The organism is Candidatus Thermoplasmatota archaeon (assembly GCA_022848865.1).
Lineage (GTDB): Archaea > Thermoplasmatota > Thermoplasmata > RBG-16-68-12 > JAGMCJ01 > JAGMCJ01.
In genome coordinates, this window is record JAJISE010000010.1 from 1 (window position 1) to 50,850 (window position 50,850).

Annotated in this window: 40 protein-coding genes; 16 read left to right on the top strand and 24 right to left on the bottom strand. The window is 57.1% G+C overall.

Annotated features, from left to right (window positions below; translation table 11 throughout):
- Positions 1-307: 307 nt before the first annotated feature.
- The 5 genes from LN415_03170 to LN415_03190 all read right to left on the bottom strand — a co-directional run bounded on the left by LN415_03170 (position 308) and on the right by LN415_03190 (position 11,503).
- Positions 308-1,087 carry a recombinase family protein gene (locus LN415_03170; GenBank protein ID MCJ2556092.1) on the bottom strand — a complete coding sequence of 260 codons (780 nt, stop codon included), beginning with the start codon at positions 1,085-1,087 and terminating at the stop codon, positions 308-310.
- A 2-nt stretch (positions 1,088-1,089) separates the two neighbouring features.
- The gene (locus LN415_03175) at positions 1,090-1,914 is read right to left on the bottom strand and encodes a recombinase family protein (GenBank protein MCJ2556093.1); all 825 of its coding nucleotides are present in this window, start codon (positions 1,912-1,914) and stop codon (positions 1,090-1,092) included.
- A 332-nt stretch (positions 1,915-2,246) separates the two neighbouring features.
- Positions 2,247-3,512, bottom strand: coding sequence for a hydroxymethylglutaryl-CoA reductase, degradative (locus LN415_03180; GenBank protein MCJ2556094.1), 1,266 nt, complete (start codon positions 3,510-3,512; stop codon positions 2,247-2,249).
- A gap of 72 nt (positions 3,513-3,584) precedes the next feature.
- Positions 3,585-4,019 (bottom strand): zinc ribbon domain-containing protein, encoded by a 435-nt coding sequence (locus tag LN415_03185; GenBank protein ID MCJ2556095.1) that lies wholly within the window; start codon positions 4,017-4,019, stop codon positions 3,585-3,587.
- 74 nt (positions 4,020-4,093) lie between these two features.
- Complete coding sequence (locus LN415_03190) at positions 4,094-11,503, bottom strand: S8 family serine peptidase (protein ID MCJ2556096.1); 7,410 nt, start codon at positions 11,501-11,503, stop codon at positions 4,094-4,096.
- 283 nt (positions 11,504-11,786) lie between these two features.
- On the opposite strand from LN415_03190, the gene LN415_03195 reads away from it, so the two are divergent.
- The 7 genes from LN415_03195 (at position 11,787) to purQ (ending at position 22,670) form a co-directional block, all read left to right on the top strand.
- On the top strand, positions 11,787-16,826 hold the full coding sequence (locus LN415_03195) for a S8 family serine peptidase (GenBank protein MCJ2556097.1): 5,040 nt from the start codon (positions 11,787-11,789) through the stop codon (positions 16,824-16,826).
- A gap of 29 nt (positions 16,827-16,855) precedes the next feature.
- Positions 16,856-17,632: a tRNA (adenine-N1)-methyltransferase gene (locus tag LN415_03200; GenBank protein MCJ2556098.1), complete on the top strand. Its 777-nt coding sequence runs from the start codon at positions 16,856-16,858 to the stop codon at positions 17,630-17,632.
- A gap of 439 nt (positions 17,633-18,071) precedes the next feature.
- Complete coding sequence (locus LN415_03205; protein MCJ2556099.1) at positions 18,072-18,794, top strand: methyltransferase domain-containing protein; 723 nt, start codon at positions 18,072-18,074, stop codon at positions 18,792-18,794.
- Positions 18,794-19,153, top strand: a complete 360-nt coding sequence (locus LN415_03210) for a hypothetical protein (GenBank protein MCJ2556100.1) — start codon at positions 18,794-18,796, stop codon at positions 19,151-19,153. The genes LN415_03205 and LN415_03210 overlap by 1 nt, the downstream gene beginning before the upstream one ends.
- A 44-nt stretch (positions 19,154-19,197) precedes the next feature.
- Entirely contained in the window at positions 19,198-19,440 is a 243-nt protein-coding gene (gene purS, locus LN415_03215) for a phosphoribosylformylglycinamidine synthase subunit PurS (GenBank protein ID MCJ2556101.1), read from the top strand.
- Between the two features lie 78 nt (positions 19,441-19,518).
- Positions 19,519-21,843 (top strand): phosphoribosylformylglycinamidine synthase subunit PurL, encoded by a 2,325-nt coding sequence (gene purL, locus LN415_03220; protein ID MCJ2556102.1) that lies wholly within the window; start codon positions 19,519-19,521, stop codon positions 21,841-21,843.
- Positions 21,840-22,670 carry a phosphoribosylformylglycinamidine synthase subunit PurQ gene (purQ, locus tag LN415_03225; GenBank protein ID MCJ2556103.1) on the top strand — a complete coding sequence of 277 codons (831 nt, stop codon included), beginning with the start codon at positions 21,840-21,842 and terminating at the stop codon, positions 22,668-22,670. The genes purL and purQ overlap by 4 nt, the downstream gene beginning before the upstream one ends.
- Here the strand turns inward: purQ and LN415_03230 are convergent.
- The 3 genes from LN415_03230 to LN415_03240 are packed head-to-tail and all read right to left on the bottom strand — an operon-like array spanning position 22,654 to position 23,924.
- Positions 22,654-22,827 carry a hypothetical protein gene (locus LN415_03230; protein MCJ2556104.1) on the bottom strand — a complete coding sequence of 58 codons (174 nt, stop codon included), beginning with the start codon at positions 22,825-22,827 and terminating at the stop codon, positions 22,654-22,656. The genes purQ and LN415_03230 overlap by 17 nt on opposite strands.
- Positions 22,828-22,852: 25 nt before the next feature.
- Complete coding sequence (locus tag LN415_03235; GenBank protein ID MCJ2556105.1) at positions 22,853-23,524, bottom strand: DUF120 domain-containing protein; 672 nt, start codon at positions 23,522-23,524, stop codon at positions 22,853-22,855.
- Between the two features lie 34 nt (positions 23,525-23,558).
- Positions 23,559-23,924: a twitching motility protein PilT gene (locus LN415_03240; protein MCJ2556106.1), complete on the bottom strand. Its 366-nt coding sequence runs from the start codon at positions 23,922-23,924 to the stop codon at positions 23,559-23,561.
- A gap of 381 nt (positions 23,925-24,305) precedes the next feature.
- Here LN415_03240 and LN415_03245 point away from each other — a divergent pair, with 381 nt between their 5' ends.
- The 7 genes from LN415_03245 to LN415_03275 all read left to right on the top strand — a co-directional run bounded on the left by LN415_03245 (position 24,306) and on the right by LN415_03275 (position 34,968).
- On the top strand, positions 24,306-24,512 hold the full coding sequence (locus tag LN415_03245) for a hypothetical protein (protein MCJ2556107.1): 207 nt from the start codon (positions 24,306-24,308) through the stop codon (positions 24,510-24,512).
- Between the two features lie 70 nt (positions 24,513-24,582).
- Positions 24,583-25,119: a hypothetical protein gene (locus LN415_03250; protein MCJ2556108.1), complete on the top strand. Its 537-nt coding sequence runs from the start codon at positions 24,583-24,585 to the stop codon at positions 25,117-25,119.
- A complete protein-coding gene (locus LN415_03255; GenBank protein MCJ2556109.1) occupies positions 25,116-26,219 on the top strand; it encodes an SPFH domain-containing protein in 1,104 nt (367 codons plus the stop codon). The genes LN415_03250 and LN415_03255 overlap by 4 nt, the downstream gene beginning before the upstream one ends.
- Before the next feature lie 2 nt (positions 26,220-26,221).
- Entirely contained in the window at positions 26,222-26,965 is a 744-nt protein-coding gene (locus LN415_03260) for a zinc ribbon domain-containing protein (protein MCJ2556110.1), read from the top strand.
- Between the two features lie 14 nt (positions 26,966-26,979).
- A complete protein-coding gene (locus LN415_03265; GenBank protein MCJ2556111.1) occupies positions 26,980-27,999 on the top strand; it encodes a hypothetical protein in 1,020 nt (339 codons plus the stop codon).
- Between the two features lie 56 nt (positions 28,000-28,055).
- The gene (locus tag LN415_03270; GenBank protein ID MCJ2556112.1) at positions 28,056-34,391 is read left to right on the top strand and encodes a S8 family serine peptidase; all 6,336 of its coding nucleotides are present in this window, start codon (positions 28,056-28,058) and stop codon (positions 34,389-34,391) included.
- Positions 34,363-34,968, top strand: coding sequence for a zinc ribbon domain-containing protein (locus tag LN415_03275; GenBank protein ID MCJ2556113.1), 606 nt, complete (start codon positions 34,363-34,365; stop codon positions 34,966-34,968). The genes LN415_03270 and LN415_03275 overlap by 29 nt, the downstream gene beginning before the upstream one ends.
- On the opposite strand, the gene LN415_03280 is transcribed toward LN415_03275, so the two are convergent.
- The 10 genes from LN415_03280 to LN415_03325 all read right to left on the bottom strand — a co-directional run bounded on the left by LN415_03280 (position 34,958) and on the right by LN415_03325 (position 41,642).
- Complete coding sequence (locus tag LN415_03280) at positions 34,958-35,665, bottom strand: NUDIX domain-containing protein (protein ID MCJ2556114.1); 708 nt, start codon at positions 35,663-35,665, stop codon at positions 34,958-34,960. The genes LN415_03275 and LN415_03280 overlap by 11 nt on opposite strands.
- A 67-nt stretch (positions 35,666-35,732) precedes the next feature.
- Positions 35,733-37,361, bottom strand: coding sequence for a urocanate hydratase (hutU, locus tag LN415_03285; protein ID MCJ2556115.1), 1,629 nt, complete (start codon positions 37,359-37,361; stop codon positions 35,733-35,735).
- A gap of 39 nt (positions 37,362-37,400) precedes the next feature.
- Positions 37,401-38,024 (bottom strand): cyclodeaminase/cyclohydrolase family protein, encoded by a 624-nt coding sequence (locus tag LN415_03290; protein ID MCJ2556116.1) that lies wholly within the window; start codon positions 38,022-38,024, stop codon positions 37,401-37,403.
- 2 nt (positions 38,025-38,026) lie between these two features.
- Positions 38,027-38,926, bottom strand: coding sequence for a glutamate formimidoyltransferase (gene ftcD / locus LN415_03295; GenBank protein ID MCJ2556117.1), 900 nt, complete (start codon positions 38,924-38,926; stop codon positions 38,027-38,029).
- A 188-nt stretch (positions 38,927-39,114) separates the two neighbouring features.
- The gene (locus tag LN415_03300) at positions 39,115-39,369 is read right to left on the bottom strand and encodes a hypothetical protein (GenBank protein MCJ2556118.1); all 255 of its coding nucleotides are present in this window, start codon (positions 39,367-39,369) and stop codon (positions 39,115-39,117) included.
- Position 39,370: 1 nt separating this feature from the next.
- Positions 39,371-39,874 (bottom strand): hypothetical protein, encoded by a 504-nt coding sequence (locus tag LN415_03305; GenBank protein MCJ2556119.1) that lies wholly within the window; start codon positions 39,872-39,874, stop codon positions 39,371-39,373.
- A 117-nt stretch (positions 39,875-39,991) separates the two neighbouring features.
- Positions 39,992-40,168: a hypothetical protein gene (locus tag LN415_03310; protein ID MCJ2556120.1), complete on the bottom strand. Its 177-nt coding sequence runs from the start codon at positions 40,166-40,168 to the stop codon at positions 39,992-39,994.
- Positions 40,169-40,353: 185 nt separating this feature from the next.
- Positions 40,354-40,644 (bottom strand): hypothetical protein, encoded by a 291-nt coding sequence (locus LN415_03315; protein ID MCJ2556121.1) that lies wholly within the window; start codon positions 40,642-40,644, stop codon positions 40,354-40,356.
- A 153-nt stretch (positions 40,645-40,797) separates the two neighbouring features.
- Positions 40,798-41,109, bottom strand: coding sequence for a hypothetical protein (locus LN415_03320; GenBank protein MCJ2556122.1), 312 nt, complete (start codon positions 41,107-41,109; stop codon positions 40,798-40,800).
- A gap of 101 nt (positions 41,110-41,210) precedes the next feature.
- A complete protein-coding gene (locus LN415_03325; protein MCJ2556123.1) occupies positions 41,211-41,642 on the bottom strand; it encodes a hypothetical protein in 432 nt (143 codons plus the stop codon).
- A 125-nt stretch (positions 41,643-41,767) separates the two neighbouring features.
- Here LN415_03325 and LN415_03330 point away from each other — a divergent pair, with 125 nt between their 5' ends.
- Both LN415_03330 and LN415_03335 read left to right on the top strand, forming a co-directional pair.
- The gene (locus LN415_03330; protein ID MCJ2556124.1) at positions 41,768-42,262 is read left to right on the top strand and encodes a hypothetical protein; all 495 of its coding nucleotides are present in this window, start codon (positions 41,768-41,770) and stop codon (positions 42,260-42,262) included.
- 134 nt (positions 42,263-42,396) lie between these two features.
- A complete protein-coding gene (locus tag LN415_03335) occupies positions 42,397-44,328 on the top strand; it encodes an acetate--CoA ligase (GenBank protein MCJ2556125.1) in 1,932 nt (643 codons plus the stop codon).
- Here LN415_03335 and LN415_03340 read toward each other — a convergent pair.
- From LN415_03340 to LN415_03365, 6 genes are all read right to left on the bottom strand, one after another.
- Positions 44,325-44,837, bottom strand: a complete 513-nt coding sequence (locus tag LN415_03340; protein MCJ2556126.1) for a hypothetical protein — start codon at positions 44,835-44,837, stop codon at positions 44,325-44,327. The two genes, LN415_03335 and LN415_03340, sit on opposite strands and share 4 nt — an antisense overlap.
- Positions 44,821-46,374 carry an acetyl-CoA carboxylase biotin carboxylase subunit gene (locus LN415_03345; protein MCJ2556127.1) on the bottom strand — a complete coding sequence of 518 codons (1,554 nt, stop codon included), beginning with the start codon at positions 46,372-46,374 and terminating at the stop codon, positions 44,821-44,823. The genes LN415_03340 and LN415_03345 overlap by 17 nt, the downstream gene beginning before the upstream one ends.
- Before the next feature lie 5 nt (positions 46,375-46,379).
- A complete protein-coding gene (locus LN415_03350) occupies positions 46,380-48,083 on the bottom strand; it encodes a methylmalonyl-CoA carboxyltransferase (GenBank protein ID MCJ2556128.1) in 1,704 nt (567 codons plus the stop codon).
- A gap of 35 nt (positions 48,084-48,118) precedes the next feature.
- Positions 48,119-48,865, bottom strand: a complete 747-nt coding sequence (locus tag LN415_03355; GenBank protein MCJ2556129.1) for a biotin--[acetyl-CoA-carboxylase] ligase — start codon at positions 48,863-48,865, stop codon at positions 48,119-48,121.
- Entirely contained in the window at positions 48,865-49,269 is a 405-nt protein-coding gene (gene mce / locus LN415_03360; protein MCJ2556130.1) for a methylmalonyl-CoA epimerase, read from the bottom strand. The genes LN415_03355 and mce overlap by 1 nt, the downstream gene beginning before the upstream one ends.
- Positions 49,266-50,850, bottom strand: a 1,585-nt coding sequence (locus LN415_03365) for a methylmalonyl-CoA mutase family protein (protein MCJ2556131.1), incomplete at its 5' end; no start/stop codon positions are given. The genes LN415_03365 and mce, both read right to left, overlap by 4 nt.

Consider the following 50,850-nt stretch of genomic DNA (forward strand, 5'->3'; position numbering starts at 1 on the left):
TGTGTATATATGGTTTTATGTTTTACATACTGTCCATGTCTTCTATTGATACTATGTGTCTTCTCTTTGATTAAATGTACATACTTGGTTATTTCTTGTGCATACTGTACTAGCTTCTTTTGTTAAGCATAACACTTAAGTCGGAGCTTTCCTTGGGCCTCATCTCTATAGTTCCATGACTCTACATGATGCACATGGTACGTATGGCAGCTACTGCACTATGTGTAGTATGGATAGTCTTTGAGGCACAGATTGATAGTCGGTCTACCGAGTATCAAATGGTTTTGCATGGGAAAACCGATTTCCGTCACTTTTCGGGTAATAGGCGCGGCTCGTATTTTTGCCTCGGCCTCCTGATTCTTCTCACAATCTCCTGTTGCACCTTGTTGAATGTCGCGATGTCAATAAGCGGTTCATGCGTACTCTTGTTCAGAATCCCATCCCACTCCACGAACCCGCAATAGAGTGAGTTCTTGAGGATCTTAGCTATTGTCTCTTTGGCCCAGTTCCTTCCATGTTTTGTGGGGATGCCCTCAGCGTTCAGTTCTTTTACAATAGAACCAGTACCAGATCCCTCCAGATATTCCGCAAAGATGAATCCGACTATACGCGCCTCATCGGTGTTCACTTCCAGTTCGCCATCTGCGTAATTGTAGCCATACGGGATGTTGAGGCCGACGAGTTTCCCATCCATTGCTCTTTTTGCCATACCTTCATATATCAACTTCTTGTGCGATGGGTAGTCCTGCTCGAGTTCCTCATGGATCTTCTTTGTGTCAAGGCCGTACTCCTCACACAGGCAATCTATGGCTTGGTCCTCATTCTCGACCCCGTAGTGCTGAATCATCTCCTTGGGAGAGGCGAATCTCAGGAACATGCTCTCGAACAGTGTCATGTCACTGGGGGAGAGTCTGTGGCAGTGCGAGCATAAGACGGTGCAATTGTCTTGATCAGATCTCCCGCCACGAACGACCGGTATCCTGTGATGGAATTCCAAGTCTCTGTAACCCCAACATCTCTGGCATCTGAATCCTGCACGATTCAGCGCCTTCTGTTTCACGTCATCTGGAAAATCCTCATCCCTCATTCTCACACTTCTGCAAGACTGGTTATGTTCTCCTTCCACTCGGGATTCCTTATCCTCCTCCTAAAGGCTTCTTGAACTCCGTTGAAAGTGTTCATGTCTATGATCCCCTCGTGGTGCCCCTTTCTGACTATTCCATCCCACCTCACGAAACCCGCATAGATTGGATTATGGAGGATGTGTCTGACGGACCATACAGTCCATTTCTCGTTCTTCTTCGTGAGCACATTCTTTGTGTTGAGCGATTCAACCACTCTCCCCAGCGTGTAGCCGTCCGCATACTGTTTGAACATCTCTCTCACAACAACAGCTTCCTTGCAGTTCACGACGAGTTCCCCGTTCTGGAAGTCGTAACCGTAGGGCGCGTTGAAGCCGAGAATGCCGCCAACGGTTGAGGCCTTCTGCCTCATCCCCGTGTAAACTCTCTCACCGATTTGCTCGCTTTCAAGTTGGGCAATCCTCTGAATGATATCAACAACGAATCTTCCCATCGCCGTACTCGTGTCGAGCGATTCCTGAACGCTGCTGAACTCCTTCTCCCATATGCGGAGGTTGTCCATCATCTCCATGAAGTTCCTGCTGTTCCTATGTATGCGATCCATTTTCACGACCAGGATGGTGTCCCATTGATCCCTCTCCTCCAGCATTCTCTGATAGGCCGGCCTCTTGATGTCTCTGCCGCTTTGACCGTCATCCATATACTCACTAGCGATGTCCCATCCACGAGCTTTGCAGTAGGACCGCAGCCTATCCTTCTGCGCATCTAATGAGAAGCCTTCCTTTGCTTGGTCCTCTGTGGAAACCCGAACGTAAACGGCAACACGAGTCATTTGCACCCCATCCCGCGCTCGAATAGTTATGCATCTTGCGATATAATAAGCTTGCACCAGCGAACCTCGAAACAGTCGCCGATTCCTCAACTTCTCACGGAGCCGGGAAATGCATGCTCTCTCCCTTCCCTTTTGCTATGCAAGAAGGGTCTTCCAGGAAGACATTATTATCTGACGACAGTGATAGAATTAGAAGACGACCTACGTCATCGCTTTCGAACTGTCGAAGAGCCTCAGTATATGCCCAACATAAACTTCTTCATCTGCTATCGTTATTCGATTCACTTATTTAGCGTAGAGCTAAACTCGTGGTTCGACGAGACATCGGGTCGCTAGTCGCCTCGGATTTCTCTGAGAATCTCCTCCGCCCGGTCCATCCGAACATTCCTCTCTCGAACGAGAATCTCGACGATCTTGTCAATCTCATCCTCCCTCGCTCCGACGCTTGTCGCGATGTTCCTCGCATGAAGGGACATGTGCCCCCGCTGTATCCCCTCGGTCGCTAGAGCGCGGAGGGCGGCGAAGTTCTGTGCAAGTCCGAGGGCCGCGAATACCTCCCCCAATTCGCTAGCCGTCTTGACTCCGAGTATTCTAACGTTGACGCGTGCTGTCGGGTGGACCTTGGTCGCACCGCCGACAAGGCCGACCGCCATGGGGACCTCGATCCCGCCGACCAGGTTGCCGTCCGCGTCCTCTCTGTACGTCGTCAGCGGTCGGTACTGCCCGGTCATCGACGCGTAGGAGTGGCATCCCGACTCGATCGCTCTGGAATCGTTCCCAGTGGCTATCACCGCAGCGCTTATCCCGTTCATCACTCCCTTGTTGTGCGTCGCAGCCCTGAAGGGGTCCGCCTTCGCGAACTCATATGCCTCGAGGATGCCATCGACGACCTCTTCCCCGCCAATCAAATCCCTATCGAAGACGGCCTCTGCGCGGGCGAGCCGGTGCTCTGCGAGATTCGAGATGATCCTCAGGTACACCTTTCCTCCCGTGGCTCTCTCGATGAGGGGGGCGACGGCCTCCGCCATAGTGTTCACCGCGTTGGCTCCCATCGCGTCCCGGCAATCGACGAGGATGTGGGTGATGACCATCGGACCTCTGTCCGTCGATATCACGCGCACCTCAACGTCCCGGGCTCCTCCTCCGTACTTCACGAGCATGGGGTCCTTCGAATTGCAGAGGTCCATTATCTCGTCCTTCTTCTCCAATATCGCCGACTTCGCCTCTTCCGGGTCAGCAACCCCGGTCAACTGAATCTGTCCAATCATCACTGGGTCCGTGCTGGATGTCGTGAACCCTCCCCTTTGGCGGGCGATCTTCGCGGCATTCGACGCCGCCGCCACGACGGAGGGCTCCTCTATGGCCATCGGAATGAGATAGTCTGTTCCGTTGATGAGGAAGTTCACCGCGATTCCGAGTGTCACGGGCATCGTTCCGATAACGTTCTCTATCATCCTGTCCGCTTGATCGACGGACAAGGCTCCGGTGTTGGAGATGATCGAGACCTCCTCATCCGTGAGATCCGCGAAGTCCCTGACGATCTTGAGCCGTTCCTCGGGGGTCTTCTTGTAGAATCCTTCGAGCCTAGAGTCCTTCATTCGCTCAACCGATCGAGAGAAGATAGACTAAACTGAAATAGTTTATGGAACCGAAGCTTCCGGAACTGCCTACTAGACCTTTGTCCCACAGTTCGGACAGTGGCCCGCTCCGGCGGGAAGGCTCGCACCACAGTTTGAGCAGAACCTCACATCCGGCTGAGGTTGCGCGGGCGGAGGTGCAGCGGCTGGCGGAGGTGCAGCTCCCGGTGGAGGCTGCGCCGGTGGAGGTTGCTGCGGGTACTGCTGGTAGGGTTGTTGCTGTGGATAGTAGCCGTACTGAGGTTTGTCAGTTCTGACAACCAAGTACACTATCAGCCCAATGAGGCCAATCAGTATGACGATTATCAGCCACATAGCTCCGCTCATCCCTCGCTCCTCTGCGTCTCTGTACACCCAAACGGCGATGGCGATCCAGATTACAAACCAGATCACGACACAGATGATATACCCAAAGACGAGGAACTCCATCTGTAGTGTGATGTTCCCTAATAGCGCGTTAATATCCATGGGAAGTCCTCAGGGGCGTATCATGCTCGCCGTACAAAACTCTTTCGAGTCGAGTTCCGGATCGCCTGAAACGGCTATTCGCCCGTGATCTTCCTGAGGTTCTCCTCGTACACTTCCTTGGAGATCTTGCCTTCGTCGTACGCCTTCCTCAGCCTCTCCAGTCTGGGGTCCTCCTCGGGCGGTGTTTCAGGCGGTTCTTCCTCGGCGGGCGGCTCTTCGACAGGTTCGGGCTCCTCCGGTTCCAGCTCCTCGAGGGGCTCCTCCTCGCGGACCTCGATCTTCTCCGCTTCCTCGATATCCTCCTCTGGCGGTTCCTCCAGCTCTTCGGGCTCTTCCCCCATCTCTTCCAGCTCCTGGAGCTCCTCCTCGAGTTCCTCATCCAGGTCCTCGAGCTCTTCTTTCTCCTCGGGACGCATCCTCGTGCTGAACAGGTATCCGATGACGAGTCCGACGACGAGAAGGAGGACAGCGACCATCCACGGGATGAGCGAGGGCGCGGGTCCGTAGCTCACGACCCTCATCGCCGTCTGCACGTTGCCCGCCTCGTCCGTGGACTCCACTATGATGATGTTGGGTCCCCAGCTCAGTGTCACGTCCTCGGAGAAGCTTCCATCGAGTTCCGTCTGAAGGAAGCGACCGTTTATGGTCACGGTGCTTCCCGCCTCGGCAGTGCCCCTTACCCTTACCGTGTTGGACGTCGTCGTCTCGGGGACGGACTCCAGCGTGAGGGCGGGAGGCGTGGTGTCCCTGGTGACCAATCTGCTGTCGGACGCTGTGTTCCCCGCGGGGTCGGAGAGGAGGAACGTGATGTTGTTCTCTCCCTCGAGCGGGAGCGGAATGACGGCGTAGAAGGAGCCGTCGCTCTGGACGGGGACGTCGATGCCCGCGATCCTCAATGACAGCATGTCCAGGTCCAGATGCTCCTCCGGCAACTGGGAGACGAGATCATCGACCAGTCCGCTGAACACTGCGAACTCACTGTTCGTCACCGCAGGATAGTCTATCCGCCCGATTGTCGGAGAGACGGAATCCGAGACGATCTCGATCGTTGCAGAGTTGTCGTTTGCCGAGACGAGATCACCCGAGGCGGTCAAGCCGAACCAATCAACAACTCGGACCTGAATGAAATTCGTTCCATTGACGAGTGTGATCGTCGTCTTGAACCTCCCATCTGGACCCGCCGTCAGCATTTCCGATCTGACGAAGACAGTGGCAAGGGCCTCCGTCGTCCCGCTGACCGTCACCTCGCTCACCTGAGTGTGCATCGTTGTCGGTTGGTCGAGCACGAGCGGCGGGGACTGCGTATCAACGACTATTATGAAGTCCCTTATGATCAAGTTCCCGGCAGCATCACCAGTGACGAATGTGATGTTGTGCACGCCCTCGGAAAGCGGAGCGACGGGGCTATACAGGATTCCCCCTGCCCAGTATCCATATGCGTCTTCGGCGTTCCTCACGAACTTGATGTCGATCGTGCTCCAGGATGTGGAATCCTCGCCATCGAAGTACACGGCGCACAGCCCGGGATCTATCTCTCCTCTCTCAAGATCCAACACAGCGACGGAGAACTGAGGCTGGATCTGGTTCGTCGTTCTGTTGTCCAGGTAGTTCACCTGCTTCTCACCGGTGCTCATGACAAGATCCCCCATCGACGGCGGCGTTCTGTCAAGCGTGATAGTCACTGGGATGAGCACGGCCTCGCTCGCTCCAGGCGGACCGAGCGTGAGCACGCCACCGTAGTCCCGGTCCTCAGTGTCGCCCATGAACTCCCAGGACATCCCGAAGTTGAGCGGCGTGTTCGCCGTGATGGGGCCTTCTGGGGCATCGACCATCTTGTAGCCCTCTATGCCAGCTATCGTGACGCTTATCTCGATGTCGAAGTGACCCGGGTCCCTAGTGTCAAAACCGAGGACCTTGATGATATACTGGCCATCCTTCGGGGCCTTCAGCTTGACCTGCTCGTCCGCGTCCGCATCAGCACCGTATTCGACGAACTCGCCCGGTTCCGCTTCCCCGTTCCCGTTGGCGTCCAGGAAGATCCCGAGGTCCAGGTCTGGCGCATCAGCCTTTCCCCATATGTGAACGTCGAAGATGAGGGCGTCCTTGACCCTGACAACGTAGGTGTAGTTCCCGTCGGCAAGACCCTCCACGAACGTTCTCTCGCCCGCGTAGAGCTCTTCGACGATCTTCTTGTCGAAGAATATCTCCACGTCATCGAACCTCTCCATCTGGGCCGGACCTACAGCGCTCGTCTCCATCCCCATCGGCCAATCGAAGTTCGACGTGAAGGTCATCCGCGCCTCTCCGGAGAGTTGATTCGTGACCTTCCTGAGCTCCACTGGAGTGATCTCCACCCAGCCGACCTGGCCCGAGACGTTCTCCTCGGGCTCTTGTGTTCCATTGAACATCACGCAGTGGAGGGCGATGACGTTCAGCCCCGGTCTCAGTGGAGGGGTTATGATCTCCTGGCTCGTGTTCGTGACGGTGTTGAATTCATCGTCGTCCTCGCTGGCTCCGGTCTCGCTCAGCGTGTAGCCTCCGTACCTGCTGCTGTCCGAGAAGTAGTCCGCATAGGCGGGGGCCGGATCCTTACCAAACGCGTGAATGTCAATGTCGGAGGGCTTGAGATTCCAGGAGACATCGATATAGAACTTGTAGTTGTAGGGATCTATGAACTTGCCCTGTCTCGGGACATCGATGTAGAAGTACCTCCAGTCACCGGATCTCTCAAGGTCGCCCTCGAACCCGCCTCCCATGCCCCCTCCTATCTTCGTGTTGTTGAAGAGGTCCTGGGATATCGAGGAGAACCCGCCGAACGTGAAACGTGTCTCCCTCGAAGCGACGTTGACGAGCACGGGGATCACCGATACAAGACCGTTCGCGTCAAGGTAGATTCCTCCCTCGTAGGAGCCGATGCCAACATCCGGAGGCAGGGTCATCGTTGCAGTGAGGTCCTGCGTGCCGCCAACCGGTATCGTGAACGAAGTGCTGTCCAAGGAGAGCCAGTCCCAATCGAACCTCTCGAAGAACTCGATCTTGAGTTTCCAGTACTGGCCTTCGTCCAGCTTTGTCGGCGTTGGCTTGAGGTTGATTATGAGCGCGTCATGGATCCTGGAAGCCGGGTCGTGAACCGTCGTCTCAAGGACATTGGCCACGTTGTTGCATCGCGTGAATGTGTTCGTCTCGGTCTGCTGCATAATCGTGTCCGGATAGTTCCAGTTTGGCCAGACGTCAATGTTCTCCCAGTCGCGAAGCTCCAGAATCATCACCGGATCCTGCGACTCGCGTTTGATCATGCCATTGTCGTCCGTATCGATGTCTGTGAAGTTGGACCATGCCGTGACCTTCATCAGGTCCGCAGAATTCCACAGACCGGCGTCGATTGGGGTCTGAACAAGCGTGTAGGTGTTCCACTGGAAAGGATCTGGCAGTATCTTTGTCAGTCCCGTGTCATTGATCCAGTATGTCAGCCTTCCGTCTGTGGAGTACCAGCTGTCGGTCCTCGTGACTCCATCGGTGTAGTACGTGGCGGTCTTCTTGAAGACCTCATCGCTAGCCTGAACGGAAACGGACGATGTCAAGTCCGTGTTCTCAACGGTGAAGTCGATCGAATCGCTCTCACCAGGGAACATCAGCTTTGCGAACGCCTCGGGTTTTCCGCCCGCGTAGAATCCTGGCACCCAGTACGTGGGATCAACAACTATCCCGCCAACATTCGCGGCCAGATCCACCGCCCTGCTCGCATTGACGAATCCAGCACCTTGCGACAGAACGTCATGGTTGATGTTGTCAGCCGATGACTTCAGTATCGCCTTCGCTTCCTGGACCGTCGGGAATCTCAGGTGGGTCGAGTAGAATGCCTCGTATATGAGCGCAACGACGCCTCCCGTGATCGCCGCCGATACGTGAGAGCCTTCGAAGAGCCCCAACTTAAGAGCCGTCATATTGCTCCCGTCAGGCCCTCTCCACAGCGGATCATCGACGTTTGCGACTCCGATCGTGACAACATCTGGCTTTGGGATTCCCATGGGCGTCGGACCCTTCGAGGAGTATGGCATGACATCTCCCCATTTCGGATTGGATCCTTCCTTCGCGCCATAGGATGCATACGCGGACGAGTCTCTTGTGTAGTCGGTTGCGACGCCAGCCGTTATGACCGCTGTCGCAGAGGACGGCGAGTTGATGGTCCCATATCCGAATCCGTCGTTGCCCGCTGCGGTGACGAACACGGTACTCGCCCCCGACCGCTTGACGGACGCCCAGTCGGCGAACCGACTGAACACATCCCATCCGCTGTTGAGCAAGCGTGCGTAGTTGAAGCCGTTGATCACTATGTCCGCCTCATCCCCTGAGTCCGGAACTCCGTCGTATCCCTCCACCGCAAAGGACCAGGCAGCGAAGATATTGTCAAAGGCGTTGGGGATCATGATGATCGTCGCGTTCGGGGCGATTCCCAGGACCCTTCCTATGTCCGGGTCGCCCAGGTCCGTGTCCAGCCTGCCCTGGCCCACAATCGCTGATGCCATCCTAGTTCCATGGTACTTCTGGAACCCCAGTTCTCCCGCGAACGCTACAAGCTCCCCGTTCTTCGGAACGATGCAGTCCTCGATCAGATTGTCCTCGCAGTAGACATCCGAGTAGGGGATGTACGTCTCCCCGTCCGAAATGAAGTACACCATTCCCGCTGACAGGTCAGGGATTCCATCAGGTGTTGTGAGGTTCTGATTATCGCCTCTGAACGCAGCGGTTGCATTGAAGTCATCCAAGTATCCAACCTCGTTCCCGCGATAGAGAACCACGTCAGTGTCGTCGAAGACCTTGTCATTGTTGAGATCCACGTACACTCTCTCATAGGTGCCGTTGGTCCGGTTGTCCGCGACGAGTACGCCTATCGTCCCGAACGTCTTCACGAGATTCTCGCCGGGATGGTTTCCGAAGTGATAGACAGACCTAGTAGCGTTTTGCGGTGAGATATTCACTTTGTATATCTGGATCCTCCGGTACGCGAAGTTGGAGAGCGACCTGAAGCTGCTGTCCCATGTGACATCTCCCTGTATGTTGAAGTCCGTTGGGGCAGAGTCGTGAGGATGGGATCCGTTCTTGCCCACACTGAAAAGCTCAATGGCGAATCCTGGCGGGTCGCCCAGCGAACTTCTTGGTATTGCCATCTCGAAGAACCCGCTGTCAACATAATCACCATCCTTCAGGCTCTTGTATTTCTGGGATCCGCCTATGTCGATCAGTCTGGAGCCATTCCAGCGGGAACCTTCCCATTCGTAAAGGGTGGCATTCATGAACGTGTCGTTCTGGCTCCACGGGAATCCATCCTCGTCATAGCCCCAAAGGACACTTGTGTAATTGGCGTAGATGGCGAAGTCGGGGAGCTTGTGCTTGAATATGCCCTCTAGCTGCCCGGTGCCTATGTCCCACAGCTTGAGCTGTGTGTCCTCAGCGACAGTTGCTAGCTTGTCATCCGTGGGTGAAATGGAAACGCCGTTTATCTGGGCCTGGCTTGCCTGTTGGGAGAAGATCTCCACGAACTGGGGACCAGATTCCTGCCAGACTTTCGCTGTTCCCAGGAGGTCGCCAGCGGCAATCATGTCACCCGTCCATTCCAGATTCCTTACGTCACCGAAGAGCAATGTGAGATTCTCAACGGGATTCGCTCCCCAGACATCCCATACCTTCACGTTGTAGGTTGTCTCTGCGGCGGATGATGCTAGCCTTGTCCCGTCGGGTGACCAGCAGATGCTCTGGATCTTCTGGGAATGTCCTTCAGGATTTATCGGGGATCTCTGGAGGATAGTGCGTGGAATCCCCCCAGCGGGGTCATTCAGGTTCGTGGCGTTCACATTGTAGATGTAGACCTGCCTATCTCCCGAACCTATGGCAATGACATCGTTGTAGGCAAATGATGGATTGAAGGCTACCGAGTTCGGAGTGAACCCGTTCACCGGCTTCAGATAGCCTATTACGCTTCCATCGTTGACATCGAGAACGTAGACCCTGTCCAGAAGGCCGCCCCCCACCGCGATCCAGGTCCCATTCTCGTTGAAACTCAGGAGGGCTCTTCCGTCAAAGACGGTTCCATCAGGGATGGGTATCTCTCTAATCTGGCTCCCAGTTGTTGGATCCCAAATCCGCACGTAGCTTATCTCGGCCGTTGCCAGCAGACTCCCGTCCGGTGACCAAGCGACCGAGTGCGGTGCGGATAGATGCCCAGAGAGATCGAAGAGCAGGTCACCGTCCTTGCTCCATATCTTCACCATTCGGTCCTTTGATGCAGTCGCGATGAGGCTTCCGTTCGGGTTGAATTGCACATCCGTGATAGAGTCGGAGTGGGAAGCATTCGTGTCTACGAGATTCCCTACGGGATCGTACTCTGCACCAGACGTGGCATTGTCGATATCGATGTAGATGCCGTACGTCTTGTTCAGGGTGCCCATGCTCGTGTGGAATCCGAAGTACCAGAAGTCCTGGTCCCGTGTCACGAAGAGGTCTATCAGATCGAAGTCAGTCGTCTTCGCCCCCACAGGAGGCTGGTACTTCACCTCACCCGAATCGTCACTTCCCCACTGTTCACGCTCGGCGAAGTCGTTCTTGCCATCGATCCTGATTCTGTGACTGACCGGGAAGTTGTCAGTACCGTTCTGAGTGGCGTTCACGAACCAGGTCTCGTCAGGATACTTGTTCTTCATGTACGTCGCGACGGACATCGGGTCGAAGACAATAGGCCACCCATAGTAAGGGGAGTAGTAGTCATAGGAAGCAGTCACCACGTCGGCAACGTTCAAGGGCGGTGTGAAGATGACTTGCCCCGTATCGTAGTCGATGGTGTAGCCTCCTGGCATGAGCGTCCCATTGACGTAAAGGGCCTCTGTGCTCGGAATCACCTTCTTGTGAACGAGTGTCGCATTGTCCTGCCCAGCAACCGCAGATTGCACGACGATTTCTCCGGTCGTGGAGTATGTCGTGGCGTCCCGCGCCTGAGTGCCAATCAGATCGAGATTCGCGAAGTCGACACCAGTGTCCGGTATGGCGATCTTAATGTCTTGGCCGGAGAAACCCTTGTCCCGGGCGGAATCGATTCCATGTCTCTCGTTGATCACATCCAGCGATGGGGCTGGGCCGTCTCCTCCGCTGTCCATCGGCAGGTTGGGTTCGGAGTACTCCGAGACACCCACAACGCCCTCGAGGCTCCCGATATCTGGGACGAGGGAGGCAGGGACCTCGAGGATCCTGACCGTCATCTCATACGATTCCTGCGTCAAGCCTGGCCCTTCCGAAGCGACCTTGTTCCCCGCCAGGAAGTCGTGTAGGATGTCTGGTCTGAACGTCATCACTGCAATCTTCTCGATTCCCGTGTTTTCGGGCTCTGTGGCCTCCTTCTCTCTCAGGGTTCCCAGACCGTCGTCCACACCGAACGTCCCATACGTTTCCCGATGCTCGATCATCGCGATTTGCCCGTCACTGTCCCCTAGCATCCCAAGCCCTGCCTGTGCTGCAGATGCCAACATGAGTATGCCAAGAAAGACAGCTTTGGCGAAAAGCCAAACTCGAGGTGATTCTGCCATGTCCTCCTCCTCGTAGAAGTTCTGTTGAAGTCATGTTGCCTGAACTATAAGTATTTTGTCGGAATGCATTCGTTGCTGGTCATATGTCAACTGCCCAGACCGCTGAAGGAACATTTAAATACAAACTGGAATATAGCAACTTCTACCGAGATTGTGGGCAGAAAATGATTGTCACTCGGAATGGAGGAGTAGCATGAAAGCAGGAAATAATCGCAGAGTGCTAGTCGGACTTATGGTCGGACTCGTCGTGATCGGAATGGTTCTCCCGGCAAGCGCCACTAGCATTTCCACTGAAGAAGAACGCCAGTCTCCCGTAGAACCTTCCTTTCTTTGGTTCTACTACTCTGGATTGGAGGTAGACACGAGCGATTCCCAAGCCGTGATGGAGACATACGCCAACGTGGAAACGGGAGACTATTACGTCATCCAGTATTCGGGCTATTTGACCGCTGACAGGGTGGAGAGGCTCGAGGACCTGGGCGTCGGATTGTATGAATACCTTCCGTACAACGGCTACGTTGTGAGAATGGATGAACCGACTGTCTCAAAGGTGAGAAGCCTCGACTACATCAGGTTTCTAATGCCATACTACCCAGCCTTCAAGGTCTCCCCGGACCTGTTCGGATACGAGGTCGTGAAGGTGAAGGTGCATCTGTACCCAGATGTGGATTACGATCGGAACCTGAAGGAAATCGAAGACCTTGGAGTGGTCTATGGAACATCCACTCGTCATGGGACTGTGAATGTGATTGTCGCTGGGATCCAGATGGATGAACTCGTCGCCATCCCTGACGTAAGATATGTGGTGGAAGACTCTCCAATCGTCGTATACAACAACCGAGCAGCTACGCTGGAGGGTAACTACGACGCCCAGCAAAGCTCAATCAGCGGGTTGTACGATCCACTGTTGGGAGACCCGATAGCGTTGACTGGTGAAGGGGAAGTCATAGGATTCGCCGACACGGGATTCGACACGGGTTTCGTTACTAGCGGTCATTACGACTTCTTCTTGGGTCCTGGCCCTGGCTGCAACAGAGACAGGGTTTTGTCGATAAGGGCGCATACGGGACATACAGACGATCCTGACGGTCACGGAACCCACGTAGCGGGGGACGCCCTCGGCAATGGGTACATCAAGGAGTTTGTGGACGGAGTCTTCGACCCGTGCGATGCTGACTACACGGGTGGATACGCGGGCGTGGCCCCAGAAGCAGAGCTTACTTTCGATTCCTGCGGGTCTGGGGGCGGCCTGCTTGTTCCTACACCGGATGTGTGGGAATTCCAGTACGCGGATGGCGCAAGACAGCACTCCAACAGCTGGGGACCGCAGTCCGTGCAGAACACCTACGGGCCCACCGCAATCGCCGTTGACGGCTTCATGTGGGACAATCCAGATGCCCTCGTTCTGTTTGCGGCTGGGAATGACGGACCCGCGTGGAACACTGCCAGCGGCGGGGGAAACGCTCACAACACTCTCAGTGTAGGAGCCGGAGAAAACGACCGCCCCTCCGAGGGCGCAGGGTCGGACGACCCCTCACAGCTTTCCTCCTACAGTAGCCGAGGACCTGTGGAAAACAGGCTCAAACCCGATATCGTCGGCACGTCGGAGCTTGCAGGTCCGCATTCGAGTCAAGCCGCGTACAATGAGTACTCTGACATCACGGACTACCAGTACTACAATCTGCCTGGCTCGTATGCGAACGCGGATTACTGGTATATGGGTGGCACATCAGCATCGACGCCGCGAGTCGCGGGACAATCTGCGCTGGCAAGGGAGTTCTACAGGGAGTACCACGGTCTCACGGTCAGCGAAATCACATCTCCCCTCGTGAAAGCGACACTCATCAATGGTGCAACCGACATGGGATACGGCTATCCCAGTTATGACCAGGGTTGGGGAAAGGTGAACATCAAGAACTCCTTGTTCCCGACGGCGCCTAGAACCAACCAGTGGAGCACCGGCAACCTCGGTGCAGGAGAGCTTTGGGACGCCGCCACACACGGCGGCATGAACCTCAACATCCGCTCTTCGAGAGTCCCGCTAAAGATAACGATGGCTCACATGGCCCCGATGGGCTCCTTCCTTCAGGACGACCTTGACCTCGAGGCAATCTCCCCGAGCGGTGTGGTCTACAAGGGCAACCTCTTCGCAACCGAGAACAACTATCCCGAGTACGATGATTGGTCCTATCCTGATCCGGGCAACCTTGACTGGGACGGCGACTACTACTTCACACTCGACATGGACACAGATGATGACTACAACTCAGTGGAGAACATCTTCGTCGAGGAGCCCGAGCTGGGGATTTGGACAGTGAAAATCGTGGGTGACGGAAATGCCATCCACAATCCTCCGTTCGGGATAATCTTCTCTGCAGATGTAGGACCGATCAGGGACTACCACGTTGCTCTGACGACGGTGAACCCGCTCAGATACACGGTTCATCCTGGCGGGTCAGCCGCTTTCTCCTTCAACGTCCTGAACTTCGGATTGTTTCAGGACACCATCGCAATGGGTGAGACGGCAGTTTCCCCACCCACTCCACTGATAACGGTCGCATACAAGAACAACACCGGCGCCACTGTCACGGATCTTGCGCTGGAATCCAACGAGGGCAGGGACCTGACGGCCATAATCTCCGCGGATCCACTGCTTGCCACAGGCGCATACACGTTCTGCATCAAGGGGACGTCCCAGAACGACATCACCGATCCAATCGCGTCAGATAGGCTCTGCCTCGTGGTGGATGTCATTCAGCAGAGGCTCCCTAGGGTGATACAGGTCACCAATGAGACCTACAGCCAGACGGAGCCACACATCGTCGCCTTCAACGACGGCTTCACGGATCACGTCTTCATCGCGTACAAGGCGGAAGCGACTGAAGGAACGCGAGTGGAGGTCAAGCATTCGACAGACGGGGGGCTCACGTTCGGAGCCCCGAACAGGATAACGTGGGTGCCAGATGGCCCGACCGATATCCGCATGACATACTTCAATGACAGCTCCACGAACTGGTCGCATCGTGTGTTCATAACATGGCACGGCAACGACCCCGCCATCTCCGCCGTCGATGATAGAAGCGACTGGGTGTATGTGGCATACTCGGACGCGCCATACGCCTCTTGGACCCTGAGTCACGTTGACACGAACTCCGGACCGCGCTGGCACAATGTGAAGAGAATGACGTTCCTGCTGCCACTTCCAAGTCCGCCTTCAGGACCTTCGGACCAGCTCCTGTTGATCAATGAGGTCCTCGAATATTCCTTTAGCGGACAGCCGGATCCCACTCAGGTTTCCGTGCTCGCGTTCTTCTCGTACGATGGAGGCGACACATGGACGAACAAAACACCCAACGCGGTGATATCACCGCAGGACGGGAACTACCACTTCTTCCCGAACGGATTCGTGGATCAGAACGGCGTAGCTTGGATCATCTACTACTGGAGACTTGCCGGTTCCGGTCAGAACAAGAGAGACCTTTGCTTCCAGTACTTCGACGGGGCCAGTTTCCATCCAAACCTCGGTATGAAACAGGACATCACGAATACACCTGGTAGCCTGATGTTCCCTGCGGGAGTCAGCACAGGTGAAGGGCCCAGTGGAAACAGAGTCTATGATGTCTTCACTCAGAGCGTGACTTCAGATGAGGACAAGCAGATGTTTGTGGTCTATTCGGACGATATGGGCGCCACTTGGGAACCATGGGACCATAACCCCCCCTGGACACCAGACTCGACACAGCTCAACGTGCCATACGGAGGCATTGTGAGTCAGACATACTACGTCACCAGACCGGTCCTGGACATCGATGACGCCTCGAACACGCTCGTGGTCACATTCTACGAGGAAGACACGATCCCATTACTCGGATCTCCGAATATCCACGTGGTTTTCTCACAGGATGGTTATGCCTCCGGAGTGACGTCGGAGCTGACGGCTGATGCGTACGGAAAGGGCCAGCCCATAACCGATACGATTGACACGACCATCTTCACGACATACCATGCAAGGAGCCAGAAGGGTGACACGGACATCTATCTCAGGATATACAACTGGGATTGGTGGAACGACGCTGACAACCTGGGTCCAGTGACAACTGTTGTTGCATCCAATCCGAACCCGTTCAACCTAACTGCGTACAGCCAGTTCCTGCTGACCGGGAACGTTGATGACGTGAGCACTGGCTATAACAACATCGCCGCAGCGGAGTACTTCCTTCAGGATTTCAGACCTACGCCCGCGCAGGACGGTACTGGAACCTCCATGAGCGCAACGGACGCGGGATTCGACAGCCCGATAGAGGGCGTCTCTGCCGTCGTCGACGTCCCTGGCAATTGGCTCCTCGGGCAGTGCAAGAAAGCATGGGTACACGGCCAGGACATCTTGGGCTATTGGGGAGATCACGAATATGTGGAGATCTGCCTGACGGCTGTTGGCGCCCAGAAGCCGGCCATGCCGGTGATGACCGACGCCCTACTCTCACCTGCTATCGCCGACGTGACACTCAACTGGGACGCTTCGCCCGACGATGGGTCGGGAGAGATGGACATTGTCCACTACGGGATTCACAGAGCGACGAGCTATCTCGGACCTTATCAGAACGTGGGCAATGTCACAGCAACGCAGAGCCCATCGTACACGTGGACCGACCTCGGAACGGGCCATGGAGATCCCCTGAACTACTTCTACTGTGTCAGGGCGTTTGACGGCGTCCTCGAGTCGGAATGTCCGGACATCGGGGCCAAGTTCACGATGCCGCTCACGGCGGGAATCCACTTGATATCCATTCCTGTCAGGGCATCGGATCCCAGCGTAGAGAGCATCTTCCAGACAATCAGCGTCGCCAGGGTGTGGACGTATGTCGCATCTGACACTGCCGATCCCTGGAAGACCTGGAGTTCGGTGAAGAAATACACGGACCTCCCAGCGATAGATATCACGATGGGTCTTTGGGTCGATGTCTCAGTAGGTGGGGATCTGACCGTGGCTGGTCTGGTTCCGAGATCTGTCTCAGTGACCATGGAAAAGGGCTGGAATCTCATCGGTGTTCCAACATTCCTGGATTACATCGTGAGTGACACTGGTGCGACCGAGGCAGAGGGCTATGACGGAGCCGCGCCACCGTACTATCTCAGGAAGATCAACCTGTTCGATCCGTTGGTCACTGGAGAGGCCTACTGGGTCCACAAGAGCGCAGCTATAGCTTGGCCAGTAGACAACGCGATTCCATAGGCTTAAAGCCGAGTCCCCGATTCAGAATCGTGAAGCAGATAGTGCTTGTCGATTCGAAAGGAAGGAAGAGAATCGTCTCTCTCACCGGCGGTACGGTGAGGGTTGGCCAGCTGGGTGTTCTCGACACGTCCGGAATCGATGAAAGCAGTCTGGGGAATGTAATCAACATCGGTGACGCCGAGTTCCTCGTTCTGGAGCCAAGCCTCCTCGACAGGGTCGAATCGATCAGGCGCAAGGCGCAGATAGTGTTGCCGAAGGATGCGGCGGCAATAGTCGTGAACTGTGACATACGGTCAGGGTGCACGGTCGTCGAGGGAGGCACTGGCTCGGGCGCACTGACGATAGTTCTGGCCAACTTCGTCCGCCCCCACGGCAAGGTCATATCGTACGAGACCCGTGATGATTTCAGAAGGATTGCGGAGGAGAACGTGAAGAGGGCAGGAATGCTCGACGCTTGCTCTCTGGTGGAAGGAGACATCATCCACGGTGTAGAGGAAGAGAACGTTGATGCGTTTGTGCTGGACGTGCCGAACCCTTGGGAGGCCATCGAATCGGCGTTTCGAGCGCTCAGAGCCGGGGGACACCTAGCCTCCTACGTTCCGACGATGAACCAGGTGGAGAAGACAGTCCGAGAGCTGAGAGACCGACCCTTTGTCGAGATCAGGACAATTGAGACTCTCGAAAGGGAGATGGTTGTCGGAGAGATGGGAACGAGGCCCAGCTTCAAGATGCTGGGTCATACGGGCTATCTGACGTTCGCGAGGAAAGTCGAGACACCCTTCCGGTACCGTCGAGCGCAGCCGTGAGCAACTCTGTCGCGTGGAGATGATGAACGCGATCATAGACTCATATGAGTTCGGCAGGATAGTCATCCGTGGGAAGGAGTTCAGAAGCGATGTCATAGTGGACGAAGAGGGCGTCGAGGCCAACTGGTAGAGGAATTCGTTGCCGTGTTCCCCTTCGCGATGGAGGGAGAACTCCCCGGCGAGAAGCTCGCTGAAGGGGCGGCTATCCTGCGGAAGGTCAGACCTCACGAGACCGAGGCCTTGGGTTCCCTGAGGAGGGCGGCCGAAGTCTGGGAATGATTCGGGACAATGACCTGCACACACGCGTGAGACGGCATCTCTGCGGCGAATATCTTACTGTCTCCACAGGCATTTCCTCGATTCTCCCCATTTGGAAGTAGCTTGCTTGTCGTCACAAGCTTGATTGTCCCGCGGTCCGTACTCGGTGGGGAGGGATATCGTGCCTGATTCGGGTGCTCAAGAGGAAAGGATCGATGAGAATCATGGGCGAGATTTCACTCCCGAGACGACGACGCTCTGGGACTACCCTTATCAGAGCTACGGGGAGAAGAAGAAGGGCGACAATAGGTTCTCAGGCGTGACTCCAGCCTTCGTCGTAAGACACCTGATCTGGAGACACACTGAGCCCGGCGATCTGGTGGTCGACTGCATGGCGGGAAGTGGGACCACGATCGATGTCGCCAGAGAGGAGAACAGGAGGGTCATCGGGTACGACATCGCCGCCATACGGAGCGACATCATACAGAACGATGCACGAAGCCTCCCGTTGGAGGACGAATGCGTGGACCTCCACTTCGTGGACTCACCTTACAGCGACAACATCCACTACTCAAACCACCCCGACTGCGTCGGCAAGATTCCATGCGAGGATGAGCGCTTTTTCGTGGAGCTGGAGAAGGTTGTCAAGGAGATTCACCGTACGCTCAAGGAAGGTGGGATCCTGGGCTGGCTCATCGCTGACCAATACCGGAAGAGGAAGTTCACACCGGTGGGTTTCAAGCTGTTCGAAGTGCTCGCACGTCATTTCGAGCCCGTCGACATAGTATCTGTTAGGATTCACAATCAGCGCACGAACAACGAGCTCTGGCAGAGGCGGGCGTTGAAGTACAACTTCTATCTCAGGGGCTTCAAGTACCTCCTCATCATGCGGAAGGTGGAATAGTGGATGCTATCAGCCGGGGCGGATACAAGGCAAGGGAGCTCTACCTGATGCTCAGGGAGAGGATCGAGGTCTGCGAGAGGTCCAACGGTGACAGGTTCGAAGAGAGAGTGATGAAGTACTGGATCTCGGTGAGAAGCATCAAGAAGGGAAAGGTCTTCGTCGAGATCAGGTTGCAGAAGAGCGACATCGACGTCTTCATCCTGCCATCCTTCGATCAGCTGAAAGACCCAGAAGGCCTCGCACAACCCGTCCCGCTCAACCAGGGCTGGGGCTGGTTCCGTACAAGGTTCTGGCTGAGGGAAGAGGAACAGGTGGACTCCGCTTGGCGGCTCATTCAGCAGTCCTATCTTGTCGCATGAGGAAACAATATTAGGCAGCCGCGCTATCTCGCCAGAGTGATTCCATGGTGAAGGCCTTCGTTGAGATACATCTGAAGAAAGGGATCGCGGATCCTGAGGGATCGAACACCCTCAAGGCGCTGAAGCTTCTGGGCTTCGAGACCGCAACTGACGTTAAGTCCGCGAGACTCTTCGAGATCGACCTGGAGGAGGAGGACAGGGTCCAGGCCGAGAACCTTCTGGAGGAGATGTGCCATCGCCTCTTGGCGAACCCCGTCATCCATGATTACCAGATCCGATTCGAGTAGGTCACCCCTCCGGCTCGGTGACTGTGGAATCCTTAAGTAAGTGCCCTGCGTTACAGGGGACATCAGGAGGATGGGGAATTGGAGGAGTTCTCTTCCGAAATCCGTTTTGTCAGCCTATTGGACGCTTCGGACGATGATATGGTCCTGCTCAGCGATGAAGGCGGCTTGGCCCTTGACCTCGCTGAGATGAAGCGGGTTCAGGAATACTATCGCGGCAAGGGGAGGGAGCCCACGGATGTGGAGCTCCAGTCAATCGGACAGGCATGGTCGGAGCACTGCTGCTACAAGTCGTCCAAGGTGTTTCTCAAGGAGTACCTGCTGTCCATCGACACGCCGTCCGTGATCCTCAGAGGAGATGCGGGCGTCGTGGATTTCGATGAAGACCACGCCTACGCCCTGAGGATCGAGAGCCACAATCATCCGAGTGCGGTTGAGCCCTACGGCGGGGCGGCCACCGGGATCGGGGGAATCATACGCGATGTCCTGTGCATGGGTGCCCAGCCAGTTGCCCTCATCGACCCACTGCACTTCGGCCCTCTGGATTTTCCTCATGACAAGCTCCCGAAGGGTGTCAAGCATCCTCGATATCTGTTCGAAGGAGTCGTCGCGGGCATCAGGGACTACGGCAACAGGATCGGCATACCAACGGTCTCCGGCAGCGTCCATTTCCATGACGGCTATCTCGGTAATTGCATCATCAACGTTGGCTGTGTGGGGATTGCGAAGAAGAAGAACATCCTCAAGAACGCCGTGAAGACCGACTCGGATGTCTTCATCCTCGTCGGCGGACGCACCGGGCGGGACGGCATCCACGGGGTGACGTACGCGTCCGTTGAGCTGACCGAGGACATGGAAGAGGAATGGATGGGCGGGGCGGTGCAATTGGGCGACCCGATAACGAAGGAACCCCTCATCCACACGTGCCTGGAGGCGGCGGAAAGGGGACTCCTCAACGGAATGAAGGACCTTGGCGGGGGAGGACTATCTTGCGTCGTCGGGGAAATGGCTCTCGCGGGCGGCTTTGGAGCCGAAGTGAACCTGGAGAAGGTTCCGCTGAAGGAGGAGGGACTTCAACCCTGGGAGATGTGGATCAGCGAATCCCAGGAGCGAATGATGCTGGCGGTTGCACCGGAGAAGGTGGACGATGTCCTCCACCTCTTCAAGCTGTACGATGTCCTCGCAACCCCCATTGGCCGTGTCATCAAGGACAGGATCGTCCGTGTGCTCTACGAGGGAAAGAAGATCCTAGAGCTTGACCTGGACTTCTACACGGCGGGCCCAGAGTACTGCCGGGAATACACCCATGACACCCGGTATCTGGAAGAGCCAGAAGCGATCCCCGACGAGCCAGAGGACTACAGCAAGACCATTCTCAAGCTCATATCCTCGCCCAACATAGCCTCGAAGGCTTGGGTGATTCATCAGTACGATCACGAGGTCAGAGGGGCCACGGTCGTGAAGCCCCTCCAGGGCAAGATGGGATACGCTTGCCACGGAGACGCCGCGGTGATCAAACCCCTGGAGCACACGTTTCGGGGACTCGCCGTTGCGACCGCTACGAATCCGACCTTCTCGGAAATCGATCCTTTCAGAGGTGGCATGTCGGCGGTTGACGAGGTGTGCAGGAATATCGCGGCCGTTGGAGGTTTCCCCGACTCACTCACGAATTGCCTGAATTTCGGCAATCCAGAGAAACCAGACAGACTCGGACTCTTCAGGGAGACCGTCCGCGGAATCGGCCACGTGGCCTCTCATCTGGGTCTCCCTCTCCCCTCGGGAAACGTGAGTTTCTACAACGAGACCGAGCACGGCCATGTTCCGCCAACACCCGTCGTCCTGGGAGTGGGGAAGGTTCCTGATGTGAGACGATGCATCACGTCAGACCTCAAGGAGCAGGACAACCCCATCTTCTTGATCGGAGATACGAAGAATGAGATGGGCGGCTCCGAGTACCTTCGGGTCTTCGGAGGACATTCGGGCACGGTTCCCAACGTGAATGTGGGGATGTTGAAGAAGAGCCTACACGCGGTGTTTCGGGCAGTGAACGAGCAGACAATAGCATCCTGCCATGACGTCTCCCACGGCGGCATCGCCATCGCGATATCGGAGATGGCTCTGGGCGGAGACGTGGGTGCCTTCATAGATCTGTCCAAGACAGAGCGAGTCCCCACAAGCGTCAAGATGTTCTCTGAGAGCAATACGAGGTGGCTTGCCGAGGTCTGGCCCGGAAAGGAAGACAGGTTCCTCGATATCATGTCGGATGTCCCGGTCCGCAAACTGGGCATGGTGAAGGGAAGCAGCGTCATCATTGCGGACTCGAACGTCAAGGCGGGCATCTTCTTGGAGGACCTGAGCGAAGCGTGGAAGCGGACCATCTATGACTACATGGGGGGAACACCTTGAAGGTCGAGGATGTGAAGGTCTGCATCCTCATCATCGAAGGGACGAACTGTGAAGCGGAGACCTCTCAGGCCTTTCGAAGGTCGGGCGCTTCCGCTGAGATTGTCCATCTCAAACAGTTGCTGGGACAGGACACCAAGCCCGAGGAGACCAGGAAGCTAGAGGACTACGAGATCCTCGTCATTCCCGGGGGCTTCTCGTCCGGGGACTACGTTAGAGCAGGCGCCATACTGGCGGCGCGGATGAAGAGTCGAATGGAGGATGAGCTCGTGCAGTTCATCGATGAAGGAAAGCCAGTTCTGGGAATCTGCAATGGCTTCCAGATCCTCGTAGAGCTCGGAGTGCTCCCCGGAATCGAGGCGACAATGAGCAGGTATCCCACGGCCTCCCTCGGATGGAACGATTCCGGGCGGTTCGAATGCCGCCCAACTCTGCTGGAGAACTGGAACAAAGGCAAGTGCATCTTCACGACCAAGCTCGAGCGGGGCCAGATAATCCAGGCTCCAACGGCCCATGCAGAGGGGAAGTTCATGTTACCCAAGCACCGCGAGAAGGAGCTGCTGGATACGTTGAAGGACAATGACCAGATCGTGTTCCGATATGTTGATGCCGATGGTCAGATCGCCGGATATCCCTGGAACCCCAACGGTTCGCTTTTCGGCATAGCCGGGATCTGCAATTCGGAGGGCAACGTCTTCGGAATGATGCCTCATCCAGAGAGGACGTACCTCGGGATTCAGCAGGCCGATTGGACACGGAATGTTCCAGACAATGGAGACGGCAAGGCTGTTTTCGAGTCTGTCCTGGACCACGTCACGAAGAAGTTCTGAATCGGATGATGACATCTAGGATCAGCGTGGCAAGTCCACCATCTTCCGAGACCTCCAGCGCGATCGTGCAGTTCCCGATCGACACAAACGCGTGGTCCATGGCGTCGGTCACCACAACGGGGTTCAGGTCAAAGCTCGGAAAGGGATCAGGGCTCACACGGTTGCTGCTCTGGATCTCGGAATCACGGGGCTTTCGAGCTCACGTCGACGTCGATTGCAACCAAATCACCATCATCCAGATTGAAAACGTCCCTGAGCCTCTGGGTCGAAATGACCTCCACAATCCCTCGGTGATGCGATCTGAGGGGGATGATGACGGCACACTTCTTGTCTCGGATCGCTGCAAGGAAGCACTTCACGTCCCCAAAGGTTCGGCCTCCTGACTTGAAGCCATCCACGAGAATACCGTCCATAGATTCCAGCAGCGTCAGTTTCCCCGTCTCTCGACCCTTCACGCGCAGGTTGAGCGTGCCCTCGAAGGGGGTTGAACCCAGTATCCTCTCGAACTGCTTCCTATACTCGTCCTGCTGCAGGTAGTACCTCCCTTCCCCGCTTCCCGTGGCGACCTCCCCCGTGATCGTTAGCCTGTCGTAGGCCTCGAACAGCCGCCTGAAATCCATATACTCCTTTCTCAGGACTGCCAGCCCTTTTTCCGTGATCCGAATCCTCTGCCTTCGGTACACCGTCTCCCTCGTGAGCATGCCGAGCTCGACAAGCTCCAGTATGCGATTGGAGGCCGTCTGTTGACTCACTCCCATCGATCTGCCGAGTTCAGAAGAAGTGATGTCCGTGTGCCCTTTCGCGGCGCCAGCCAAGGCCAGTTGCTTCAGTGCCTCGATTTGACCGTGCTTCACGGCTCCACATCGCGCAGGGAAAACAAATAGATTGCTACAGTGAACCTTCGAGGATCAGATGAGAGCGGGACCTGAGCCGTACGTAGGGCAAGCCTTCCCTTTCCAGGGAGCGTATCACAAGCTTGTCATTTGACACGACAACCGCATGCAGGTCTTTGGCGAGATCGACGAGGACCTTGTCCGTCTCACCTTCCGATTCCACGGTCTTGTACTTCTTGGCCAGTCTTAGCGCGCTTCGCGCGGTGCCGTTCGTGGGAGCAAGCGACCTCAACTCCCGGACCACAGGTGAAGGCACGAGAATCTCAAATGAACCGAACAGCCTTTCGAGCTCAAGGTCGAGGTTGACCCCGAACTGAAATGGCATCATCAGGGCATTCGTGTCGAGAATCACCGTTATCATCAGGCCCACCATGTTCGAAGTGCTATTTTCACTTATTCATACGGACTTCGTCCCGGAACATGCGATTATGATTCGTCCTCCGAGGGAGAATCCGACCGAAACTCCATTCTGAAGGTGAACAAACACCCCTGCAAATGGGATATTGTGCGACTCCTCGCGGTTCTCCGGGCAATCCGTTAGATAGTCAGTGGGATGGAGGCGAATCAATCGATATTCCTGGCCATTCGAAAAATGATATATAGGGATTGTGTTCATTGTTCATACAAGCATCCCTCCACAACAAGGCCGTTCGGATTCTTCTGAGCGGCCCTTTTTTTCTGTTGTCTCTTCGATTCGTCCCCTCCACAAAGGATTTATGCGGGCAGCACGTTCTATTCGTCGATGACGGAGTGGAAGCGCGACGAGAGGCATAGCACCGAGGTATTGACGAAGGGGCCCGGCATCTTCTGGGGTCTCGTGCTGATGATCCTTGGCGTGTTCATGTTTGTCGTCTACATGGAGTGGATCGACTTCAGACTGGAGCTGGTCTTCTCCCTTCTGATTGTCGTGGCTGGTCTCTGGTTGGTCGTGTCCAAGCTCGTGCGATGATCCTCTCAGCTGGAGACACCCACCCAAAACCTTCATAAGTTACAGTTTCGTTCTTGTCCCAGGTGAGATAATGCCCGATTTGAGGGAAAGAGTTGAGGAAGACAGGGGCCTCTTGAAGAGGATCCAGCTTCTCGTGCCAGGTTTCGCGGGGTACCGAAGAAAGGAGGACATCAGGGCCGCCGACAACATGCTCAGAATTCAGATTGCCGACAGGCTGCGCGGTCTGAGGTCCAAGGCTGAGAAGTGCCGAGCCTCGCTGGTCGAGACCTATGAGACCAAGAATCTTGAGAAACTCGGTAATCTCCTGAGCTCCTTCCAGGCGGTCGAGGGCAAGCTCCGGCACACCGAGCAGGGGTACTCCGGGATATCACCCGCGATCAGGGTGGATGTTCGGGAGCTCAACATGCTCTACGAGTATGACCTGTCTCTCCTGGAAGGCGTGGAGAGAATGGACGCGGACCTGGGCCGACTCAGGAGCGAGACCGAGTCCAAGGAATGGGAAGCCATGTCGACCATGATATCGGGCCTCAGAACCGGACTCGAGGAGTTTGAGACCGTCATGGACAAGAGGATGAGGGTCATAACCGGAACGGGGGTGACTGAATGAGCGTGTTTGGATCTGTAACACTGAAGTGGGAGGATGCACAGAAGTCTGGTAACATCATGTGGCGTGTTCCCAGGAACATAAGGCTGAATGACAACATCGTTGTGCGCGAGGACGAGATAGCGGTCTTCTACAGGGACGGCAAGGCTCTTGCATACATCGATCGACCGGACAGGTACGCACTGACGTCGATCAACGCACCGATTGTCGGGGCCATCGTGAAGTTCCTTTCGGGCGTCGAGCAGCAGGCAGAGATCTACTACTTGCAGAGGAGGCCCTTCGACGGGAAGTTCGGGAGCAAGCAACCCTACCAGTTCAAGGACAAGGAGTTCGGGATGGTCAACCTCAGGCTCTTCGGCGAGATGAGGTTCCGCGTCAAGGACCCAGAGAACTTCATCAATGAGTTCGTTGGGACGCGCGGGTTCCAGTCGAGCGATGAGGTGGAGGACAGGATCCAGGAGCAGGTCGTACTGCTCATCTACGATGCCATCGGTCACATGAAGGAGAATGGTCTGGGAGTGACGGACCTGGCGTCCAATCTGATGAACATAGAGCAGATAGTCCTGGAGAAATCGAAGCCCCATTTCGATCAGTACGGAGTCCTAATCGACAAGATATCGGGGCTATACATATCGTTGCCCGAGGAGGTCCAGAAGGCGGTGGACACGAGGGCTTCGATGCAGGTCCTCGGCACCGACTACGTGGGCTACCAGACCGGTCAGGCGATGAGGGAAGCGGCGAGCTCCGAGAGTGGAGGAGGCGCGGCCGGTGCAGGTGTCGGCGTTGGAGCGGGCATCGGCATGGGATATATGATGATGGATGCAACCAAGAGAAGGCAGGAGGGCGCTCCGGCACCCGGGATGACCTGCCCGAAGTGCGGGAAGATGGTTCCCGGGGGAATGAAGTTCTGCGGCAGCTGCGGGGCTCGGATGGAGCCAGGAGGAGACTGCCCGGGCTGCGGTAAGTTCGTCCCCGAGGGTTCCAAGTTCTGTCCCGAGTGCGGGAAGCCCATGCAAAGCATGGCGAAGTGCGAGAAATGCGGCAAGGACGTTCCCGCTGGGTCCAATTTCTGTCCTGAGTGCGGTGCGAAGGCTGGCGAATAGGGATGGCAGAGACCGACTGCCCGAAATGCGGCGCACCTTTGGAGTACGACGTTGGCACACTGATCGCGGAGTGTTCCTATTGCGACTCACGGATATTCATTGACAAGAGCGGGGCGCACTTCTACCACATTCTCCCTTTCTACAGCGATGGACAGCAGGCCATTGGGATTTTCAGAAGATGGGCAGCGGGGCCCAAGAAAGCGAAGAACCTCGACAGCCTGGCGTCTGTCCAGCGGCTGTCCCGCCAGTACTTCCCCATCTACATGTTCAAGAGGCGGGTCGGGAACGCGGAGTCCGTGCTCGTCGAACCCGCCAAGCTCACGAACCTACCCGGTTTCCGCTCGCTCAAGGTCCCCCCGGGAGACATCAAGATCTTCGGCAAGGAGTTCGAAACAGGGGATGCAGAAGTCCTCGAGCCAGATCTCGACATGTCTGCCTATCTTCCATCCATGCCGGGCGAGCCGATCGAGCAGGCGCTCGTGTACTTCCCCGTCTGGCAGGTGGAGTACTCCTTCAAGGGAAGATCATACACCTGCGTGATAGACGGCTCCTCCGGTGAGGTCTTCACGGATCTGTTCCCAGTCCGGGGATCCGGACCGTACCTGGCCGTCTCGCTGATAGGCTTCGGGGCCTTCTTCGGCGAAGGCTTCCTCCTCCTGTACAATGCATATCTCGCAGCCATCCTGATCGGCATTACCTTGGTGGGGGTGCTCCTGAGCAGTGTGTATGTAGCCAAGAAGTTCTAGCTGAGAGGTGTTGAATGGGAATCACCGTCGCGATGAGCTGTCCCTCCTGCGGAGGACCTGTCGGTGTCGCTGATGCGTCCAGGACCACTTCCTGCCCCTACTGCGACTCACTACTGTACGTCGAGGATTCGGAAGGCGTCCGCAGCGTTGTCTACAAGAACCTGTTGGACAGACACAGGGTCTTCAGAACAGTATCCAAATGGTTCGATGAGGGATTCAAGGCAAGGGACCTTGACAAAGTGGGAACGGTCAAGGAGATCTACCCTCTCTATGTCCCCTTCTGGAAACTGAACGCGCGAGCCGCAGGATGGATTTGCGGCTACGTTGTGCACAGGCATAGGACGGGCAAGGGGCACTACACGGAGACCAAGGAATACAAGGAGAGGATGGTCCTCCAGGACTACACGTGGACGAACATCGCTTGTGATGCCGGCGACATCGGCATAGAATCCCTCAGGAACCTGAGCGGCGAGGTCATATCAAAGCAGGACGAGATACCGACCTTCGAGGTTACGACATCCAAGACGGACGCCGAGAGTGAAGGTGAAGAGGCCATCCGCGATATGGCTAGGGGGACTGTCGATCTCACCAGGGTGACCTTCGAGAAGATTCATGTCATTCCGAACAGCTTCCTCTTGGTATTCTATCCAATATGGATGGTCAGATACGATTATCGAGAGAGGTCCTATTTCGTCACCGTGGACGGCGTCAGTGGGAGGACACTGTCCGGGCGAGCGCCCGGTGATCCGGTGTTCCAGGGCCTCGTGGCTACTGGCGGGGCAGCGGCGGGAGGTCTTCTGAGCAGCATCGGCCTGTACGTCGGGCTCGTCCTTGAATCCGAGCTGGCCATACTCGCCCTGATCGCTGGTGGCGGACTCATGTATCTTTCCTACAGGTTCTTCCGTCACGGTTCAGAGATCGTCCAGGGAGACATCGAATCCCCTTACAAGAAACGGAAGAAGAAAGGGAGAAGGAAACTCAGATACAGCAGCTCGGCAGAGGACCTGATGGAGACCTTCTTCGATAACTGGTAGCCGCCAAAGCTTTTATAAACGGAAGTCCCTACTCAGAAATACCTGGAGGAGGTCAAATGAAGTGGGCAAGAGCTCTCGTCTCGGTTGTGATCCTAGCGCTAATCATCTCGTCATCAGGTGCCGCTCTTGGGACCGGGGAATCTGGTCCTGTTGATTCTGAGGGCGAGATGGGAGAAAGAACTGGTTCAGGACACCCCGGCTTTTCCGGAGCGACTCCTTCGAGTCCGTCCGACGCTCCCGTCGGAATCGACGGCGCCCTTCGCGACATATTGAAGACGAATCCATTTGACACGATCGAGGTCAGCATCGTCACCGACCGGCCGAGTCTCGTCTGGGAGTATCTGGGCGAGGTCAAGAGCACGACTCCTTCCGCCCCGAGAACAAGACCCGGCAGCCTGATCGTGGAAATCCCCGCTTATCTCGCCAGCAAGATCTCCTACTTGGATGGCGTGCACTCTGTGTCAGAATACGTCCTGCCGACTCCCATCGAAGTGTATGAGCCAACCTCCGCGGGAACTGGGCTACCGCCTGTCACTCCGCAAATGAAGCGAGTTGTCGAGATTCAAGGATCCATAGAGGCGTGGAGCAATGGCTTTGACGGGAACGGTGTAAACGTTGCCGTTCTCGACTCCGGCGTGGACTTTGGCCATCCTGACCTCTATGGGACCCAGGCGAGGGTCGCTAATGTCTCATCCCCTTACTACGGGTGGCCAATCGCGTTCGATTCGCGATCCATGAGGAACTTCCTCAACAGCGGAGTCGGTTATCCCTCAAGCAACAACTGGTATTCCGACACGTCCTCTGTCGACGTCGACGGCAACATGGATAGCATCCTTGACGGTACTGGCTACGACGTCACCGGGATAGTGAGCGCGTCCGGAACATACCACCATGGTCTCCATCCCGACGACAATCTGAGACTCTCCCAGGGCTATGGCGGCAGCCCGCCCGTGCTCGTTGTCGACTCCACAACACCCGGGGTCTATGATACAGTGTATGTGGACCTCAACTACGATGGCAGCTTCTCCGACGAGAAGGCCGTCACGAAGGGCGACGAGATCTCCGTCAGGGACGTTACGGGCGATGGAATGCCCGACCTCTCCGGAGGATTGGTCTACTTCATCGCTGATGGTGTGCTGTCGATCCCGTATGCCGACATCCTCTCGAGCTCCATTGGCGTTCCGAACATAATCCCAGGCAACGGTGACATTGTGGCTTTCATGATAAACGACGCCACCGAGGCTGCAGGATCCCACGGAACCCTATGCGCTTCCGCGATCGCCGGGCAGGGCGTCGCGTCTGCAGGCCTCGTCACTGGCACCGCCCGAGGTGCTAAGATTGTCGCTGTGGGGAATGCCTATCAGGGCGGGAGCATGGACGACGGGTTCTATTTCGCCGTGGAGGGGTATGACGGCATACCCGAGACCGGCGATGAGGCCCAGATCCTGAGCAACAGCTTCGGGTACTCCAACATCATAAACCAAGGTTGGTCCTACGACGCCCGTCTGGTCGACTGGATCTCCAACTACTACGCACCCAAAGCGACCTTCGTCGTCGCCTCTGGTAACGGTGGCTTCGGCTACGGAACGGTCGTCTCACCCGGATCCAGTCCTGGCGTCATCACGGCTGGCGCTGCTACGAGCTATTGGTGGGGGTCGAGCTTCTCCACATTCGGAAACGTGATATCGTGGTCTGACCGCGGACCCAATGCCCTGGGACAGCTGGATCCAGACGTCCTGTCCGTGGGCGCCTGGGCATACGGCAGCAGCCCTGTGAACTCGTACAATCCGCCAAACGGCAACAATGCGGTCCGGCTTTGGGGTGGTACGAGCCTGGCAACGCCAGTCACTGCAGGGATAGTGGCTGTGCTCTACGACGCCTACAAGCAGGGTCACGGCGACTTCCCGGGCTCTCAGCTCGCGAAGAACATCCTCATGTCCACTGCCGATAACCTCGACTACGATCCATTCGTGCAGGGAACTGGGCTGGCGAACGCGAGCAGAGCATCCCTCGTGGCAAGCGAGCGTCAGGGGATTTACATATCCCCGCCTCACTGGTCTGCCGGGGACTTCGACGGGGTGCGATACGAATCGTTCGCAAACCTCATGCATCCTGGCGAGACCGACACGTTCAAGTTCACTATCGAGAACGTTGACCCGCTCAACTCCACGACGGTTCTTCTCGACGACCTCGTTCACAAGAAGACGTTCGGATACTCCCAGTCCATCTTCCGCAGCCTGTCTGACGACAGCGCAAATGGATGGACGGTAGATGAATTCATCCCGATAATCGACAGAAAGAACGGGATCTATGAAGTTCCGAACGGCACGTCCCTCCTCGTCGTCAAGCTCAACTGGGACTACCTCGATTTCGACCGGGACTGGAACTACGGCCAGAACAACGTCTTCTCCATCAACGCTTACGACTGGAACGACCTCGATGACGACGATCTGTACTGGGATGATGTCAACATGGACGGGATAATCGATTCCAGCGAGATCGAGAGCAGCCCCGCATCCGAGATCGAGATAATGAACACCGCATACCAGACCGGGGACATACTGGAGCTCAGGGTCCAGAATCCCTCGCAGATGATTCACGACGGTCTCATCCTGGGGATTGGGCGCAGCGTTAGCGGGGCGACGCAGAACGATGTTACTCTCAACCTCACGATCGCGGCGTACGAGTACCAGGATTGCGATTGGCTCTCGCTCGATCAGAGCCAAGCCATCCTCGGACCAGGGGAGAGCGCCGAGTTCAACGCCACTGCGAGCATAGTCGATGTTTTCCCGATCGGCACACATCAGGCGTCCATCATCGCGAGCTACAATGGATTCGAGACCGTTGTTCCCGTCACAGTGAATGTCGCCCCGAATACGAAGACCTTCAGCTTTGGAGGCGTTCCCCAGGACGATGACCTGTACCAGAACGACCGGGTAGGAGGCGGTTTCAACTGGCGGTGGAGGTACGAGTCAGGTGATTGGCGGTACTACTTCATAGAAGGCGTTGACCCCTTCGTTGCCAACCCAGGCGAGAAGATGTTCGTCAACGTCAGCTGGGAGAGCGCCCCGACGGACATCGACGTGTTCCTTCTCGGAAATGCTAGCGATTGGTTCTCCGCGTCCAATCCAGAGCGGTTCGGACCGAACACGATGACGGTGAAGGAGACAGGATCTTCTATCTATGCTGGCGGTGGGAAGTTCCAGTACTCAACGAAGACGGGAGACCCGTACGAGCTCATCGCGATTGATCTGGAGCGGGGATTGAACGAGATAATCCTCCACAATGTGCTGAACGATGGCAGCGGCCCGTGGAACAAGATCAGAGGAGACGTTGGGATACTCTCCGTGGCCCCGTACCCTTGGGACCTGGGAACGGTCACTGATTTCTCTGCCCTCAACGGCAGTCAGGAATTCACCATCGGTTCCACGATCAACTTCACCGAAGTGACGATAAGCGCATACGGCGTCGTGGAGCCCTGGGACTACCCCTCGCAACAGATCCTCCAGGACACCCCCTCCAATCCCACGACTTCGAGCTGGCAGCAGGAGTTCCTCGTCACGGATGGTGGATACATCAAGGGCATTGTCGATAGCTCAGTGTCGGGGCTGGACATCGACCTGTACCTCTTCTTCGATTCGAATGGCAATGGCATCCCCAACTTCCCTGGGGAGATCGTAGCTTCCTCGTACACATCTACCGCTCATGAGGAGATAATGTACACTTTCCCCGCCGACGGGAGGTACTGGCTGATGGTCCACGGTTGGAGCGTCCCGGGCGGTTCCTCTTCCTTCGACGGCTACTTCGAGGTCGTGCAGGGGACCGACCTTGCGGTGAGCGACGTTCCGACGGGACCGATCGCCCCGGGCGATACGAAGCACTTCAACGGCACGTATTCCCTCCCCTCAGTGGAGGGGGACTACATCGGGGTCGTCTTCCTCGGTCCTCCTGACAATCCAGATGCCATCATGATACCATTCCACGCAGAGGTTCTCGACGCCCCTCCAGCGTTCCTGAACCACAGGCCACCCGTCGACTCGATCATATCGGACAACAGCCCGACCATTGGCGTCGACTTCATGGACACAGGTTCCGGTGTGAACATCTCCTCTCTGAAGATGACCGTGGACGGGATTGACGTGACGGATTGGTCCATCGTGACGAACAGCTCGATAGACTGGCCCATGCCGTTCCTTCTTGCCGAGGGCTCTCACACTGTGTCCGCGGCCATCGCCGATCTTTCCGGGGACCAGAACACTACGGTTTGGAGCTTCGTCGTGGATACGATACCGCCGTTTCTCGATGTCTACTCTCCAGCGGAGGGGATGATTACGAACAATCCTTCCTTGCAGGTCGTGGGAAGGACGGAACCCGACGCATCTCTCTTCGTTCAGGGGGTTCCCACCACGGTCCAGCCGTCCGGGGACTTCGACACTCCGGTCTCCCTTGCGGAAGGCCCGAATCTCATCACGGTCCAGGCGTTCGACTTGGCCTCCAACACAAGGATGGTTGTGAGGAACGTTACGCTGGACACAGTTCCGCCGCCACTCGCGATCAACACCCCCGCGAACAACTCGATCACCAGCACGGTCACACAGCTTTTCCAAGGCTCCACCGAGCCGGGAGCTTCCGTCGAGATCGCGGGCACGATACTCTCCGTTCAGCCGGACGGCTCGTTCTCAACCAACATCGCCCTGGTGGAAGGACAGAATCTGATCCCCGCAAAGGCAATCGACGCGGCTGGGAATGAAAGAACAGAGATCATCAACATCACTCTCGACACGAACGCTCCCTATCTCTCGGTCACTGAACCGTATGACGGCCTCGTCACGAACATCCCCTCGGTTGTCGTGAGTGGAGATGTGGAGATCGGCAGCAGTCTTAGGATAAACGGTGCTCCATCCTCCGTGAACCCAGATGGCTCGTTCAGCGAGGTCGTTTCACTCTCGATCGGTGACAATGCCGTCACGGTGGATGCCACGGACCTGGCGGGCAACATGGCTGTCGTCCCGCTGAACGTCCGATTCGATCCTTTCCCGCCAGCCCTGCAAGTGCTGTCTCCGCAGAACGGCTCGATTGTGGGCATCCCCACGGTCGCCGTCTCCGGGACGACGGAACCGGGGGCCACGCTCTCGGTGAACGGGATCCTGGCCTTGGTGTCGGTGGCGGGGGATTTCTCCATTGACATATCTCTGTCAGAGGGTGCGAATTGGATCGACGTGTCCTCCTGGGACGAAGCCGGGAATGAGAACAGCACGTCACTCTTGGTCCACCTCGACACCGTCGCCCCTCCGCTGGCTCTGTTCTCGCCCGAAGACAACCTTCACACCAAGACCATCCAGATCTCGGTCGAGGGTCAAACGGAACCGGGAGCCATCGTGGAGGTAAACGGGTTCTCCGTCTCTCTCCAACCAGATGGGACCTTCCAGAGGTATGTGAGCCTCGCGGCGGGCGAGAACACGATTGCCGTCATCGCGAAGGATGCGGCCGGGAATGAAGCCCGCGAGGAGAGAACGGTCATCTACGACACGATTGCGCCGGAACTCAACCTAACGTCACCCTCGAACGGCACGATTACTCCCCATCCATCCATACTCGTCCAGGGCAGGACGGAGCCTGACGCGGTCGTCTTCATCGGCGACCTGAGCACGAATCCCAGGCCCAACGGGAGTTTCGAGGCCCTTGTCGGTCTTTCCGAGGGCGAGAACACGATCACCGTCGAGTCCTTCGATCTGGCGGGGAACTCCGCGACAGTCACTGTCCATGTGATTGCTGACACCCAGGACCCACATGCCGAGGCGGGCGGTGACATACTGAAGGAGCAGTTCGAAGCGGTCGCGTTCACTGCGAGCGCGTCCTCCGACAATCTCGGGATTCAATCATTCAGTTGGAGATTCGTTGACGGGGACGAGGAAATCCTTCTATCCGGCGAAACGGCCCAGTACACGTTCGATGTTGTCGGAACCTACGAGGTTGTCCTGGAAGTGGTGGACACGGCCGGTAATTCCGACGAGGACGTCCTTCTCGTCAGGATATCCCCGGAGGGCGACCTGGACAACGACGGCCTGCAGGACGACTGGGAGGAAGATAACTTCGGGGATCTCAGTGAGAGCGGCGTCGATGATCCAGACGAGGACCGGTTCCTCAACATCCAGGAGGAGGATGCGGGGACGGACCCCACGGACAGCGACACCGACGGCGATGGCCTTGTCGATGGCCTTGACCCGGACCCGCTAATCCCTCAAGTCGAAAAAGGAGAGGAGCTGTGGGACTACTGGTGGGTCCTAGTGCTGATGGCCGCCGTCGTGATCGCACTCCTGGCTTTCCTGATGCTGAGGAGGCCGCCGGAGCAGATTGAGGAGAGTGAGGAAGCTGAAGCTGACGAGAGTTGAGTGCCCGAGCTGCGGGCATCCGCTGGTCTCCAAACAGAGGGAGGAGGACCTGCTCTTCGCGTGCGACTGCGGCACGATCCACATGAGGGACCCGAAGCCGAAGGAAGTCGAGTTTCAGATCGCTCGTCCCCGAGATGCCAGTCGCCCGGACAACGTCTACGTGCCTTTCTGGCGGGTCTCGGCTCACGTCTCCATGCTGGGTTCCGACGTCGTTGGGGGTTACATCCACAAACTGGCCACGCTCATCGAAGGTGGAGACGGCAGGTCGGGAGACCTTGACATCTACATCCCCGCCACGAAGCTCCCCGCCGAGGAATTCAGGAAGTGGGCCGTGGCCTTCACGAACAACCCTCCCCGCTACGCCGAATACAAGGACTTCGGCGGGATCTCAAGAATGCCCTGCAACATCTCCAAGAACGAGGCGGAAAAGCTGGCGGACTTCGTGATCCTCACGAACGAGGCGGAGAAACCGGGAACACTGCAGTACATCGAGTACACGATGACAGTCAACAACATGTCGTTGGTCTTCCTTCCCTTCATCAGGGACTCTACAGCGAGGCTCTACATCAATCTGTGAGGCTCAGGTAGTCCCCTATGATTTCCGGATGATCGAAGGCCATCTCTCCGGCCCGCTCAGGGTCCACGAGTTCAATGCTCTCCGCATCGCTCCCCGACCTGAGCTTCCCTCCCTTCCTTTTCAGAATGAAGACGACGGAGATGACCTGGCCTCTGGGATCTCTGTCGGGGGCCGAATAGACCCCGAGCATCCGATGGACGCTCGTCTTGAGGCCCGTTTCCTCCTCGAACTCCCTGAGCACCGCATCCTCCACCTTCTCGCCGTACTCAACGAAACCTCCTGGGAGGGCCAGCTTCCCCTTGAAGGGCGGGTACTTCCGTCTGATGGCGACGAGCTTCCCTCTCGTGACCAAGATGCCGTCGACAGCGACCCGCGGGTGTCTGGGCCCGCCCTCGAGGAAGGTCTGAACCGCGCTGTTCCCCTCCTCGTACGCGCTCAGGATCTCCCTCCCCATCTCCGTGAGCGTCGTGCGGCCTCCTCCCGTCCCGCCTCTTTTCGACTGCACGATTCGCTCCCCAGCGGACTCGCTGATTCCCTTGATCGTCCCCCACGCGTGCCTGTAGGACATGCCCATCCTCTTCGCCGCCTCGGAAATCGAACCTGTCTCCTCAACGAGATTCAACAGTCTGGCTCTGCCTTCGCCAACTACAAAAGCACCGTCTTTTTCCAGCCAGGACTTGGCTTTCAATTTGAGCATTCAATCTGTAATGCGGTTCTGCAATAAAAACTTCGGACCGCCGCGCTCGGCTCGATTCACCGGGCTCTCAAGGGATCCTTATCGAGTGCTGTCTTGCGAAGTCCACGGCCTTCTGGTATCCCGCATCCGCGTGCCTGATGATGCCCATGCCCGGGTCTGTCGTCAGCACACGCTCGATCCTCTTCTCGGCACTCTCCGTGCCGTCAGCTACCACCGTCATCCCGGCGTGCGTCGAGTAGCCGATTCCCACTCCACCGCCATTGTGGACCGCTATGAGGTCGGCTCCCGCCGCGGCGTTCAGAAGCGCGTTGAGGATAGGCCAATCGGCGACCGCGTCGCTGCCGTCCCGCATGCCCTCGGTCTCCCTGTTCGGGGAGGCGACGGAACCGCAGTCAAGGTGGTCCCTCGTGATCACAATGGGGCCCGAGAGGTCGCCATCCCTGACCATCTGGTTGATTCTCTTTCCGAACTTCGCCCTCTCTCCGTATCCCAACCAGCACACTCTCGCGGGCAGCCCTTCCCAGGGGAGATGCTCCTCCGCCAGCCCTATCCAGTTGGCAAGTTGTCTGTCCTTGGGAAAGAGCTCCGTCACGACCTTGTCCGTCGTCAGTATGTCCTCAGGTTCCCCCGACACGGCAACCCATCTGAAGGGGCCCCTGCCCTCGCAGAACATCGGTCTGATGTACAACGGGACGAAGCCCTGGAAATCGAAGGCGTTCTTCACTCCCGCCTGCAGGGCCTGCCCCCTGATGTTGTTCCCGTAGTCGAAGACGACCGAGCCTGCCTTCTGGAGGGACAGCATGGCGCGCACGTGGTCCGCGATGGATGAATACGATCTCTCGAGATACCTCTCCGAGTCACTGGCCCTCAGGTCGAAGGCTTCCTGAAGCGTCAGCCCGCCGGGCACGTAACCGTTCAGTGCGTCGTGGGCGGATGTCTGGTCGGTGACCGCGTCGAAGGAGGCTCCAGTCTCGGCGAGATGAGGATGCGTCTCCGAGCAGTTGGCGAGGACGCCCACCGACTTCGCCTCTCCCTCTTCCTTCGCGCTCTTGATGATCTCCAGCCCTTCGTCGAGGGAGGTCACCATCTCGTCGCAGAATCCCGCTTCCAGCCTCCTCTTGATGCGCGATTCATCCACCTCGACCGCAAGGCACGCTCCTCCGTTCATCTTGACCGCCAGAGGCTGCGCACCGCCCATGCCTCCCAGTCCACCGGTGAGCACGGACCTCCGTGATAGCGAACCGCCGAAGTTGTCCCGTGCACAGGCCGCGAAGGTCTCGTAGGTGCCCTGTATGATGCCCTGGGTGCCTATGTAGGCCCACCCTCCAGCCGTCATCTGGCCGTACATCATGAGCCCGATGTCCTCGAGCTCGTAGAACTTCTCCCAGTTCGACCATCTCGGGACGAGGTTGGCATTCGCGATGAGGACGCGCGGGGAGTCCTCGGCCGTCCTGAAAACGCCCACGGCCTTGCCAGACTGGACGAGCAGCGTTTCGTCGCCCTCCAGCTCCTTCAGCGCTTCCACGATTCTGTTGTAGCAGTCCCAGTTCCTCGCGGCCTTCCCCGTGCCACCGTATATGATCAGTTCCTCGGGTTTCTCGGCGTTCTCGAGATTGTTCTGGAGCATTCTCAGAATGGCTTCCTGTCGCCAACCCTTGCATTCCAGCTTGTCCCCTCGATTGGCCTTCACTCTCATCCTATCACGTCATCATAATCAGGCTACAGGAATAAGTCATTATTGGAGCGAGAGCCTTGAGTTGACGATGGCCAGTATGGACTCGAGCAGCTCTGAGCCCTTCTCGAAGGCCGACCGGGCCTCGTTCTCCATGTTCTCCACTATGTCCTTGTTCCTGACGTACGCCAAGTTGATCCTCACGTTCAAGTACCCTCCGTGAAGCCCGGCTTGTGCCATGAGAGCGGCGACACCGGCGTCGGTGCAGGCGTTCTTCGATCCGCTCTCGGCGAGGAACTTGGCCATGTCAAGCACCTCGAGCGAGGCTCTCATTATCCGGAGAGGGGGCTCCGCGGCTCCGACGAGAGCGTCCTGGATGGCCGTCGTCCTCTTCTCCCTCTCTTCCTCCGTCCCTTTGGGCAACGAGTACGAGTCCATGACCGCCTGGTATGCCTGAGCATCTTCGTCGACCAGGCTGGCCAGCCTCGTTCTGAGCTCCCCTGACCCGTTGAGGGCTGTCTGCAGTTCCCCGGTAACCCCTTGATCGGACTCCTTCTTCAGGGAAATCCTCGAGACCATCTCGTTCAGCGCGCAACCCAGCGAGGAAGCGAGCGCGGATACGCTCCCCCCTCCCGGCGTGGGCGAATCGGAGGCCACCTTCTCGATGAACTCATCCATGTGCGACATCTCTACTCACGCAACCTGTTCTCGATGATCTGGTCCATCTCGAACTCCTTCAGCTTCAGATAGAGGATGGCGGAATCCGTGAGCGCCTCCTGCGGTATCAGTCCGACAACCTCGCTCGAGACCACCTCGACGCCGAGCTTCGTGCATTCTTCCTCGATCGCTTCCATCACCTTCTGAACGGGAGTGGCATGGAAGTTGACCAGGTTCATCGAGACCTGGGCCATGTCCTTCTCCTCGATGTAGAAGCCGAGGGCCCTCACGTGCTTCAACCCGCCGCTGCTCTCCCGTATGGTCTTCGCGATCCTCTGGGCGATACCTTTGTCGCTCGTGCTGAGATTGACATTGTAGGCGATGAGGAATTCCCTCGCGCCCACGACAGTGGCGCCGGCCGTGGGATGGAGCTCAGAGGGCCCGTAGTCGGGCTTTCGCTCGGGGTCCGAGCGGATATCTTCCTTCAGCCCCTCGTACTGTCCCCTCCTTATGTGGGGCAGGCTCTTCCTTTCCGGGGACGTTGCGGCATGCTCGTACAGGTAGACAGGGATTCCCAGCTCCTCTCCCACTCTGCTTCCGAGCCTTCGTGCGAGGCTGACGCAATCATCCATCGTCACGCCAGAGACAGGAATGAAGGGGACCACATCGGTCGCGCCTATCCTCGGATGCTCGCCCTCGTGTTTGTTCATGTCTATGAGCTCAGAGGCCTTCTTCACGGCCTCGAACGCGGCGTCCGCGCACTCCTCAGGACCGCCGACGAACGTGATCACTGACCTGTTGTGACTGGCGTCCATCTCCACGTCAAGGACCTTGACCCCCTCACACCTTCCGGCGGCGTCGGCGATGGCCTTGACAACATCCTCTCTCCTACCCTCGCTGAAATTGGGGACGCATTCTACAATCCGTTCCATGGGAAGTCCTGGAGAAAAAGCCCTCGTCTTTATTTAAGGGTTTGTCGCTGTGGATTAATGACCTAGGATGACTGGCTATTCTCAGGTGCATAAGAGGCCTAGCAAATGAGCGGGTCTCTCAGCACTCATAGGGTCACTATGAGGACTGTTCAGCACTAGGCGAAATGGTCCAAGAGATTCTAGGATACCTATTTTCGTTTCCGCTTTCTAAGGGTGTGAGTGAGTAGGTCTCGCAGAATCCTGAGGTGTTCGATGTCAATAAGTATCTGGACATCGGACACATGGATTGTCTTTCCGTCTGGAAGACCAACGTTCTCATTCCCGAAGTCGATTCTCACGAGGTCCTTGGTTTGATTCACGCCAAAAACAGTTGCATAGTGTTTCACGAAGCCCGGTGACCTCGTCCACGCCTCTCCTTTTCTGATCTCTGTTTTCTTGGCCATACTAAGCCTCCGTAAAGACCTCCCTTTCCGCGCGTTTTCGAATGTAGAAAACCTCCTTCTTCTCTGCAACAAGCCCTGGGGAAAGGGCCGTGAATTCCGGACTCGTTGGCAGAATCTCAAGAGAGACAACCTCCTCTCCAATCAACTCCTCACGGGTGTAGGTTTCGAGGACTTCCAGTTCCTCTATTCCAAGTTCTTTCTCCATGATGGTGGAGATCAGGACCTTGTTGAACTGATACATAGTCTGAACAAGTTGGGAATCAGTGTTCAGTCTATATTGCTTGATGTTGCCGACCTGGCCAACCTTTGTGAGGATCTCCCACTTCAGGAATCGTTTGACGATCTCGCCGCATGTCCTTCTGGAGGGGACCTCGCTAATCCTCGCCAGTTCTGAGATGTTGAAACTGAAGTCTGGACAGGACATGAGATATTCGAGCAGTTCAACCTCTGAAGATGTGCCGAGAATGCCCTCAAAGGGCTTCTCAGTGTCTTTGATTTCCTTCATTGCCCCACACCGTGGTCTTGTCCTCTACAAAAGTGTTTCGAGAACAATAGGACGTGTCAGCGGAACAATCGCCAGGTCAATATATATACTTTGTGCAGAAAATATCACAAGCCTGTTCTAAATCCTGCCAAGGTCCATCAATATCCCCTTCGTTTCACCAGCGTTGACCCAATAGCGTCTTGAACCTCTCTTCTTCGTCATTCCAAGGAGTCTCTTGTCTATCAGACTCTTGATGACCCCCTCAACATTCCCAACCTTGTGCCCTAAATGCTTGATGATCCCCTCCTCCGGCATGGATCTGTCGACCTTGAAGCGTCTTTTGTGCCACATATAGAGCAGGAATCTGATTTCATCCTCAGACAAGTCTGACGGTTCATTCTCTCTATTGGGGGGAGTTCTATTCGTAGTAAGTCTCCTCCTGCTGGTTGGTCTTTCCCTTTCCTGTCATCTCCCGTCACATCATGATCGACTGGTCTCAATTAGTCTTCTTCAGGTGTAGGCTCAAGGAAGTCAAAGAACTCCTCAAGTTCTTCGTCGAGTCTCATCTTTGTGAGGTTCCTTTCCAGTTGCTCCAGGAACTCCTCTTGATATGCGTCTGCAAGCATCTTCCTATACTTCGGGTTGGAGAATGCTTTGAGTCCAAGCACCAGGATGTTGTTCACCGCGTCTCTGTAACTGACTTCTATACCCACGTCCAAGAGGGCCTTGGCCATTACCACATTCACCAATCTATTGACCCAGTCGTCTATGTTTATCGTCTTCCTTACCATTCAATCACCTATGCATCCGTGTTTGGGTGCAAGAGCACCTGCACATAGGATAATGCACCCGGGTGTATATATACCTTTCGCGGAGGGAACTCGCATGAGGCAGATGACCGTGCTTTGTGCATTACAAAACACCCCATCCCAGACAGCGGGCTACTACCGTCCCCCGTCCTTGATGCCGAGCCTCTTGAGAATGAGCCTAGTCCTGAATCTCCGGACAGCGAACGGTACAAAGATAAGAAGCATCAACGCGACCATGAATGCCCCACGCCCGAAGTTATCCAGGACCACGTAGAGAACGCTAAGTGACACGGATAGCACAAACCAGGACATGAGAAACCATTCAACTCCATCCCATTCTCTCGGCCCTTTGAGGAGCATCTCATCTCCTTCGAGCGTGTGGCGGAACTTGCCGAAGTAGGCTACTGACCACAACAAGATCAGACCGCTCAACATGAGACTGGTCATCAATAGGACGTCGAAAGGGCCCACGGTAGAGACAAGGAGTCATGGCTATAGAAATCATTCGTCTGAAAAGAAGAGAGAAGAGTCAAGAGAGAAGAAAAGGTTTAGCGCAGAAGCCACTCGATCTCCTTCAAGAAATACTCGAACTCGTGGTCGCTCTTCGCTTTGCTGTTCGCCAGGTGGACGAGCTTCTCAAGTCCCTTCGTCGGGTGCTTCGTCTTCTTCAATCTCGCGTTGAGTGTCACGACCCTCTTCTTGTGCTTGGGGAACCTCCTGTACGAGACGAGCGGCACGGACTCGCCGTCACCGGACCCCTTCTGCTTCCCCCTCACGACCTTGTGCAAGTTGGCAGCGGCCTCGAGATACCCCTTCGAGTCCTTTGGCTCGATTCCCTGCTCGATCGCCCTTCTCCCCGCGTAGAGCATCTTGCGAAGCGCGACGTTGATATCCTCGTCCACGAGAACGCCCTTCCTCTCGATATCCTTCCTCACGTTCTTGACGTGGGCTCGGAGCTTCGAAACGCTGCTTCTCGCCATCACAGTGCCTTCGTCATATGATTGTGGTTTGGGCTATATAAGCCATACGATTCCACCGTTATCAAGAGTGATAATGGCGCTGATAGATTCTTAAAGCATCCCAGAGTGGTTCGAATGGGAGATCCATGAGCCAACTGAAGGGTGAAAGCATTCTGCTTCTCAAGGTGAAGCCAGGTGAGATGCACAAGGCCATCAATGACCTCGAGAGGAGCGAAGAGATCAATGAGGTCGATCCGGTCCTGGGATTCTACGACATCGTTGCGAGCGGAGCGTTCGATGACAGCCGAGACTTGACCGATTTCATCGAACGGGTGGAGTCGAAGCCCTTCTTCCAGAGCTGCTATGCCCGACCGTCCTACGAGTCCTGGAAACGGAGAACGAAGAGTGATTCTCGGGACCAGGGTTGGGTCCTCATAAGGTCCAGCATGCCATCGGCTACTCTCAGAGAGCTGAAGAAGCTGCCAAACATCCAGAAGCTGGTCTTCACGTCAGGAGACTTCAACATCGTGGCGAACTTCGGGGTTCGAGGTCGAGGTGACTGGAAGAGGACCGTCTTCAAGGATATCCATGGTGCGGCAGGTGTTAAAGAGGCGATCACCCTGCTAGGGATGTCTGACTGAGGCCACGAGCCCTATCGCGAGGCCCGGGTGACCCTCACGAAAATCCTTTAATACGTTCCCCCTTTTATCGCTCAGGAGTTGCTTGCCAGTATTCGGTAGATTACTGGACGCATTCGGATCGGGGAGGAAAGGCTATGAGTGACGTGGTTTGGAGGCCTACGGGCGAATATGTGGAAGGTTCCAACATCAAGAGGTTCATGGACAAGCACGGGATCAGGGATTACGACGATCTGGTCAAACGGAGTTGCTCCGACATTTCCTGGTTCTGGGACGCCGTCGTGAAGGACCTAAACATCGAATGGTTCGAGCCCTACACAAAGGTCGTGGACCAGAGCAAAGGCATCGAATGGGCGGAGTGGTTCGTCGGAGGGAAGACGAACATCGCGCACAACTGCCTTGACAGGCATGCGGCCGCCCGGAAGGACAAGCTCGCCCTGATCTGGGAGGGCGAGGACGGTCAGATCAGGAAGATGACCTACGGCGACCTTTATTCCCATGCCAACAGACTGGCGAACGCTTTGAAGGGCGCCGGAATAGGGAAGGGCGATACCGTCGGCATCTACATGCCCTTCGTGCCCGAGATCCTGGTCGTGATATACGCAGCCATGAAGATAGGGGCGATCTGCATTCCAATATTCTCGGGTTACGGGTCCTCCGCCTTGGCATCGAGACTTCGGCATGCCGGGTCGAAGGTGCTCTTCACAGCGGACGGTTCCTACAGGAGAGGCAAGCACGTTCACATCAAGAAGGAGGCGGACGGAGCGGCGAAGCAGGTTCCGAGCCTGGAGAAGGTCGTCGTGCTCAAGAGGCTCGGGATCGACGTGGACTGGAACGATGATCTTGACGTCTACTGGGATGACTTCGTCAAGGGGCAATCGGACGAGTGCGAGACGGAGAAGCTGGACGCCGAGGATTATTCCTTCATCATCTACACGTCTGGGACGACGGGAACGCCCAAGGGCTCCGTTCACACGCACGCGGGTTGCCTCGCACAGATGTCCAAGGAGATCGCGTACTACTTCGACCTGAAGGACGACGACCTCTTCTTCTGGCTGACGGACATCGGCTGGATGATGGGCCCGTGGATGATCGTCGGCGTCATGAACTTCGGCGGGACGATATTCATGTTCGAGGGCGCGCCGAACTATCCAGAACCGGACCGGCTCTGGGACATGATCGAGCGCCACAAGGTCACGACGTTCGGGATATCGCCGACGGCCATCAGGATGTTCATGAGGTTCGGCGATGAGTGGGTGGACAAGCACGACCTGAGCAGTCTGAGGATCCTCGGGTCAACTGGCGAGCCCTGGGACCCCGACTCGTGGACGTGGTTCTTCGAGAAGGTCGGAAAGCGGAAGCTCCCGATAATCAACATCTCCGGCGGGACGGAGATAGTGGGTTGCTTCCTCTCTCCCCTGCCCATTAACGAGCTGAAACCATGCACCCTCCGCGGTCCTGGTCTCGGCATGGGAACGGACGTGTTCGACGATGACGGAAAGCCCGTGAGGGGGAAGATGGGACATCTCGTCGCGAAAAACCCTGCACCCTCCATGACCAAGGGGTTCTGGAACGACCCCGACAGATACGTCCGAACGTACTGGGATACGTGGGACGACATCTGGTACCATGGGGACTGGGCGAGCATCGACGAGGACGGGTTCTGGTTCCTGCATGGGCGCTCGGACGATGTGATCAAGGTCGCTGGGAGGAGAGTGGGACCCTCCGAGATCGAGTCCACTCTCATGGAGCATGAGGCGGTATCCGAAGCGGCCGCGATCGGCGCACCTCACGAGATTAAGGGAGAGAAGGTCGTCACGTTCGTCGTGCTTCAGCCCGCGTACGAGCCTGGTGACGAGCTCAGGGAGGAGCTTCGCAATCACGTTGCTGGCATCCTCGGAAAGGTCCTTCGACCGGATGAGCTGTACTTCGTGAAGGACCTGCCAAAGACGAGGTCCGCAAAGATAGTCCGGCGGATCATAAGGGCGAAGTTCCTGGAGGAGGACCTCGGTGACCTGTCGTCCATTGAGAATCCGGACGCCATCGATGAGATATCCAAGATCCTCTAGGTCTGCTCTATCACGATCAGGATGTCGTCGACATCGACGAGATCTCCAGGCTTGACCCTGATCTCTCTCACGGTCCCACCGAACGGGGAGGAGATCTCGTTCTGCATCTTCATCGCCTCGAGTATGAGGAGCGGACTGCCCGCGTGCAGTTTCGCACCCTTCTTCGCGGATATCGAGACGACCCTTCCGGGCATTGGCGGGTGTATCGCACCTCCTATCGCCTCTGGTGCCCTGGATGGTGTCTCGTGGGATTCCTCTGGCGAAGGAACCGCGTCGGATGCGAAATCGATGCTCCGAACCGCAACCTCCCTGGGTTCGGCGTTCACCTTGAGAACGTCTCCCTCTCTGAGGACTGTGAATCTCTTCCGGCCGATTCGGATCTGAAGGCCCTTCTTCGTCTTCCTGACTCTGGCGGTGAGCTTCTCCCCGTCCAGGGTAACCGTCAGCTCTGGCAAATCGGCGACGATCGCCTCGTGCGACTTCCCATCGAGCTCAAAACTGAATCTCATCGGCGTTCATCCTCTTCTTCAGTTGTTCCCGTCTGCCAGCTCTGGTCCACGGTGAGAGCGTGTCGAATCCAGTGATATCCAACTTCCTCCGCGAGAAGCGCCTCATCTCCTCGGGCATCTGGAACAAGAATGCCGCCACGGCGGCGGCCGCCAGCCTCTCCTCGTGCGTTCTCTTTTCACCCTCCTTTCTGAGACGCTCTATGATACCGCTATCCTCGACGAGCCCGGTGTCGATGTCCCCTCTCCTGAATCTCTCGTTTCCGAGCAGCTCGAGATGGAACGGGATGTTCGTTTCGATGCCGCCTATCATCATCTTGGCCAGGGCGTGTTGCATCATCTTGATCGCTTCATCCCTCGAGCCGGCCCAGACGATGACCTTCGCGAACAAGGGGTCGTAGTACGTCGGCACCTCGGAGCCAGCTTCCACGCCTGAGTCCACCCTGACCTCTGGGGAGCTCGGCATGTTGTAGGATTCGATCCTTCCCGGAGAGGGCAGGAAGTTCTCGTACGGGTTCTCCGCGTTTATCCTGCACTCCATTGACCATCCCTTGAGCTTGATGTCCTTCTGCTTGAGCGTGAGCGGCTCTCCCGCCGCAATGTGCATCTGCTGCTGGACGAGGTCGATGCCAGTCACGAATTCCGTGACAGGGTGCTCGACCTGCAGGCGGGCGTTGATCTCGTTGAAGTAGAACTTCCCCTCGTGGTGGAGGAACTCCATCGTTCCGGCGTTCAGGTATCCCGTCGCCTTTGCCGCCCGCACCGCTAGCCCACCGACCTTCTTCCTCATCTTCTTGTCCACGATCGGGGACGGGGATTCCTCGATCAGCTTCTGGAAGCGCCTCTGGATGGAGCATTCCCTCTCGCCTAGGTGTATCACTCTTCCGTCCGAGTCCGCCAGGATTTGGAACTCTATGTGCCTCGCCGGCTTCAGGTACTTCTCGATGAACATCTCATCGCTTCCGAACGAGGAGAGGGAGGAGGACTTCGCCACCTTCAGGGATGAGGGGAGCTCCTCCAGGCTTCTAACGATGGCCATACTTATCCCGCCGCCGCCCGCCGAGGCCTTCAGTATTATCGGGAAACCGATCTCTTCTGCGACCCTGATGGCCTCGGTCTCGCTCCTCACCGAGCCGTCCGAGCCCGGGGTGACCGGAATCCTAGCCTTCTTCGCGATCCTTCTGGACTCGACCTTGTCCCCGGACTTCGCCAGGGCCTTTGACGTGGGGCCTATGAAGACGATCCCCGCCCGCTCGCATTTCTCTGCGAACATCGGGTTCTCCGCCAGGAATCCGTACCCTGGGTGTATCGCCTCCGCGCCCGCCTTCTGCGCGATATCCACGATCTTGTCCTGGTCCAGGTAGCTCTGAATGGCAGGCGGGGGACCTATGTTGTGTGATGAATCCGCCAACCGCGTGTGAAGGGCGTTCCTGTCAGCGTCGGAGTACACGGCAACGGACTCGATCCCCATCTCCCTGCAGGTCCTTATTACGCGTATGGCGATTTCTCCCCTGTTGGCGATGAGAATCCTCTTGAACATCGCTATCACAATGGTATGTTCCCGTGCTTCTTGGCGGGCCTCGTCTCCCTCTTGCTGAGTAGCGTCTCGAGCGCACCTATCAGCCTCGGCCTCGTAAGCTCCGCCTCTATGATCTCATCGATGTAGCCCATCTGGGCCGCGATGTACGGATGGGAGAACTTGTCCTTGTAGTCCCTGACCAGATCCTTTCGGGCCTTCTCGACTCTCAGGTCGCCAAGGATCTTGACGGCCTCCGCGTCGGCCTTTATCGCCCTGACTATGTCGCTCTTCTTCTTGATCGCTTTCAGCTCGATCTTCATCTTCTTGGCGATCTTCTTGAGCTCGGCGATCGTCTGTTCCTCGAGATACTGGTCGATGCTCCGCGCCCGCTCAATCTCCTTCCTGAAGATGATGTTCACCGCACCAGCGGGCCCCATCACCGCCAGCTCGGCAGAGGGCCACGCATAGTTGACATCGCTGCGGATGTGCTTGGAACACATGACGTCGTACGCACCGCCGTAGGCCTTCCTCGTTATCACGGTCATCTTCGGGACGGTCGCCTCGCAATACGCGTAGAGCAGCTTGGAGCCGCTCCTTATGATGCCCCCGTACTCCTGCTTGGTCCCCGGGAGAAATCCCGGGACGTCGACGAACGTCAGCAAAGGGATGTTGAAGCAGTCACAGAACCTCACGAACCTCGCGCCTTTCGTCGAGGAATCGATGTCCAGCGTTCCCGCCAGGACCTTCGGCTGGTTCCCGATTACGCCTACTGGATATCCGTTCAATCGTCCGAAACCCGTGACGATGTTCCCCGCCCAGTGCTCATGAACCTCGAAGAAATCGCCGTCGTCGACGATCCTCGTGATGATGTCCCTCATGTCGTATGGCTTGTCCGGCTCGTCCGGGACGATGTCCCCAAGCTCCTTGTCCATCCTGTTCGGGTCATCATCGGTCTTCATCCTCGGCGGGTCGTCGAGATTGTTCGACGGGATGAAGCTCAGGAGCTTCCTGACCATGTGGAGGCAGTGCTCCTCGTTCTCCGCGGCGAAGTGAGCCACGCCGCTCTTTGCGTTGTGGGTCATGGCACCGCCGAGCTCCTCGAACGTAACCTCCTCGCCTGTGACCTCCTTAATCACCTCTGGTCCGGTGATGAACATGTGGCTGCTGCCCTTCACCATCAGTATGAAGTCGGTCATTGCGGGCGAATAGACCGCGCCCCCCGCGCACGGTCCCATTATCGCGGATATCTGCGGGATCACGCCCGAGGCGAGCACGTTCCTGAAGAAGATTTCAGCATAGCCCCCAAGAGAGATGACGCCCTCCTGGATCCTCGCCCCCGCGCCGTCGTTGAGCCCTATCAGCGGGGCGCCGTTCTTCACGGCCATGTCCATTATCTTCGTGATCTTCTGTGCGAACATCTCTCCCAGTGAGCCGCCGAACACCGTGAAATCCTGGGAGAAGATGTAGACGATCCTGCCGTCGATCTTGCCATAGCCGGTGACCACGCCATCGCCGTAGATCTTCTTCTTGTCCATGTCGAAGTCCGTCGTTCTGTGGGTCACGAACATGTCCGTCTCGACGAACGTTCCCGGGTCGAGGAGGGCGTCGACCCTCTCCCTCGCGGTCAGCCTCCCCTTCTTGTGCTGCTTCTGAATCCTCTCCTTCCCTCCCGCTAGCAGTGCCTGCTTCCTTCTCTTCTGAAGCTCCCTTAGCTTCTTGGCGGATGTCATGGTCTCTCCCAGCCCTAGGAATAAGCGGATTCTCTTTAACCCTTTCGCAGTGCTCGGCCGCCAGCATATCGGAGGTTTCCGGACACTATCCTATTCTCCTCCCCGCTCTCGTCCTCGACCATCAGGAATCCCTCCTCATCGAGGCGGACAGCTCTTCCCGCCAGGTTCCCATCGACCTCTATCATCTGCCCGATAGTGTCCGAGCTCTCCAGCCATTCATCGAGGATCCGACCGTACTCTCCGCTCAGCTCCGGGGACATCTCGACTAGCAGGGCGACTATCGCGATTATGATGGCCTCGTTGTTCACATCCCTCCCGAGGATGTCAAGCGTGGTCGTCGCTTCGTTCCTGAGCTCTTCCGGAAGAGCGCTGACGCTGAAGTTCGTGTTCACGCCCACGCCCACGATCGAGTAGAATGTGTCATCTGCCTGTAGGGCCTCGCCAAGAACGCCCGCCAGTTTCCTCCCGCCAAAGAGGATGTCGTTCGGCCAGCGGATGATCGTGTCCAGGTCACAGAGCTCTCTGAGCACGGTGCACGCGCAGAGGCCGGCAAGGAAGACCGCTCTGTGCGACCTCTCGGCCTCGATCGGAGGCCTCAGGAGCACCGAGAACCATGCTCCGCCCCTCGGGGAGAACCATTCCGAATCTGACCTGCCTCTTCCCCTGGTCTGGGTCCCCGCCACGACCACGGTGCCCTCCTCGCGACCTTGGCGGGCGAGCTTGCGGGCGATGTCCATCGTTGACGTCACAGTGTCGTGCGCCTCGACCGATATCCCGCTCATCACTCACCCTTCGGGGTCTCGACGAGCTCCAGGAGAACGCCAGGAGTCGACTTCGGGTGTACGAACATGACCTTGCGCCCCATCGCCCCCACCCTCGGGGCCTCGCCGACGAGCGTGACCTGCTTGGACCTCAGCCGCTCCACCTCTTCGTCCATGTCGTCGACCGCCAGGGCTATGTGGTGGAGACCCTCGCCCCTCTTCCTCAGGAACTTGGCCACGACGCTGTCCTCGGAGAGCGGGCACACGAGCTCGATCTTTGTTGTCCCGACCTTGAAGATCACCGCCTCGATGCCCTCGGACTCGACCTTCTCTCTTACGATCGCCTTCGAGCCGAGGATGTTCTCCATGCGCTTGCTCCCCTCGTCCAGGTTGAAAACCGCTATCGCAATGTGGTCTATCTTCATCTCATCACCTGACCGAAATCCGGGGCCCTGTACTCCGAGAAGACGCCTCTCAGCACGTCCGATATCTCGCCCAGGGTCGCGTACGCCTTGACGCAGTCGAGGATGGGCGCCATCGTGTTGGAGCCGTCCTCCGCGTGCTTCTCGAGCCTGTCCAGGGCTTCCTGCACGCCTGTCTGGTCCCTGCTCCTCCTCAGGTCCGCCAGGGACTTCTCCTGGAGCTCCTCTATGCCGGGGTCCATCCTCAACCTCTCGATGGTCCTCTCCTCGGACCTGTGGATGTTCACCCCGACGATCAGCCTCTTCTTCTCCTCGACCTCTCTCTGGAACTGGTACGCGCTGTCGGCTATCTCGTTCTGCATGTACCCTTTCCTTATCGCCTTCACCGCCCCGCCCATCTCGTCGATCTTGCTCAGGTAGTCCTTTACGCGCTCCTCGATCTCGGATGTGAGCCACTCCACGCTGTACGCGCCCGCCAGCGGGTCGATGGTGTTGGCAGCGCCGCTCTCGTGGGCTATCAGCTGCTGGGTGCGCAGCGCGACCTTCACTGCCTTCTCCGAGGGCAGGGCCAGCGCCTCGTCCATGGAGTTCGTGTGCAGCGACTGCGTCCCGCCGAGGACTGCTGCCAGGGCCTGAAGGGCGACGCGGACGGCGTTGTTCTCCGGTTCCTGGGCGGTGAGGGACACCCCGGATGTCTGGGTGTGGAACCTCAGGAGCATGGACCGCTCGTCCTGCGCGCCGAACCTGTCCCTCATCAGGTGCGCCCAGAGCCTCCTCGCAGCCCTGAACTTGGCAACCTCCTCGAGGAAGTCGATCTGCGCGCAGAAGAAGAACGAGAGCCGCCGGGCGAAGTCGTCCACCTTGAGCCCGCGCTCCAGAGCGCTCTCGATGTACGCTATCGCGTTGGCGAACGTGAAGGCGACCTCCTGAACGGCCGTCGCTCCCGCCTCGCGCATGTGGTACCCGCTTATGCTTATGGGGTTCCACGTTGGCATCTCCTTCGAGCAGTACTCTATGAGGTCGATCGTGAGCCTCAGGCTGGCCTCAGGCGGGAAGATGTACGTCCCCCGTGCCACGTATTCCTTCAGCACGTCGTTCTGGACAGTCCCCCGCAGTGCGGCGGGCTGCGATCCCTGCTGCTGCGCAACCGCCATGTACTCCGCGAGCAGTATCGGGGCGGTCGAGTTGATCGTCATGCTCGTGCTCACCTTGTCCAGCGAGATGCCGCTGAAGAGCACCTCCATGTCCTTCAGGGAGCTTGTGGCCACGCCGACCTTGCCCACCTCGCCTCGCGCCATGGTGTGATCGCTGTCGTACCCCATCTGCGTCGGAAGGTCGAACGCGACGCTCAGGCCCGTCTGTCCTTGGCCTATGAGGAACTTGTATCTCGTGTTGGACTCCTTGGCGGTCCCGAAGCCCGCGTACTGCCTCATGGTCCACAGGCGGCTCCTGTACATGGTCGGATAGACGCCTCTCGTGAACGGGAACTCTCCCGGGAAGCCTATGTCCCTGGCGAAGTCTGTGTCGGCAACGTCCTCGGGGGTGTATATCCTCTTGGCGGGGATCGAAGATAGAGTCCTGAAC

What these genes read in the sequence shown, in the direction of transcription:
- LN415_03170 (MCJ2556092.1), bottom strand. Translation starts at nt 1,087, where the DNA reads ATGAGGGATGAGGATTTTCCAGATGACGTGAAACAGAAGGCGCTGAAT.
- LN415_03175 (MCJ2556093.1), bottom strand. Translation starts at nt 1,914, where the DNA reads ATGACTCGTGTTGCCGTTTACGTTCGGGTTTCCACAGAGGACCAAGCA.
- LN415_03180 (MCJ2556094.1), bottom strand. Translation starts at nt 3,512, where the DNA reads ATGAAGGACTCTAGGCTCGAAGGATTCTACAAGAAGACCCCCGAGGAA.
- LN415_03185 (MCJ2556095.1), bottom strand. Translation starts at nt 4,019, where the DNA reads ATGGATATTAACGCGCTATTAGGGAACATCACACTACAGATGGAGTTC.
- LN415_03190 (MCJ2556096.1), bottom strand. Translation starts at nt 11,503, where the DNA reads ATGCTAGGGGACAGTGACGGGCAAATCGCGATGATCGAGCATCGGGAA.
- LN415_03195 (MCJ2556097.1), top strand. Translation starts at nt 11,787, where the DNA reads ATGAAAGCAGGAAATAATCGCAGAGTGCTAGTCGGACTTATGGTCGGA.
- purS (MCJ2556101.1), top strand. Translation starts at nt 19,198, where the DNA reads ATGGTGAAGGCCTTCGTTGAGATACATCTGAAGAAAGGGATCGCGGAT.
- LN415_03240 (MCJ2556106.1), bottom strand. Translation starts at nt 23,924, where the DNA reads ATGATAACGGTGATTCTCGACACGAATGCCCTGATGATGCCATTTCAG.
- LN415_03245 (MCJ2556107.1), top strand. Translation starts at nt 24,306, where the DNA reads ATGACGGAGTGGAAGCGCGACGAGAGGCATAGCACCGAGGTATTGACG.
- LN415_03250 (MCJ2556108.1), top strand. Translation starts at nt 24,583, where the DNA reads ATGCCCGATTTGAGGGAAAGAGTTGAGGAAGACAGGGGCCTCTTGAAG.
- LN415_03255 (MCJ2556109.1), top strand. Translation starts at nt 25,116, where the DNA reads ATGAGCGTGTTTGGATCTGTAACACTGAAGTGGGAGGATGCACAGAAG.
- LN415_03260 (MCJ2556110.1), top strand. Translation starts at nt 26,222, where the DNA reads ATGGCAGAGACCGACTGCCCGAAATGCGGCGCACCTTTGGAGTACGAC.
- LN415_03265 (MCJ2556111.1), top strand. Translation starts at nt 26,980, where the DNA reads ATGGGAATCACCGTCGCGATGAGCTGTCCCTCCTGCGGAGGACCTGTC.
- LN415_03270 (MCJ2556112.1), top strand. Translation starts at nt 28,056, where the DNA reads ATGAAGTGGGCAAGAGCTCTCGTCTCGGTTGTGATCCTAGCGCTAATC.
- LN415_03280 (MCJ2556114.1), bottom strand. Translation starts at nt 35,665, where the DNA reads ATGCTCAAATTGAAAGCCAAGTCCTGGCTGGAAAAAGACGGTGCTTTT.
- hutU (MCJ2556115.1), bottom strand. Translation starts at nt 37,361, where the DNA reads ATGAGAGTGAAGGCCAATCGAGGGGACAAGCTGGAATGCAAGGGTTGG.
- LN415_03290 (MCJ2556116.1), bottom strand. Translation starts at nt 38,024, where the DNA reads ATGTCGCACATGGATGAGTTCATCGAGAAGGTGGCCTCCGATTCGCCC.
- ftcD (MCJ2556117.1), bottom strand. Translation starts at nt 38,926, where the DNA reads ATGGAACGGATTGTAGAATGCGTCCCCAATTTCAGCGAGGGTAGGAGA.
- LN415_03300 (MCJ2556118.1), bottom strand. Translation starts at nt 39,369, where the DNA reads ATGGCCAAGAAAACAGAGATCAGAAAAGGAGAGGCGTGGACGAGGTCA.
- LN415_03305 (MCJ2556119.1), bottom strand. Translation starts at nt 39,874, where the DNA reads ATGAAGGAAATCAAAGACACTGAGAAGCCCTTTGAGGGCATTCTCGGC.
- LN415_03310 (MCJ2556120.1), bottom strand. Translation starts at nt 40,168, where the DNA reads ATGCCGGAGGAGGGGATCATCAAGCATTTAGGGCACAAGGTTGGGAAT.
- LN415_03315 (MCJ2556121.1), bottom strand. Translation starts at nt 40,644, where the DNA reads ATGGTAAGGAAGACGATAAACATAGACGACTGGGTCAATAGATTGGTG.
- LN415_03320 (MCJ2556122.1), bottom strand. Translation starts at nt 41,109, where the DNA reads ATGACCAGTCTCATGTTGAGCGGTCTGATCTTGTTGTGGTCAGTAGCC.
- LN415_03325 (MCJ2556123.1), bottom strand. Translation starts at nt 41,642, where the DNA reads ATGGCGAGAAGCAGCGTTTCGAAGCTCCGAGCCCACGTCAAGAACGTG.
- LN415_03330 (MCJ2556124.1), top strand. Translation starts at nt 41,768, where the DNA reads ATGAGCCAACTGAAGGGTGAAAGCATTCTGCTTCTCAAGGTGAAGCCA.
- LN415_03335 (MCJ2556125.1), top strand. Translation starts at nt 42,397, where the DNA reads ATGAGTGACGTGGTTTGGAGGCCTACGGGCGAATATGTGGAAGGTTCC.
- LN415_03340 (MCJ2556126.1), bottom strand. Translation starts at nt 44,837, where the DNA reads ATGAGATTCAGTTTTGAGCTCGATGGGAAGTCGCACGAGGCGATCGTC.
- LN415_03345 (MCJ2556127.1), bottom strand. Translation starts at nt 46,374, where the DNA reads ATGTTCAAGAGGATTCTCATCGCCAACAGGGGAGAAATCGCCATACGC.
- LN415_03350 (MCJ2556128.1), bottom strand. Translation starts at nt 48,083, where the DNA reads ATGACATCCGCCAAGAAGCTAAGGGAGCTTCAGAAGAGAAGGAAGCAG.
- LN415_03355 (MCJ2556129.1), bottom strand. Translation starts at nt 48,865, where the DNA reads ATGAGCGGGATATCGGTCGAGGCGCACGACACTGTGACGTCAACGATG.
- mce (MCJ2556130.1), bottom strand. Translation starts at nt 49,269, where the DNA reads ATGAAGATAGACCACATTGCGATAGCGGTTTTCAACCTGGACGAGGGG.